The sequence below is a fragment of the Sorangium sp. So ce128 genome, assembly GCF_051525245.1.
GTDB lineage: Bacteria > Myxococcota_A > Polyangia > Polyangiales > Polyangiaceae > Sorangium > Sorangium cellulosum_B.
Window position 1 is genome coordinate 13,204,311 of record NZ_CP150313.1, and the last position, 57,671, is coordinate 13,261,981.

Consider the following 57,671-nt stretch of genomic DNA (forward strand, 5'->3'; position numbering starts at 1 on the left):
TCGTCGACGCCATCGACGTGTTCCAGACCAAGCTGACGAGCTTCGATGGCGTCCCGATCACGCTGCCGAACTCCAAGGTCCGGTCCGCCAAGATCCAGAACTTCACCCGGGCGCAGCGCCGGCGCATGGACCTCACGATCGGCGTCAGCGCCACCGCCGACATCGCTCACGCCATCGCCACGCTGCGGGACGTCCTCTCGAACGAGCCGCGCGTGCTGCCGGAGCCGGCGCCTTCGGTCGACGTTGTCGAGCTCGCGGACGAGAAGGTCAACCTGCTCGTCCGCGCCTGGACCCTCCCCGCCGACTTCTTCCCGGCGCGGCTCGAGCTCACGCGCCACTTCAAGGAGCGGCTCGACGCCGAGGGGATCGTCGTCCCGATTCCCCAGCGCGAGCTGCATATCCCCCTTCGCGAGCCGGAGCGGCGCTCCACCCCGTTCCTCTGAGGCGGCGCGCGCGTTCGAGAGGGCCCGGGAGCGACCCCGCCGCGCCGCCTCTCGCCCCTGCGCCAGGTCAGGGCGTGCCCATCAGGAGATAATACCAGGTGCCCACCTCGATGGCGTTCGGGTGCGTCCCGCTCACCCGGGTCAGCGTGCGCGTGAAGATCTTCTTGTTGAACGCAAGGCCGTTGCTCGGCGCCTGCGTATTCACGTACCAGGCGGCCGCCATCAGGGCCGATGTCTGGTTGTCCTTCTCGAACAGGACTCCCATCTTCACCTGGCTGTCGTCGGGGCTCGGCAACCGGTAAAGGTACCCGGTGCGGGTCCCCGGGACGGAGCGCGTCCCCTGCGTCCAGTCGCCCTGGGTCGGGTTCCGGGGGGCCGTGAACTGGTTGCTCGGGCTCACGACGTCCAGGAACGCGTCGAGCGCCGGCGCCGTGAAGCTCGGGATCACCTCGGACGTGAAGGTCAATGTGTTCGAGAAGGTGAGCGTGTTCGCCCACCGCCAGTACTCCGTCTGCGCCTGGAAGGTGAGCTGGCCATTGGAAACACCGTTGCTCCCGAGGGCCACGATCCGGACGAGATCCGCGGTCGAAAAGATCCTGAGCCTCACGTCCGGCGGGATCTGGTCGGCCACACCGGAGCCCGGTTTGGCCTTCGCCGGGCTGCGCGTCGAGATGGAAGCGCCGGCGGCGGGCGCACCGAACGTTGAGTCTGCATCGTTGCTCATGGTTGCGCTCTCTCCTGGGATGACGATCACGACAGCATCGATCGCAGCGCGCAGGCCCTGCCCAGCCCGCGCTCCGGCGGCGGCGCGGTCGCGCGTGTGTGTTCACGACGCGCGACCCGCGCGGCCTCACCCGGCGTCGACGAGAGGAAACCTGGATCCTCCCGGCCGCGGCGTCGATGACAGGCGGTCACGCGCGAGGGCCGGCGCGCTCCGTCCGCGGCCCGATGTTCAGTACCGGACCACCTCGACCGCCTCGGTGCCGAGCCGGATCTGCCGCGACGTCGTCCGGCGCTCGACGAGCGAGCCGGCGTCGAGCACGCCCGCGCGCGCGAGCTGCTGGCGGGCGCGGAAGACGTTGACGTTGAGGTGATGGAGGTCGAGCCGCAGCTTGCCGAGCAGGTCATCGACGTAGCGCCACCCGCGCTCGGCCGGGGGCAGCCCGGTCTCCCGGTCGCGCAGCCGGGAGCGCGCCAGCATGAGGAGCAGCTCGTGGTGGGCGCGCGCGGCGAGCTGGATGACCTTTTCCCCCTGCACCAGGGCGACGGCGATGTGCTCCTCGTCGTGGCTCACCTCGAAGCGCAGCACGGTGAGGCCGAGGAGCTTGGGGCTCGCCGCGCTCGACGCGGTCGTCGGCACGACGGCGTCGAGCGCCTGCGGCGGGACGCGCAGGACCCAGGCGCCGCCGGCCTCGATGCGCTCCTGATCCACGGCCGGGCGCGTGCTCCCGTCGATCTCGATCTGCCAGACGCCGTGCTGATCCTCGAAGAGCGTCACCCGGGGGTCGGCGGCGTCCGGCAGCGCGAGCAGGCCCTCCTCCGCCGGGCGCACCTCGCCGGTGAGCTCGGCCCGCGCGCTCGTGACGGGCGCGCCGGCCTCCTCCACGGTCCAGCGCTCGGCGTCGCCGCCGAACACGAGCTCCGTCCCCGCGTCGAGCGCGACCCGCTCGGCGGACGTGAGCCGCCGGCCGCTGACGTGCGTGCCGTTCGTGCTGCCGAGGTCGCGGATCCACCAGCGAGCCCCGTCCCAGAACAGGACGGCGTGCTCGCCGGAGGCGCAGCGGTCCCGGAGGCGCACGGCGCAGTCGCGCGCTCGGCCGACCCGCGCGCGCGCCGGGAGCGTCACGCGAACGCCGTGGGCTTCATGCTTCAAGACCGCCATGGATGCAGCGTAAGATGCTGCCGCCGACCACATCAACGGCGTCGAAGGCAAGGCCCCCATGAGCGATCCCGCGGCACTCCTCAGGAAGCTGGCGGGTGAGCTGCACCTGTCTCCCTCGGCATGCGCGGAGATCCAGCGGGCGCTCGCCGAGCACGCCGCGCGCAGCCTCACGGAAGAGCTGCCGGCGACCGTGGTCCGGGACGCGCCGGCGGCGCCGAGAGGCGCGCCGGGGCCCAGCGGGGAGGCGCCGGCGGCGGCCGGGGGCGCGCCCGGGCTGACCGGGGACGCATCGGCGGCGGCCGAGCGCCGCCCGAGCGCCGCGCCTCCGGCGGTCCACGCGCCGGTCGCGGCGTGGCCCTGGGACCGTTACGAGGATCTCGGGCTCATCGGCCGCGGGGGCATGGGCGAGGTGCGGCGCGTGCGCGATCGCGTGATGGGCCGCGTGCTCGCCATGAAGCTGCTGCGCATCGAGGGGCAAGACGACGCGGACGGCCGGGCGCGCTTCCTCGACGAGGCGCGCCTCACGGCGTGCCTTCAGCACCCAGGGATCGTCCCCGTCCACGACTGCGGGATGCTCCCGAACGGCCAGCTCTGGTTCACGATGAAGGAGGTCCGCGGCCGCACGTTGAGCGCGCTGATCCGCGCGCTCCACGCCTCGGGCGAGGCGGGCCCCTCGCCCGAGGCGCTGCGCCGCGTGCTCGACGTCTTCGTCCGCGTCTGCGAGGCCGTCGCGTACGCGCACGGCCAGGGCGTCCTCCACCGCGATCTCAAGCCGGACAACGTCATGATCGGCGAGTTCGGCGAGGTCCTCGTGATGGACTGGGGCATCGCCCGCGCGACCGCGCGCGGCGCGCTGGCGGACGCGCTCCCGGACAGCGGCCACCACACGCACGTGGGCCTGGTCCTGGGGACGCCGGTCTACATGCCCCCGGAGCAGGCGCGCGGCGAGGCCGAGCAGCTCGGGCCCCCCAGCGACGTGTACGCCCTCGGGGCCGTCCTGTACGAGCTCCTCTGCGGCGAGCCCCCGTTCCGGGGGACGGCGCTGGCCGTCCTGGCGCAGGTGGTCCAGCGGTCGCCCGAGCGGCTCGCCGTCCGGTGCCCTGACCAGATCCCTCGGGATCTCATCGCGATCTGCGAGCGGGCGATGGCGCGCGAGCCGCCTTCGCGTTACGCGAGCGCCGAGGTGCTCGCCGCGGAGATCCGCGGCTTCCTCGACGGCGCCCGCCGCCGCGAGCGGGCGCGCGCCCTGGTCGAGGAGTCGCGCGCGCTGGCGCCGCAGATCGAGGGCCTGCGCGCGCGCGCCCGGGCCCTCCGGGCCGAGGCGAAGGCGGTGCTCGGGCGCCTCGACTCGTTCGCGCCCGCCGCCGAGAAGGCGCAGGGGTGGGCGCTCGAGGACGAGGCGCGCGCGCTCGACCGCGCCGCCGCCCTGGACGAGGCGACCTGGCACCAGAAGCTCCGCGCCGCGCTCAACGAGGCCCCGGACTTCGACGAAGCGCACGCGGCGCTCGCCGACGCCCACCTGGCCGATCTGCGGGCCGCCGAGGAGGCCCGCGACGCCGAGGCCGCGGCGCGCGCCGAGGCGTTCCTCAGGGCGCACGCGCGCGAGCGGCACGCGGTCTTGCTCCGCGGCACCGGGGCCCTCTCGCTGCGGACCGACCCCGAGGGGGCGCAGGTCTGGCTGCTCCGCTATGTCGAGCAGGGGCGCCGGCTTCGCGCCGAGCCTCAGGGCCTCCTCGGTCACACGCCGCTCTGCGAGGTCCCGCTCGCGCGCGGCAGCTACCTGCTCTCGATCCGCGCGCCCGGGTACCGCGAGGCGTCGTACCCCGTGAAGATCGGCCGCGGCGAGCACTGGGACGGCGTGCGTCCGGGCGGCGCGGAGCCGTTCGTCGTGCCCCTCCTGCCCTCGGAGGCGCTCGGCGAAGAGGACGTCTACGTGCCGGCGGGCTTCTTCTCGGCCGGCGGAGACCCGCAGGCCGGCGACGGCTTGCCGGCGTGCCGGATCTGGGTCGACGGCTTCGTGGTGCGGCGGCACCCGGTGACGCAGGCCGAGTACCTCGCCTTCCTGAACGATCTGCTCGCGGGCGGGCGCGAGGCGGAGGCCGCGGCGGCGTGCCCGCGCGCGGCCCGCGCGATCGCCGGCAACGTGGACATCCCGCTGTTCGCGCGCGACGGGGACGGGCGCTTCGTGCTCGGCCCGCAGGCGCGCGCGGAGCAGGCGCGGCACCCGGTCGCCTCGGTGGACTGGCGCAGCGCCGTCGCCTACGCGTCCTGGCTGGAGGCGCGCACCGGCGCGCCGTGGCGCCTCGTCGGCGAGCTCGAGCGCGAGAAGGCCGCGCGCGGCGTCGACGGGCGCTTCTTCCCCTGGGGGGACGAGCCCGAGCCGACGTGGGCTTGCATGGTGGGCGGCCGCCCCGGCCCCGCGAGCCCGGCGCCGGTGGACGACCATCCGACGGACGAGGGCCCCCACGGCGCCCGGGGCCTCGCGGGCAACATCCGCGACTGGTGCGCCGAGCTGTGGATGCCCGACGGCCCCACGGTGGTCGACCGCATCGCGCGCCTCCAGCCAGCGGACGCGGCGGCTCCGGGGCTCCGCTCGATCCGCGGGGGCGCGTGGAGCTCCGGGCCCCCCGCGGTGTGCCGCGCGGCAGGTCGCTTCGCCGCGCGCCCGGAGGATCGCTTCAGCGCCGTGGGCTTCCGTCTCGCCCGGCCAGTCGTCGCTGGCGGGTAGCCGAGGGGGATGCGGTCGGACGCGGCGACCGGCCGTGTTTGGCTGCTGAGCCCGCATCGCAGCGCTGGCGCCGGGGAACGGCCTGGTAACAGACGGCGACAGACGGTGGATGTCGCGTTTGCACTCGAGCGCTAAGGTCGTGGGGACAGCCTGTGTCCACGAGGTCCATGCAGAACACGGATTCGCGTCAAGAAACGGCGGAGCTCTCCGAAGCGGCCTCGCCCGCGGCGGCAGAGCCCGCTGCGGCGCCCCTGCAGCGCGGCGAGGCGGGGGCTGCGCGGCTCGATCAGGAGCGCCTCGCGCTGCACGACTCCCCCGCGGACCGCGCGCTGGTCGACGCCTTCTTCCAGGCCACGACCGCGGGGCTGGCGGTGATCGACCGCGATCTCCGCGTGGTGCGGCTCAACCAGGCGCTGGCGGACATCAACGGGATCCCCCTCGAGGCGCACCTCGGCAGGACGATCCCCGAGCTGCTCCCGGAGATGAGCGACGTGATCGTCGCCAATCTCCGGCGCGTCCTTGAGACGGGCGAGGCGTTCACCGCCGAGGTGACGGGGACGACGCGGGCGTCGGAGCGACCGCGCTCCTGGCTGGTCAATTACGCTCCTGTACGGGCGAATGGCGGGCCCGTCATGGGTGTGGGGACGATCGTCCTCGACATCACCGAGCGCAAGCAGACGGAGGACAGGCTCCAGGAAGAAGGGGAGACGCTCGAGCTGCTCAATCGCGCCGGCAAGCAGCTCGCCGCCGAGCTGGATCTCGAGAAGCTCGTGCAGGCGGTGACCGACGCGGCCACCCGCCTGAGCGGCGCCCAGTTCGGCGCGTTCTTTTACAATGTCACGAACGCCGAGGGGAAGAGCTACATGCTCTACACCATCTCTGGCGTGCCGCGAGAGCACTTCTCCGGGTTCCCGATGCCGCGCAACACGGCCGTGTTCGCGCCGACCTTCAACGGAGAGGGCGTGGTGCGGCTCGACGATGTCACGAAGGACCCGCGCTACGGGAACAACGCCCCTTACCACGGGATGCCGAAGGGCCACTTGCCTGTCGTCAGCTACCTTGCCGTGCCGGTGGTCTCCCGTTCGGGGCATGTCATCGGCGGGCTGTTCTTCGGGCACTCCGAGCGGGGTGTCTTCACCGAGCGGGCGGAGAAGCTGGTGGTCGGCCTCGCGGCTCAGGCCGCCATCGCGATGGATAACGCGCACCTGTTCCGGAAGGCGCAGCAGCTCATCCAGGCGCTCGAGCGGAGCAACAACGAGCTCGACCGCTTCGCCTACGTGGCGAGCCACGACCTGAAGGCGCCGCTCCGCGCCATCGCGAACCTCTCGCAGTGGATCGAGGACGATCTCGTGGACAAGGCGACGCCGGAGACGCGCCAGTACATGGAGCTCCTCCGCTCGCGCGTGGTCCGGCTGGAGGCGCTCATCGACGGGATCCTGCGCTACTCGCGCGCTGGACGCCTCCGCGACAAGCCCGAGATCGTGGACGTCCAGAAGCTCCTCGAGGACGTCGTCGCCCTGCTCACCGTCCCTGCGGGCGCGTCGATCGAGGTCGCGACGGGCATGCCGACGCTCCTCGCCGAGCGGATCCCGCTGGAGCAGGTGTTCCTGAACCTGATCGGCAATGCGCTGAAGTATGCCGAACGCCCCGACGTGCGCGTCGATGTGCGGGGGCGGGCGCTGGGCGATCTCTGGGAGTTCTCGGTGAAGGACAACGGACCCGGGATCGACCCGCGATACCACGGGAAGGTATGGGAGATCTTCCAGACCCTGCACGCGCGCGACAACATCGAGGGGACGGGCATCGGGCTCGCGATCGTCCAGAAGATCGTGCTCAGCAAGGGGGGGCGTGTGTGGGTCGAGTCCGAGCAGGGCGCCGGCGCCACGTTCTTCTTCACCTGGCCTCGGATGGAGACGGACGGCGGGCTCGGCATGCGCTGAGGAGCGCCGGCTGTGGCGCGGCGCGCGCGGCGCGAGGCGAGCGTGGCAATCCGCCACGCTCCGCGCCGCCTGACGGAGCCGGAGCGTCGCGGCCGCTCGCCGCGGGGCGGTGGCGCGCGATCTGCTTTCTCGCTGTCGGGTGGGCATGGGCCCTTGCCCCATGCCGGGAGCGCGACGGTGAAACATCGATCCATGGCGGTCCTCCTGAACTGCTCCTCCCGGTCGAACCGCGCGGCGGCGCAGCGCGCGCGGCTCGGGGAGCTCCTGAAAGAGAGCGGCCTCACGGCGGAGGTGCTGTGCGCCGAGAAGGGGCAGCAGCTCGGGGAGCTCGCCCGCCGAGTGGCGCGGGGGCCTTGCGACCTCGTCGTGGCCGGCGGCGGCGACGGGACGGTGAACACCGTCGCTGCCGCGATCGCCGGCACGGACAAGACGATGGGTGTCCTTCCGCTCGGCACGGTGAACCATTTCGCCAAGCACCTCGGCGTTCCGCTCTCCCTCGAGGGCGCCGTGCGCACGCTCGTCGAGGGGCGGCGCGTCCGGGTCGATGTCGGCGAGGTCAACGGCCGGGTCTTCGTGAACAACTCGACGCTGGGCATCTACCCGGGCATCGTGCGCGCCCGCGAGGCGCTCCGGAAGCGGCGTGGGCTCAACAAGTGGATGGCCCTGGCGCTGTCGACCCTCTCCGGGATCCGGCGGCACGAGCGCGTCCGTCTCCGGCTCGTCCTGGATGGGCAGGAGGTCGAGCTGGAGACGCCGTTCGTGTTCGTCGCGAACAACGATTTCAAGCTTGGCGACGTGGACATCGGCCGCCAGCGCCCGCCGTGCTCGGGTGAGCTCGGTGTGTGCGTGGCGCACGCGGAGAGCCGCCTCTCCACGATCAAGCTCATCGCCAGCGCGGCCGTCGGGCGCATTCATCAATCGAACGATTTCAGTATCCTACGAACGACGGAGCTCCGGGTGGAGGCACCCCACCGCCGCCTCCATGTGGCCGCGGACGGCGAGGTCCTCAGGATGACGCCGCCGCTCTGCTATCGCGTGCGGCCTGCAGCGCTGCGCGTCATCGTGCCGCTGTCGTCCGAGCTCCGCGCGGGCTCGCGGCGGCAGGAGGACCCACCTCGCCCGGTCGCGGCGCTGGGGGGATGAGGCGCCGTGCGCACGCTCGTGCACCTGTCGGATCTGCACTTCGGCCGCGTCGACAAGGCCATCCTCCGCCCGCTGATCGACAGGATAGGGGGGCTCGAGCCGCACGTGGTCGTGATCTCCGGCGATCTGACCCAGCGGGCGCGCGACGCCGAGTTCGCCGAGGCGCGCGCCTTCCTCGACGCGCTGCCCTCGCCGCAGATCGTGGTGCCTGGCAACCACGATGTCCCGCTCTACAACCTGTTCGACCGGTTCTTCCGCCCGCTCGACAGGTACCGGAGCCACATCACGGACGACCTCTCGCCGTTCCACCTCGACGCGGAGATCGCCATCCTGGGCATCAACACCGCGCGCTCGCTGACCATCAAGGAGGGGCGCATCAACGCGCGGCAGGTCGAGGGGATCAAGGCGAGGATGTGCGAGCTCGGGCCCGAGATCACGAAGATCGTGGTCACGCACCACCCCTTCGATCTGCCGGAGAACTCGCCGCATGCGATCGTCGGGCGCGCGAGGCAGGCGATGGCGGCGCTCGCGGGCTGCGGCGTCGATGTCATCTTGTCGGGGCACCTGCACATGAGCCACACGGGGCACTCCGCGGAGCGCTTCGAGGTCGGCGGCCACTCCTCGCTGATCGTCCAGGCCGGGACCGCGACCTCCACGCGTGGCCGGGGCGAGCAGAACGCCTTCAATGTGATCCGCGTCGATGGGAAGAACATCCATATCGAGCGGTATTTCTGGCAGCCGGAAGGCGGCCTCTTCGGGGTCGCGAGCACCGAGCATTTCGAGGAGACGTCGCGCGGCTGGGTGCGGGCGGCGTAGGCAAAAGAGGGTCTTCTCCTTGCGCCTTTGCGACCTTGCGCCTTTGCGCGCGGCGGCCACGCCGCTCGCTTGAATCTCGCGCACTGCGCGCCGCGGTGGGCGTAGCATGGGGCCACGTTGGCCCCGCCCCGCACAAAGAGCTCGTCCCGTGAACGCTCTGGCGTGCCGCCCGTGGCGCTGCCGCGCCCAGGGAATGCCAGGATCGCGCTGATCGCCCTCGTCGTCGCGGGAGCCGTCGGCCTGACGTCCTGGTGGACCGCGCGGCTTGCGGGCGGCCCCGAGGGCTCGCCGCCGAGCCCGACCGCGCACAGCGGCGCCGTCGAACCCGGAGCGCGCCCTGGCGCGGCCGTCGAGGGCATCGCCGCGCGCTACCGCATCACGCCGGCGAGCCCTGCGTGGAAGAGGACTCACCTCGAGCGGGGGCCGTCCGCGCAGGACGGGAGCGTGGATATCGCGTTCCTTCACGAGCCTACGTCCGCCTCGCTCTCGGTGAAGGTGCTTCCCGCCGCCAACGAGGCGCTCACCGCGGATGACGTCGCGAACACCTTCGTGCAGAGGATGCGGGATGGGATGGCCGGTCTGGACGAGACCCGCCGCGAGCCGTTCCCTGGCCGCGCCGCGGGCGGGGTGGTCGTCCACGCGCGCGATCGGAAGGACGCGCGCCGCGTCGAGCTGATGACGGGCGTCTTCGTCCAGGACCAGATCGTCTATTACCTGGCCGGCATCGTCCCCGCGGAGGCGATGGCCAAGGTGCGCCCGGAGATCGAGGCCATGTTTCGCTCCTTCGAGCCGCCGCCGCCCGAGCCTCCCCAGCGCGCGCTCCCCGAGCGCCCCCTCGCGCTCCCGGCTCCGCCCCAGCCGCCCGCGCAGCGCGATGGCCACGATCTCCGCAAGATCGAGCCCGTGCGGCTCTTCATGGAAGCGCGGAGCGCTGCCGCGCACGGCGATTACCAGGCCGCGGCGCAGATCCAGCACTGGGCCGTGGCTGGCGGGGTGGACGGGAGATACGACCTGGCGTGTTATTACGCCCGCACCGGGCAGCTCGACGCCTCCTTCCACTGGCTGGAGCGCGCTGCGGTCGAGGAGGGCGTCGACCCGGACTGGGCAGCCCGGGACTCCGACCTGGAGGCGCTGCGCAGCGATGCGCGATGGGCGACGGTCCATCCCTACCTGGCGCGGGCCGGGCGCTACTGGGGGCAGTCCGGGATCAAGAAGACGCTCCTGGTGCTCCCGAAGGGTTATCGCACCGGCAAGCCGATCCCGGTCGTGATGGGCATGCACGGCCTGGGGTCGCAGCCGGAGGATTTCGTGGACGAGAGCGTCCAGCGCGCCGCCGACGCGCTCTCGGTCGCCTTCGTCTCGGTGAGCGGCACCCTGCCGCGCGGACCACGCAAGTTCGTATGGTCCGAGTCGCCCGCGCGCGACCGCGCGCGGCTCGACGAGGCGCTCGCCGAGGTGCGCGACCGGGTGACCGTTGCCCCCGGCCAGGTGATCCTGATCGGCTTCTCGCAGGGCGGCCAGATGGCCGCCGAGATAGCGGCCCGGGATCCGCGCCACTACGCCGGTGCCGTCGTCATGTCTCCCGGGTCCGTCACCGAGCTCTCGCTCGACGGCGTGCCGCGCTCGCCCGAACTCGCCCAGCGCCGCTGTGTCGTGGTGGTCGGCGCCGGCGAGTCGCCGGGCAACGTCCGGCTCGCCGAGCGCGACGCCACGCGGCTGCGCGCGCTCGGCGCCGAGGTCTTCCACAAGCCCTACGCGGAGCAGCAACAGCACTCCTTCTCGCCGGACTTTGACACCGCGCTCCCGATCTGGATTCGCTACATCCTCGGCACGGGCCCGAGGCCCCGGTAGCCCGCGACCCGCCAGGCGCGTCCCGCTCGTGGTCGCGCACGAGGACGACGCGCGCTGCGATCCGACAGGCACGTTATGCGTGGTACCGACTCAATCCGTGCGCTCGCGATGCGAAACGGGCGATCTCTGGAGAATGCGCGTCGTCTCGTTCTTCGCGAGATGGGTGGAAATGAGCTTTTCAAGCTGATCGGGACCGCCGTTTGGGCTGGGTGCGGGGTGCAGCGCGAGCGCGGGAGCGCTGCACGATCGATTGACAGCGCCTGGACCGCCAGCAAGATTCCTCTCGGACGGATGAACATCGGGAGCGGTCGAGAACGCGTGATGGCGTCGCGCGCGCCGGCCGAGCGTCTGGTGGTCTGGGGGAGGTCAAATCATGAGAACGCTCACGGTGGCCCGGCTGGTCATCTCCGCGCTCTTGCCGGCGGCCTGCGCGCAACCGACCGAGAACGGCTCGCGCGAGGAGAGCGGGGAGGAGCGGTCAGCGATCGTCGGCGCCGACGCCCGGGCGGACAACACGCACACGGCGGTGGTGTCCCTCGACGGAGGCTGCAGCGGCACCATCGTTCGCCGGAGCGCCGATGGCGACAAGGTCTACGTGCTCACCGCCGCGCACTGCTGCTTGCCGTCCCCTCCCAAGAAGGTTCTGGTCGGCCCCGACTTCTTGGAACCGTCGACGATTCTTGATGTCGATGTTGATTCGGCCAGGCTTCACCCATGTTACAACGTGTTCAACAACGACTATGATGTCTGTGTCGTGACTGCCAGAGGCGCGGGCGATCTCAATGTCACGCCGATCCCGGTTGTGTCGGCGCCGGACGATGTCACGGTCGGAAGCGCCGTGACCGTCGTGGGGTACGGCGGCACCCCGGCGCAGAACTCCATTCGCCGGAGGGTCGAAGCGCGCGTCAGCGAGGTCGAGCCGCTCACGATCGTGGTCGATCAAGCGAACGCACAAGGCGGCGTGTGCTACGGCGACAGCGGCGGTCCGGCGCTGATCCTGCAGAATGGCGTCGAGGTCGTCGCGGGCGTGAGCTCATTCGTCGCCAGATCCGATTTTTGCGACGCCTCGGGTGCGCTCGCGCGCGTGGCCTTTGCTGGCGTCCTCAACGAGTTCCTGGAGAAGGTGCTCGCTGGCGAGAAATCCACGCTCGAGAGCCGCCTGATCATGCGCGGCGGCGTTACCCCCGGCCAGGTCCGCGATACGTACATCGCGAGCGACCAGCCCGATCAGCGCTTCGGCGAGCGGGTCGATCTCCTCGTGGGCACGCCGCGTGGTACCGATGCGACTCGCCGCGCTCTGCTCCGCTTCGAGATCTCCTCGGTCTTTCCCCGGCGGGCGATGCTCCTCACGGCTCGCGTCGGGCTTCGGGTCGCGAGCACGAGCGGGCCGGGAGCGATCTCCGTGCACCGCGTGGTGAGGGACTGGGACGAGGGCGAGTCCTGGACTTCCTTCGCAAAGGGTGGGTTTGATCCCACCCCGATCGCGGTCACCGGCAACGCGAAGACCATTGTAAAGGATGGTAACGTCCTCTCGTTCGACGTGACTGGGCTCGTCCTGGATTGGCTTCGCGGCAAGACGGAGAATTACGGCATCCTGCTCCGCTCGGACGACCGCGAGCAGATCCAGCTCTTCGCCAGCGATCTCCCATCGGGTCGGAGACGGCCGTGGATGGACCTCTGCTACCTGCCTGAGCCGCCTTAACGCCGCGTCGTCCGCGCTCGTCCAAGGCCCCACCGCCCACGGCAGGCGCCCAGAGAGGGAGTTCTCCGCGCGGGGTGGGGGATGGGCCGATGTCTGACTGGTGGATCAGTCAAGTGAGCGGTAGGCGCCCGGAGAGGGAGTTCTCCGCGCGGGGTGGGGGATGGGCCGATGTCTGACTGGTGGATCAGTCAAGTGAGCGGTAGGCGCCCGGAGAGGGAGTTCTCCGCGCGGGGTGGGGGATGGGCCGATGTTTGAGCCTGAGCCATCTCTCCTCCGGCGAAGCCGGAGGAGAGATGGCTCAGGCGAGTTCGGCGGGGCCCCCACCCCGCGCGGAGAACTCCCTCTCCGGGCGCCGGGCGACCCGGCAAGACCTCACGCCCACCGGGACAACGCCCGCGTCACCGTAGCCGCCCGGATCCTGTCACCCCATCACGCCAGCCTTCCGAGCTCCCGGAACCGCCCGCGCAGGTCGTTGTAGAGCCCCCGGTACACCGCGTGGATCTCCCGGTACCGCGCCGAGCGCGCCGCGTCCGGCGTGACCCGGGACACGACATGGACGAACGCGTCCGCGGCCTCCTCGACCGACGAGAACAGCCCCGCGCCCGCCGCGCCGAGCAGCGCCGCGCCGTAGGCCGGGCCCTCGGTCGACGTCGTGATCGCCACCGGCGCCTCGAAGACATCGGCCATCAGCTGGCGCCAGAACGGGCTCCGCGCCCCGCCGCCGGTCAGGCGGATCTCGTCGATCGAGACCGCCGACGCGCCGTTCGTCTGGCCCACGCCGCGCATCAGATCCAGCGAGTCCGCGAGCCCGAACGTGATGCCCTCCAGCACCGCGCGCGAGAGATCGGCCTTCGTCGTGCGGGCGCTCAGCCCCACGAACGCGCCGCGCGCCGCCGCGTCGTTGTGCGGCGTGCGCTCGCCCATCAGGTACGGCAGGAAGACGACGCCGCCCGCGCCCGGGCGCGCCGTCGACGCCGTGTCCGAGATGATCTCGTACGGATCGACCTTGCGGAGCTCGGCCGCCATGCGCTCCCCGTCGCCGAGGACGTCGCGGTACCAGCGCAGCGCGCCGCCGGCGGCGAGCATCACCCCCATCAGGTAGAAGCGGCCCGGGACCGCGTGGCAGAAGCTGTGGAGCCGCATCTCGGGCTCCACGATCCACGAGTCGGTGTGCGCCAGGATCACGCCGCTCGTGCCGACCGACGCCATCGCCCGGCCGGGGCGCACGATGCCGAGCCCCACCGCGCCCGCCGCGTTGTCCGCGGCGCCCCGCACGACGGGGATGCCCGCCGGCAGCCCCGTCGCGGCCGCGACCTCGGCCGTCAGCTGGCCGAGCGGCGCGTTCGAGGGCGCCGACCGCGGGAACACCGCGCGCGGGACGCCGACCGCCGAGAGGAGCTCGGCGCTGAAGGAGCGATCCCCGGGCGAGAACGCCAGCGTGCCGCTCGCGTCGCTGTCGTCCGTCCCGAGCTCGCCCGTCAGCTTCAAGCCCACGAAATCCTTCGGCATGAGCACCGCGCGGACGCGGGCGAACGCCTCGGGCTCGTTCGCCCGCAGCCAGAGCAGCTTCGGCAGCGTGAACCCCTCGAGCGCGCGGTTGCCGACCAGGCGCGCGAGCCCCGCGTCGCCGACCTTCGGGTTCGCGCGGATGGCCTCACACTCGGCCGTGGTGCGCGTGTCGCACCACAGGATCGCAGGCCGGATGACCGCCTGCGCCTCGTCCAGCAAGACCGCCGAGTGCATCTGCCCCGTCAGCCCGATCGCACGCACGTCGTCGCGGCGCGGGCCGAGGGAGCGGGCGAGCTCGCCGAGGGCGCTCAGCGCCGCCGCGGCGAAGTCCTCGGGATCCTGCTCGGCCCACCCGGCGTGCGGCGTGGAGAGCGGGTATTCGCGGTGCGCCGACGCGACCGCCGCGCCGCGCTCCGTTTCGACTGCGATGGCCTTGAGGCCGCTGGTCCCGACGTCGATTCCGATCACGATGGCCATGGAAAGCGTCCTTTTTGCAGTTTCGTCTACTTCGGTGATCTTCGTAACGACTCTTAACTAATCGAGAAAATCGTAAGCTTTGTAAGCGCGAAGGCCGCGCGGCTAGAACACGACCTGGAGCTTCATGGGCGCGGTGCCCTTCTTCATCATCTCGAGGCCGCGCGGGAGCTCCTCGACCGGCATCGCCTCCGAGAGGAGCTTCCTCACGTCGATCGCGCCGCGCTCCATCAGCTTGAATGCCCGGTCGTACGTCCGCCTGATCGCGAAGCTGCCGATGATCTCGAGATCGCGCCGGTAGATCTCGAACGGCGAGATCTCGACCTTGTCCTGCGGTCCACACACGCCGAACACGAGGTACCGGCCGCCGTTCTTGACGTACTGGACCGAGTCGCCGAGCACCCGGGCGATGCCCGTCGCGTCGATCACGACGTCGAAGCCGTAGGGCGCGATCTTCTTGAGCTTCGCCTGGAGCGCGTTGTCGGCGAGCACCACCTCGGTGGCGCCGTGCTGGCGGGCGAGGTCGAGCTTCGACTCGACGACGTCGACCACGGTGACCGCGGCGGCGCCGTTCGCGAGGCTCGCCTGGAGGTGGAGCTGGCCGATCGGGCCGGCGCCGAGGACAAGGACCTCCGAGCCGATCTCGATGCGCGCGCGATCCTGCCCGAAGACGACGCACGCGAGCGGCTCGCAGAAGGCGGCCTCGCTGAACGAGACGCGCTCGAAGCGATAACAGTTCTTCGCGGGGACCCGGACGAGCTCGGCGAAGCCGCCGTCGCGCGTCACGCCCACCGCGTTCCACTTCAGGCAGTGGTTCTGCCGGTTGATCATGCAGAAGTGGCACTCTTCGCAGGTCACCGTCGGGTCGACCATCACCCGATCGCCGGGCCGGAGGCCCTCGACCTCGTCGCCCACCGCCGCCACCTCGCCGGCGAGCTCATGCCCGGGGATCAGCGGGAAGGTCGGGAAGAAATCGCCCTCCCAGATGTGCACGTCGGTCCCGCAGATGCCGCACGCCTTCGCGCGGACGAGGACGTCGCGCGGGCCGATCTGCGGCGGGGCGACGTCATGGCGAACGGCGATCTTCTTCACGGCTTCGAGCACGGCAGCCTTCATGCGAGACCCTCCTTGGGAAGGTCGCATAGGCGGGCCAGCGCCGCGCGTCGAGGGTCGAGGGCCGCCGGCCGCGCCCGCACCGCCTCGCGCAGCGCCGGGGACCGCCCAACGCGGCGTCGCACGACGTCGCGCAGGGCGGCCTGACGCGGGATGTCAGGACTTCGTGGCCGGCTTGGACGGGGAGATCGTGCGCCAGAGGAACGCGTAGACGTCCATCAGATCGCGCGGGGCGAGGCCGCGCTCGCGCAGGCGCCGCTCGAGCTCGCGCGCCAGCGATTGCATCCGGGCATACCCCTCGGCGCTCGGCGCGCGATCGTAGGCGAGATTGAAGCCGAGCACGGCGGCCTGCTTCTCGAAGAAGGAGGGCTTCACGAAGACGTGCTCGCCCGGGTAGATGAGCGCGCCGAGGATCGTGACGAGCGGCCACGTGACGACCTTGGCCGCGGCGAGCACGCCGGCCAGCCGGTCGAAGCGCGCGGCGTAGTCGCCCGCGCCATAGAGGAGATCCACGACCGCCTCGGCGTAGGCGCGGTGGTGCTCGGCCGGCATCTTGTTGAAGGGGATGAGATCGCCGAGGGGGTGCAGGAGGCCGGTCGCGGCCTTGTGGACCTTGGTGATCCGCTCCATGAAATCGTTCAGGTTGCCCGCCGCGAGCAGCGCCTCGAGCTCGCCCTTGGCGAGGAGCGCGCGCGCGGTCTCGATGGCACCTTGCTTGAAGGCCTTGCTCTTCTTCTTCGCCCCGCTCGCCGGGCCCTCGGCCCCCTCGCCCCCGGCGGCGCCTCGTTCCTCGGCGATGAACTGCGGACCCCCGAACCCACCCTCGAACTGCGATTCGAAGCTCGCGACCTGCTCGTCGAAGCTCGTGACCGGCGGCGCGACGACGCGGGCGCGCTGCTTCTTGGCGGCGGCCGACGGCCGGTCACGGAGACCGCGGATCCTGGCCTCGAGCGCGCTCGCCTCGTCGTCGCCGAGCTGCACCGGCTCGAGCTTCGACCAGAAAGCCTTGGCGATGGAGTGATTGAGGCCATCCTCGAAATCGTAGAAGCGCTTTTCGTCGCGCTCCTCGACGAGGTATCCGAGTCCCCATTGGGGACACCCCGGGTGCTTGACGATGATCGGGGCTGAGGGTTCCGTTGAACGAGAGGTCGCCATAGGCGGCGCAGCCTACTCGATCTTGGGACGACCGCACCCGCCCCGGAGCCCCTTCTGGACCCGTGTTCAGGTGCGCCGCGCCGGCCCATGCGGGCAGGCCGGCGCTTCGGGTCTCAGTTGACGTCGCGCGTCGCCGAGGCGAGCGCGAGCTGCTGGAGCGCGAGCGCCTCGGTCACGCGGCGCACCCGCGCGACGACGTCGAGGGTCTCCAGCACCGTCTGCCGCTCCCGCGCGTCGAGGATGAGGTGGTGGGCGCAGAGATCCGCGACGAGCGACGTGGCCGCGTCGCGCGGCAGCCGGAACTCGAAATTGCTGTCCCGATCCCGGACGAGCGCCGCGAACGAGGCCGCGGTGGAGATGAGCGCGGCGTGATCCTGGGCCGAGACCTCCCCGGGCTCGTCCTCGAGGACCGTCGCCGCGGCCGTGCGGTACGGCGGCACGAACGGGCACTCCGCCAGGCGGACCCGGGCGCGGCCCCGCAGCAGGATGTTGTAGCGGCCCCCGGGCAGCTCGGCGTGATCGATGATCTCGCCGGCGCCGGCCACCTGCGCGATGGCCGGGTGGCCGTGCGCGTCGATCGCGCGGGGGTCCGTGATGAGGACGACGGAGAGGATGCGGTGCGTCCCGAGGGCGTCGCGCACGAGCGCCCGGTAGCGCGGCTCGAAGATGTGGAGCGGCAGCAGGGCGCCGGGGAAGAGCACCGTCTGCGGCAGCGGGAACAGCGGCAGCTCGGGCAATGCCCCACTGAGGTCGCCCGGGCGCGGAGGCGTCGTATCCACGGGCCGCAGGGTAGCACGCGGGGGGTGGGGTGTGGCGGCGCCACGTACATGCACATCGGGCTCGGCGGTCCGCCGTCGCCGGCCCGCGTTCTGGCGCGCGTTCCGCGGAGGCGAGCGCGGCGCGCCGTCAGCCGAACATCTCGATGGCCGAGCCGGTGACGGCGTCGGGGGCGTCGAGCGCGGCGTACACGAGGAGCCGCGCCACCTCGTCGGCGCTCATCTGCGGGGGGAACCCGCTCCCGACGAGCATGTCGGTGTCGACCGAGCCGGGGAGCACGGCGATGGACTGGAGCCCTGTCCCGCGCAGCTCCTCGGCCAGGCTCTTCGAGAGGCCGATGAGGCCCCACTTGGACGCGGCGTACGAGGCGTTGCCGGGGCACGCGAGGGTCGAGGAGATGCTGCCGACGTGGACGAGGCGGCCGCGCCCCTGCTTCAGCATGGCCGGGAGGAACGCGCGCGAGATGAGGAAGGGGCCGCGGAGGTTGACCGCGATCACCTCGTCCCAGGCGGCGGGCGCGGTCTCGTGGACCTTCGCGCCGCGGCTCACGATGCCGGCGTTGTTCACGACGACGCGGGGCGCGCCGAGCCACGCCACCACCTCGGCGGAGGCGCGCGCCACCTGCTCCTCGGAGGCGACGTCGCAGGGGACCGGGAGCGCGGCGACGTCGAGGCGGCGGACCTCGTCGGTGACCTCGTCGAGGCGCGGGCTCGGCGGGCCGAGCAGCGCGATGGAGAGGCCGCGGCGCGCGAGCGCGAGCGCCGTCGCCCGGCCGATGCCGCGGCTCGGCCCGGTGACGACCGCGACGTCGGTCACGCCCTCCCCCCGGAGAGCGCGGCGAGGGCGAGATCGCGCTCGGGGCCTGGCTCGGCGAGCTCGCCGGCGACGGCGAGGGTCTCGATGAGGGCGCCCGCCTTGCGCTCGCCGCGGGCGATGAGGCACGTGTGCGTCAGCGTGAGCTTGCACAGCGCGCCGCGCGCGCCGAGCTCGCGGACCAGGAGCTCGACGAGCTGCCCGCCGATGCGCTCCTGCAGGGTCAGCCGCCGCGCGAGCGCGTCGAGGACGTGCGCGAGCGTGCCGATGCCGGCGACCCGCGCGCCCGGCAGGTAGACGATGGTGCCGGTGCCGTGCCCCGGCAGCAGGTGGTGCGGGCACATCGTGGTCACGGCGAGGTCGCGAGCGACGACGAGGCCGCGCTCGAAGGGGCCTGTCTCCATGGCGCCCTCGCGGAGCACCGCGGCCGCGTCGATGGCCTCGCCTTCGATGAGGTCGTCGGCCCACGCGTCGGCGACCCGCTCGCCCGTGCCCGCGAGGTCCCCCTCGACGTCGCGCCCGAGGGCGCGGAGGAACTCCTCGATCGCCCACGCCGCTCTCTTCCGATCGATCACCAGGGGCCTCGTCAGTTGAGCAGCTGCCGGCGCCTCTCGGCGGTGATCGGCTTGCGCCCGGCGTAGCCGGCCTCGAGCCCGTGGTAGTGCTCCACGGCCGGCTCGCCGTAGCGCCAGCAGAGCCAGACGAGGGCGCCGTCGAGGCGCCCGTAGAAGTCGCAGAGGCCGATCCGCTGGTCCTTCACGACGACCCCGAGCTCCTCGATCTCCTGCCACCCGGACTCGTACGCGGCGATCTTCTCCGAGAGCTCGCGCTCGCGGGCCCGCGCCTGCTCGCTGCCGTTGCGCGCCATCTCGATGAGCTGATCCGGCGTCGCGGCCGGGCTCTGCACGGCCTGCACGAGCTCCTGCCAGCAGCGCTCGACGTCGCTCGCCAGGGCGAGCTGCCGGCCGATCATCGACGAGAGCCGCGGGACGAGCGCGTTCGCTTCTTCGATCGTCCAGATGCGGGAAGTGCTCACGGGACCTCACCTGAAGGGCGGCGCGACGACCCGGTCATGCAGGGCCGGTAAGCGGAGGAGAGTGCGGTGTCAAGGGCTTCTACGGAAGGAGCCGCCGCGCCCGCCGCATGCAGCGCGCGCTCCGCATGCAGCGCGCGAGCAGCGCGCGCGGCGAGGGCGCGCTCGGTGGGGCGCGGGGTCTGCGTGCGGGCGTGCGGCCGGCGCCGGCGCGCCCTCGCGAACGACAGCCAGCGTGGCCGCGATCACCTGCGTCGCGCCCTTCCTCTCCACTCGGCAATGTGTTGCGCGCGGCGTTCTGCAAGCGATAAGCTCGCGCGGCGATCCTGTCGGATCGCGAGGCCGCCGCATGCGACTCCGGACGATGTCGGGCATCAAGCTGTCGAATTGGCTCCTTGGCGGCTGGAGCGGGCTCGTCCTCCTCTACCTGTATCTGCCGATCCTGCTCCTCATCGCCTACTCGTTCAACGACTCGCGGATGAGCGTGGTGTGGGAGGGGTTCACCTTCAAATGGTATCGGCAGCTCTTCGATGAGCTCGTCGCCCACCTGGGCGACGAGCGGCGGTCGCCGCTCATCGAGTCGCTGAGCAACAGCGTGATCATCGCCGCGATCACGACGGCGTTCTCGGTCGCCCTCGGCACGGCGGGCGCCTTCCTGCTCTACAGGTACAGGTTCCCCGCGCTCCGGTCGATCACGACGCTGATCTTCATTCCCATGATCATCCCGGAGATCATCATGGGGATCAGCCTGCTCATCTTCTTCAAGACGGTGGAGCTCGATCTCGGCTTCACGACGGTCATCATCTCGCACGTCACCTTCTGTTTCCCGTTCGTGCTGATCGCCGTCCAGGCGCGGCTCGCGGGGCTCGATCCGTCGCTCGAGGAGGCCGCCCTGGACCTCGGGGCGACGCCGCTCAAGGCGTTCTTCCTGATCATGGTGCCTTACCTTCTGCCCGCGATCATCTCCGGTGCGCTGATGTCGTTCACGCTGTCGATGGACGAGCTCATCGTCACCTACTTCACCCGTGGGCCCAAGTCCGAGACCTTGCCGATCAAGGTGTTCGGCATGGCGAAGGTCGGTCTGAACCCGATGCTGAACACGATCTCGACGGTGTTCATCGCAGCGACCGCGATGCTCGTCGTGATCGCCGAGTCGCTGAAGGGCACCGCGAGGCGGCTCCCCGACGAGGGCTGAAGGGGAGCGGCGCGCGGCGCGAACGCGGGGGCCTGCGCCGGCGCAGGCGAGACAAGGAAAAGGCCAATGAAACGCATCTCAGCGCTCTTGATACTGATGTTCGTCCCGCTCCTCTGCCTCCTCGGCTGCGGGAAGAAGGAGAGCCCGGCGCCGCAGCAGGCGGCCGCCGCGGGCAGCGCCCCGGCGCCCGAGCCGAAGCCCGGCGACGAGCTCAACCTCTTCGGGTGGTCCGAGTACGTCCCGCAGGAGGTCCTGGACGGCTTCACGAAGGAGACGGGGATCAAGGTCAACTACGAGACCTTCGCCTCGAACGAGGAGATGCTGTCGAAGCTCCTCGCGGGGAGCACCCGGTACGACCTCATCCAGCCGTCGGAGTACGCGGTCGAGGCGCTCATCCGGCAGAAGAAGCTGCAGCTGCTCGATCAGTCGCGCATCCCGAACCTGAAGAACATCGCGCCCGCGTTCAGGAACCAGCCGCACGACCCGGAGCTCAAGTACTCGGTCCCGTGGATGGGCACGGTCGTGGGCATCGTCGTCAACACCCAGAAGGTGAAGGAGCCCGTGAAGGGCTTCAAGGACGTGTTCCAGCCGAAGTACAAGGGGCGCATCGTGGCCCTGAACGACAACCGCGAGATGGTCTCCTGGGTCATGGTGACGATGGGGATGAACCCCAACGACGTCACGCCCGAGAGCCTCGCGAAGGTCAAGCCGACCCTGGCGGAGTGGATCAAGCTCGTGAAGGTGTTCGACTCCGACAGCCCGAAGACGGCGCTGCTCAACGGCGACGTCGACATCGGCGTCGTCTGGAGCGGGGAGGCGGCCCTGCTCTACCAGGAGGACAAGGACAAGTTCCAGTTCGTCCTGCCGCTGGAGGGGACACACAAGGCGATCGACAGCCTGGTGATCCCCGACAGCGCGCAGAACAAGATCGGCGCGGAGATGTTCATGAACTACATCCTCCGTCCGGAGGTCAGCAAGATCATCTCGGACAAGTTCCCTTACACGAACCCCAACGCGGAGGCGCGCAAGCTGCTCACGCCGGAGCAGCTCGCGAACCCGGCGAGCTATCCGCCGCTCGCGGGGATGGAGACGTTCCACGACATCGGCAAGGTGGCCGCGGACGTGGACAAGCTGGTGACCGACCTCAAGGCGTCGCAGTGAGCGGCGGGGCGTCATGAACACGGCCACCGGGCAGGTCGTCGAGCTCCAGGGCGCCCGGCGGAGGCCGGGCGTCCGCGGGTGGCTGCTGCTCGCCCCGCTCCTGCTCTGGCTCTTCGCCTTCGTCGTGGCGCCCACCGCGATCATGCTCGTCTACAGCTTCTGCGAGCGGGACGAGCTCGGGCAGGTGGTCTTCGAGCTCTCGCTGTCGAGCTACGCCCGGGTCTTCGACCCGACCTACCTCAAGATCCTGCTGAGCTCGATCAAGTACGCCGCCATCACCACGGCGATCTGCCTCGTCGCGGGCTATCCGGTGGCGTACTTCATCGGGCGGGCCAGGGAGGGCGTCCGGAACCGGCTGCTCATGCTGGTGATGGTGCCGTTCTGGACGAGCTTCCTCATCCGGACCTATGCGTGGATGTCGATCCTCAAGTCGGAGGGGCTCCTCAACGGGCTCCTCCTCTACCTGCGGATCATCTCGACCCCCCTCGACATCATGTACACGCCGACGGCGGTGGTCATCGGCCTCGTCTACTCGTATTTGCCGTTCATGATCCTGCCCATCTACGGGAGCGTCGAGAAGCTCGACAACGCCCTGATCGAGGCGGCGTTCGATCTCGGCGCGGGGCCCGTGTCCGCGTTCTCGCACGTCATCGTCCCGCTCACCCGGCCGGGCATCCTCGCGGGCGTCCTGCTCGTGTTCATCCCGGCGCTCGGGATGTTCGCGATCACGGATCTCATGGGGGGATCGCGCGTGCCGATGATCGGCAACGTCATCCAGAACCAGTTCGGTCAGGCGCGCGACTGGCCCTTCGGCGCCGCGCTCGGCATGGCGCTCCTGCTCCTGTTCTCGCTCTTCTTCCTGCTCGGCCTGCGCAAGGAGCAGGAGGCCTGATGCGGCGCCGTCGCGCGGGGTGGCGCAGCGCCGCTCGTCTCCGCCTCTTCCGCCTCTTCCGCCTCCCCCGCGCGCTTCGCCGGCCCTCCGAGGTGAATCGATGGATGTGATGGTCGAGCTCCGCGCGGTCACCAAGCGATTCGGCGCCTTCCACGCCGTGAGCGAGGTCGACCTCCAGATCAGGGCGGGCGAGTTCATCACCCTCCTCGGCCCCTCGGGGTGCGGCAAGACGACGCTGCTCCGGATGATCTCGGGCTTCGAGACGCCGTCGAGCGGCGCCGTCTTGCTGGAGGGCAAGGACGTCACCCACGAGCCGCCGTACCGCCGGGACGTGAACCAGGTGTTCCAGAGCTACGCGCTGTTCCCTCACATGACCGTGCAGGAGAACATCGGCTTCGGACTGCGGATGAAGAAGGTGCCCCGGGCGGAGATCGACGAGCGGGTCCGGGCCGCGGTCGCGATGGTGTCGCTCGGGGGCATGGAGCAGCGCAAGCCGTCGCAGCTGTCCGGCGGGCAGCGGCAGCGGGTCGCGCTCGCGCGGGCCATCGTGTGCCGCCCCAAGGTCCTGCTGCTCGACGAGCCCCTCTCGGCGCTGGACGCGAAGCTCCGGCACGCCATGCAGGTGGAGCTCAAGGAGCTGCAAAAGAAGCTGGGGATCACCTTCGTGTTCGTGACCCACGACCAGGAAGAGGCGCTCACCATGAGCGACCGCATCGCCGTGATCAACAAGGGCCGGATCGAGCAACTCGGCGACGCATCGCAGATCTACCACCGCCCCAAGACGACGTTCGTCGCGAGCTTCATCGGCCAGGCCAACATCCTCCGCGCGACCGTCCTCTCGCGGAGCGGCGAGCGGGCGCGGGTCCAGCTCGACGGGGGGCTCGAGCTCCTCGTCAACGCCGAGCACCTGGCGGGCGGGGCCGGGAGCACCCTTGTCTCCATCCGGCCGGAGAAGATCGCGCTCCGCAGGGAGCCGCAGGGCGCGCCGGAGAACCGCTTCGAGGCGCGCGTCGAGGACGAGCTGTTCAAGGGCGCCACCGACCAGCTGCGCCTCCGGACCGACGCCGGCCTCGTGCTCACGGCGGTGGTCGCCAACGAGAGCTCCGGCCAGGCGGCGCTGCACGTCGGAGACCGGGTGTTCTGCCACCTCCACCCCGACGACATCGTGATCGTCCACGAGGGGTGATCCTCGCCGGTCGGCCGTCGCGCCCGTGTGGCGCCGGGGCGTCGTGAACCGCCGTTCTCAGCCGGACGCGGCCGCGTCGAAGTTGGCCTCGAACAAGGCGTACTCTGCGGGGCATGCTGCTTGCCAATCGGCCTCGCATGCCCCGACGGTCGCTTGCGGTCGCTCTTTCTTCATCGGTCCTTCTCTCGCTCTCCGGCGACGCCCTCGCCGCGGGGGCGTGGCTGCCCGGCGCCGGACAGGCGTCGGTCGAGCAGCGCGTCGCCGTCGCGGCCGGGCCGGAGCGCACGACGCTCTGGACGAGCCTGCGGTTCCAGGGCGCGAGCGGGCCCGTGGCCCTCGTCGTTCCGGTGCCGCCGCTCGCCGCGCTCGACACGAGCTCGGACGCGTGGTTCGAGGCGCTCGAGGCGGCGACGGCGCCCCGGGTGCTCCCGCCCCAGGGCGTCGACCCGTACTGCCCGGGGGAGGCGGGCGCGCCGAACCCCTTCGAGACGGTCGGGCGGCTCGCCCACGAGGCCACGCTCGAGCCGGTCGAGGTGACGGTGCTCGAGGACGCCGACGCGGTCGCGCGCTGGGCGGCGTCGGCCGGGCTCGCGCTGTCCTCCGAGGCGGCCGCGCAGCTCGGGGGTCTGCAAGGGATGCGGTTCGCGGCGGCCCGCTTCGACGCTCCCGGTGGCGCGGCGGTCACGAGGACGCTGCGCATCGCCATGGGCGGCGGCGAGCCGATCCTGCCGCTGTCGCTGGCCGGGGCGGGCGCAGGCGACGTGCAGGTGACGGCGTGGCTGCTCGGCGACGGCCGGGGCGCGCTCTCGGGCGCGGCGCCGGTGACGCTCCCGCCGGCCTCGCTGCGCTGGGACGCGAGCGCGCAGCGCAGCGATTATGCGGAGCTCCGCGCCGGGGCCCTCGGCCAGGCGGGGCTCCACGGGGCGCTCGTCGAGGGCGCGGGCCACGAGGCGCTGAGCCGCCGCATCTCCCTGGGCAGCGACAGCGTGGACAGCGTGATCGAGGCCTATTTCGCGCGCGCGAGCGCGTACGGCGACATCGGCGATGCGCCGGGCACGTGCGCCGCGGTCGCCGCGGCCGCGCTGGAGTCGAGCCTCAAGGTCGCCGCGAGCTGCCCGCGCGCCGCGCACGGCGTTGTCGACGGCGCGCTGGACTGCGCGGAGTCGCCCCGGAGAGACGAGACCGATCCCGACCTCCTGCGTTGCGGTCCGGCCGCCGACGATCTCGCGGTGGGGCTCTCCGGGCTCGCGCCCTCGTCCGTGTGGCTGACCCGCCTCTCGCTCCGGCTCGCGGCCGGGCAGCCCGGCGCGGACTGGCCGCTGACCTTCGGGGAGGGCTCCGCGATCTCGCCCGTCCTGAGGGCCGGGCGCGTCCTCGTGGACGAGTGCTCCGGCGAGGCCGGCGCTGGCGGCGCGGGCGGCTCGTCGGGCGTGGGCGGGCCCGACGGCCTGGGCGGCGGGCCGGGCAGCGGCGGATCGAGCCCGACCAGCGGCTCGTCGGGCGCCGGGAACCCGCCGCCGGACGATGACTACGACGAGCCGGCCGCCGACGTGGGCTGCGGCTGCTCCGGCACCGCCGATACGGTGGTCGTGGACGACGTCGATCCGCAGGACGTCGAAGACGACGAGTACTACGCGGAGGACGACGGCTGCAGCGGCGATACGAGCGAGCCGGCGCCCGAGGACGAGTACTACGCGGAGGACGACGGCTGCAGCGGGGACACGAGCGAGTCCGAGGACGAGTACTACGCGGAGGACGACGGCTGCAGCGGCGATACGAGCGAGTCCGAGGACGAGTACTACGCGGAGGACGATGGCTGCAGCGGGGACACCGACGACTCTGCTGAGTCGGAGGACTGCTCGATCGCGGGCGAGCGGCAGTCGAGCGCCCGGAAGAAGCGGGGGCCGAAGCTGTCGGTGATGGCGCTCGGGATGTTTGCGCTGATCGCGCCCCTCCGCCGCGCGAGCCGGCCCCGGAGGAGCGGCGGGCGGTAGGCCGCGCGGCGGCGTTCCGGGAGGGGGGCGCACCGGCGGGGCGGTTCCCGTGGCATACTCCCTGGTGAGGTCATGACGTGAACGCGCCCGCCCGCCGGCTCTCCTTCACCTACGCCGAGTACCTCGAGCAGGAGCGGGCGAGCCCGACCAAACACGAGTTCCTCGGGGGCGTGATCTTCGACATGGCCGGCGGCACGCCGGAGCACGCGCGGCTCGCTGCGCGGGTGACCGTGGCGCTCGGCGCGCAGCTCGGCCGGGGCCCCTGCGAGGTGTTCTCGTCCGACCTCCGCGTGCGCGTGCTCGCGACGGGCCTCGCCACCTACCCCGACGTGAGCGTCGTCTGCGGCCAGATCGCGCGCGATCCCGAGGACAAGGACGCGGTGGTCAACCCGCTGGTGCTGGTCGAGGTGCTGTCGGACTCCTCGGAGGCCTACGATCGGGGAGAGAAATTCGCGCATTACCGCCGGATCCCCTCGCTGAGGGAGTACGTCCTGGTCTCCCAGGCGCACCGGAGGATCGAGGTCTTCCGGCGCAACGAGGACGGCACGTGGACGCTCTACGAGGCCGGGCCCGGCGAGCGCGCGCGGCTCGCGTCGATCGACGCCCTGCTCGATGTGGACGAGGTGTACCGGGGCGCGCTCGAGGCCTCCGCGGCGGTCTGAGCGGCCGTCGTTCCACGGAGAGCCGATGCGCGACGTCCGGATGCGGGGTTTTCGCGAGCACACGGCGGTCGAGCGCGCGCTCGAGGTCCTGGAGCGGCGGATCCAGCGGCTCGGTGACGAGCTGGTCCCGATCGGCGAGGCGGTCGGGCGGGTGGCGGCGGAGCCCGTGCGCGCGCGGATCAGCGTGCCCCACTTCGTCCGCGCGGCGATGGACGGTTATGCGCTGCTCGGCGAGGCGACCGCCGGCGCGGCTGCTCTCGCGCCGGTGGAGCTCTCGCTCGTGGGCGCGTCGTTCCCCGGGCGCCCGCACGCGGGCGCGATCCGCCGGGGCGAGGCGGTGCGGATCACGACCGGGGCGCCGGTGCCGGAGGGGGCGGACGCGGTGCTGGTGGCGGAGCGCGCGGAAGAGGGCGCGGGCCGCGGCGGGGCGGCGGTCGTGCGGGCGCGCGAGCCGGTGCCGTCCGGCAAGCACGTCGCGGCGATCGGCGAGGACGTGCTGGAGGGCGCGGAGGTCGTGCCGGCGGGGCGCCGGCTGCGCCCGCAGGACGTCGGCGTGCTCGCCTCGACCGGGGTCGCCGAGGTGCGCGTGGTGCGCAGGCCGTCGGTGCGGATCCTGATCACGGGCGACGAGCTCCTGCCGCCGGGGAGCACGCCGAGCGGGGCGTGCATCGTCGACACGAACAGCCTGGTGCTCTCGGCGCTCGCGCGCCGTGACGGCGCGGAGGACGTGGCCGTCGCGTACGTCCCCGACCGACGCGAGGCGGTGCGGGCTGCCCTCGAGGCAGCGGGCGGGGACGTGGTGCTGGTCTCCGGCGGGTCGTCGGTCGGCTCGGAGGACCATGCGCCGCTCGTGCTCGCGGAGCTGGGTGAGGTCGTGGTCCACGGCGTCGCGATGCGCCCCGCGAAGCCCGCCGGGTTCGGCTTCTTGCCCGGGGGGCGGGCGGTGTTCCTGCTGCCGGGCAACCCGGTGTCGTGCCTCTGCGCCTACGAGTTCTTCGCCGGCCCGTCGATCCGCGCCCTCGGCGGCTTGCCGCGCGCGTGGCCGCACCGGCGGCGGCGGTGCGTGGTGGCGAGCGAGATCGCCTCCGAGCCCGGGCGCGTCGATTACGTGAGGGTGCGTGTCGAGGGAGATCGGGTGTTTCCGATCGCGACGAGCGGCGCGTCCATCCTGTCGTCGACGACGCGCGCGGACGGCGTGGTCATCGTGCAGGCCGAGGAGGCGGTGATCGGCGAGGGCGCCGAGGTCGAGGTGCTGCTCTACGACGCGTGAGGCGGCGGGGTCTACCGCCGGGCGGAGCCGGGTACAAGTCGAGTTGGCGTGCTTCACCAAGATGCTGAGCGTGGTCCGAACGACATCGATGAGCGCTTGGCGGCCTTCCCCGCGAGCGCGGTGAAGCGCGGAGGCAACGCGGTTGCCTCGTGATGAGTCACCTGCGTTGCCAGCGCGGCGCGTCCGTTTCAAATTTCCGAGATCCGGGGCCATGAAACCGCTTCGTTTCGAGAGGGCCGGTCCGCGCTTGAGGGGCAGGGAGAACGAACGCCGCCGATGATGAAAGAATCCATCGACAGCGGTCTTCTCCGCGCGCCATCCTGGGCCGAATCCTGGATGCCGGGCACCCAAGATGCGATAGGTTAGGCCTCGGCGCTGAGCTCTTTGCGGGCGACGTTCGTCCTGTCGGCACCGCACGGCCGGCCCCCCAATTCCGCTCTTGTGTTCTGATCGCGACCGGGCGCGACGAGGTAATGACCATGACCCAGATGAACCGCACACTCCGAGGCACTGCCAGATTCCTACTCCTCCCCTTTCTCGCCATCATCGCCGCGTCGGGTTGTGGCGAGTCCTCTTCGCCTGGCGCGACCGGTGAGGTCGACAACACCGGAGGGGCCGGTCCGGGAACCGGAGGCGGCGCCGCAGGCAGCACGACCGCGGGGAGCGGAGGCGGCGCCACGGGCAGCACGACCGCGGGGACCGGGGGCGGCGCCACGGGCAGCACGACCGCGGGGACCGGAGGCGGCGCCACGGTAGGGACCGGATCGGATAGCAGCGGGGCAGGCACCGGCGGCGCGCCGAACTCACGTCCGACGTTCCACGTCTTCATGCTCATGGGTCAGTCGAACATGGCTGGCGTCGCGGACAAGCAGGCCAGTGACCAGAACTCTGACCAGCGGCTGAAGGTCCTCGGCGGATGCAACCAGCCGGCCGGACAGTGGAACGTGGCCAATCCGCCGCTCAGCGATTGCCCTGGTGAAAAGGGATGGAACCTGTCGACGGCGGTCGACCCAGGCATCTGGTTCGGCAAGACCCTTCTCGGAAAGCTGCCTGAGGGGGACACGATCGGGCTCGTCGGCACGGCCGAGAGCGGTGAATCGATCAACACGTTCATCTCTGGCGGCTCGCATCACCAGATGATCTTGAACAAGATCGCCAAGGCGAAGACGGCTGAGAACGCGCGCTTCGCGGGCATCATCTTCCACCAGGGTGAGTCCGACAGCGGCCAGAGCTCATGGCCCGGCAAGGTCGTTCAGCTCTATAACGAGGTGAAAGAAGCCTGGGGTGTCGACTACGACGTTCCCTTCATCCTTGGAGAGCTCCCCGCGGGCGGGTGCTGCAGCGGTCACAACAGCCTCGTGCACCAAGCGGCCGATATGTTGCCTGATGGATACTGGGTCTCTCAGGATGGGACCAAGGTCATGGATCAGTACCACTTCGATCATGCGTCCGTCGTTCTCATGGGCACGCGTTATGGTGAGAAGATGATCGAAGCCTTGAAGTGGTAACCTGAGGCATCCCCGCATTTTTACCTCGCCGAGGAGAACTGCGGTGACTGCGCCTGCCGTGGTCGGTCGACCCTGAAGCATCCTCTTCTCCCGCCGGAGCGGGCGCGGGCCGTCGCCAGCCTGGGGCGCCGCGCCTCCGGGGCGTCAGAACCCGCCCTCCAAGCCGAAGTTCGGGACGGTGACAGGCCCGAAGGTCGTCGGCTCGCACGACGAGAACGCATCGCACATCCCCGGCATGGTCTCCTTCGATAACGTGGTGTTGAGCACGTCGAGGACGACCGCCAGCCAGCCCGACTTCCCGAGCGACCAGCGCTTCTCCAGGCGGACATCGAGGCGGAAGAACGGCGGCAGCCGCTCCCACCGCGGCGCTCCGCCGGCGAGGGATCCGGAGCCCCCGGGGACTCCGCTGATCGGTGGGAGCGTCGCGCCGCCGATCCTCTGGGGGAGCCCGGAGTAGAACACGAAGCGCCCGCCAGCCCTGTACCCGCGACCGAGGTCGTAGGTCAGCGCGACGTTCGCCACGTGGGTCCGGTCGAACGAGCTCACTTGCCGGCTTCGGCCGATGCTCCGCGTGGAGCGCGACAGCGTGTACGACGCGAACCCGCCGACGCGCCGCGTGAGCCGCCGGTGGGCCGACAGCTCCACGCCGGTCGCGGCGCCGAGCGCGCGGAGCGTGAAGGCGTCCTCGACCGACTCGAGGCCCAGCGAGCCGAGCGCGTCGGTCATGTTGAAGAACGCGTTGTGGAACACCGAGACCGTGGCCGTCATGTCCGCCGGCAGCGCGAGCTCGACGCCGGCGCTCGACTGGAAGCTCCGCTGGAGGCCGTCCTCGAGGCGCGGGCGGAAGCCGGGGATCGGGACGACGAAGCTCGGCAGCTGGGAGGCGATGCCGTGCGCCTGCACGAACGTCACCCCGCGCCCGAGCGAGAGCCGAGCCGAGAGCCGCGGATCGACGGCGAGCGCGACCGTGCCGTCCGAGTGGTAGAGATCGAGCCGGAGCCCGGGGGTGATGCGCAGGCGCGGGGTGATCGCGATGTCCGACTCGATGTAGCCGCCCACCGTGAGGTCGACGCGGCTCAAGAGGAGATCGTCGACGGGGACGTCGTCGTCATCGTCCGGCGCGACGTCGCCCGGGTCGTCGGCGCCGGTCGCGAGATCGAGCTCGTTGTCGTCGACCACGGCGTCGATGCCGGCGCGGATCATCGTCTCGTCGCGCAGCCGGTGAGCGAGCGAGAGGCGCGCGCCGAGGCTCCGAGTCAGCGCTTTCTGGCCGTCCCCGATCCCCGTCTCGTCGTGGCCGAGCGTCAGCGCGCCGCGCAGCGCGCTGCCCTGGCCATAGGCCTGGTCGTACCGGAGATCGAGCCGGTGAAATGTCGTGTCGAAGAGGGTCGTCTCCTCGCCGTCTTCCTCGCTCCCGAGGAAGTCGTGGGCGCCGAACGCGAAGAGGCTCACCCGGCCTTCCGGGACGACCTCGTAGGACAGCCGGGCCTGGTAATCCCAGTAATCGAGCGCGACCTCGGGGGCGGCGAGCGAGAGGAGCAACGCCGTGTACGAGTAGCGGCCGCCCACGAGCGCGACCCCTCGGTTTCCGGCGAAGGGGCCCTCGACGAGCCCGCCCACGTCGACGAGCCGCAGCATGCCCTCACCGTGCCAGTACGGGAGCGGCGGCGTCGTCTCGCCCGCGACGATGCCGCCGGCGTACCGACCGTGACGCGCGGGGTAGCCGCCAGGGTAGAGGTCGACGCGATCGACGATGCCGGGATGGACCACGGAGGGCCCGAGCCCGAGGTGGTAGAGGTAGGGGACGCGGATGCCATCGAGGAAATAGCCGACGTTGCCCGGCGGTGAGCCGCGAACGTAGAAGAACGGCAGCCCCGAGACGATGGGGGTCACCCCGGGGAGCACCTCGAGGGCGCGGAAGGGGTCGCCGAACGCGCCAGGGACGATCCTGACCTCGCCGCGGCTCAAGCTGGAGACGCCGGGCGCCGGTTGCTCGCCGCGCACGGTGACCTCGATCGCGCGCGGCGCGCTCGGCGCCGGCCCGGCTGCCGTCGCCGGGCGCTCCGGCGCGGGCGCGGAGGCGCCGGGCGGCGCGGCTGCGGAGGCGCCGGGCGGCGCGGGCGACGCGGCTTCGGTGAAGCGGACCTCGACGCGGATCCTGGCGGCGACCGGCGCGCCGTTCCTGGTGGCCGGCGCAAAGCGGAACGACGTTGCGGCGGCCACGGCGGCCGATGCGAACGGCTCCACGCCATCCTCGGCGACCGCGGAGCGGACGGTGCCCTCCGCGTTGACCGTGAGGACGAGGTGGACCGTCGCGTCACCATGCGCCCCAGCAGGGTAGTCGGCGCCGAGCGGCGTGAGCGGCGATGGTGGTACGAGCGCTGCCGGCGGCGCATCGCCGGACGGCTTTGCCGGCGGCGCATCGCCGGACGGCTCCGCAGGCGGCTTTGCATGGGGCAGCGGCGTGTCGGGCGCGGCGGCGGCGAGGCACGGCGCGAGCGCGCTCGCGAGCAGCGCTGCGGCTGCCGTGGATCGCCGGAGAAAGCGCATCGCCGCGCCGCGGAGGGGCCGCTCAGCGAGGACCAGCGCGGGGCGATGCGCCGCAGAGCGTGGCTGCCAAGTAATCGAAATCATGCGAGTTTTTGTGTAAACGGCGCTCGCGCCGGCGTCTTGATGGGCTTCCCGGGGAACCGGTCGATCGGATCGCTCTCGTCGGATCGGGGTGTTCCGGAGGACGACCGCCAGCTTCTGCCATGATCTACGCCGAACGACCGCTCACTTTCCCCTCACCGGCTCGAACAGCACGTTGCGCTGCCAGGTCTTCCTGTGGAGCGTCCACTTCGGACCGCTCGGGTCGGTGGGCGATGACAGCGCAACGCGATTGCTGGAGCGCTGTTTGCCGCGAATCCTTGAGCGACCACCGCTTGCCTCGCTTGGTAGCGCCGCGGTACGGCAGTATCCTCGGGCAAACGCATGACCCTCCGACTTATCTTCTCCCTCCTGCCCGTCCTTGCGCCGGTCGTCTGGCTGACGAGCTGCAGCGACGGCGAGCGCCCCTCGACGCCCGAATCGTCGACGTCCTCAGGCTCAGGCGGCGCGAACCCGGGCGGCGGCGGCGCGGTGGCGACGACCTCCGAGGCCACCGGCGCGGGGGGCGGCACGACGACGACCAGCGGCGCGACGATCGGCAGCGCGACCGTCAGCAGCACGACGACCGGCGGCGGCGGGGCGGAGCCCGTCGCGCCGGGGATCGTCAAGCTCGGCGAGGGAAAGCTCGCGGAGTCGGGGCTCACCGTGGTGTCCTACGGCGGCTACCTGAACGGCGAGTCGTTCCAGCAGGACGCGATCGTGTCGTTCGGCGGCTTCCAGTACACCGCCTTCTGGAACACCAACCGCAACGTCGTCCTCGCGCGCCGCCGGCTGCCGGCGAGCCCCGGCGGAGCGGCAGGCGCCTGGGAGAAGTTCGACTTCAAGGAGTATCGGCTGAGCGCCGACGACGCCCACAACACGATCTCTCTCGGGATCGCGCCAGGCGACGGAACGCTGCACCTCGCGTTCGATCACCACGGCAGCAACCTGCACTACCGCCGCTCGGTCACGGGTCTCCTGACGGACCCGGAAGGCGCGGCCTGGGCCGCCTCGAGCTTCAGCGCCGTCTCGAGCGCGCTCGTCGGATCGACCCGCGTGTCCCTCGTGACGTACCCGCGGTTCGTCACCGAGCCCGGCGGGGACAGGATGCTCCTGAGCGCCCGGATCGGCGAGAGCGGCAGCGGCGACGAGCACCTGTGGGAGTACGACGCCACGACGCACGCCTGGACCGCGCTCGGCGAGTACATCGAGGGCACCGACGCCAGCATGAACGCCTACCTGCACGGCCTGTCGTACACGCGCGGCGGCTCGCGCCTGCACGCGGCGTGGTGCTGGCGGGACACGCCCGACGCGACGACCAACCACGATCTCCTGTACGTCTACAGCGACGATCACGGGCGCACATGGAAGAACAACGCGGGCGCCACGGTCGCGACGACCGGCGCCTCCTTCGTGACACGGAGCACGACGGGCCTCTCCGTGTGGCCCATCGGCCAGAACCGAGGGCTCATCAACCAGGAACACATGACGGTCGACGCGAGCGGCCGCGTCCATGTGCTGCTCTCGCACCTCCCCGACGCCGAGACCGACAATTCGAACTTCACCAGCGCCCGGACGCGCAGCGAGTTCTTCCATTATCTCCGCGACACCGACGGGACCTGGGCGCGCCACGGCATCGGCCTGAGGGTGGTCCAGAACTTCCGGGGCAAGCTCGCGATCTCCTCCACCGAGAACGTCTATGCGATCCTCCCCGATCTCCGCATCGCCGGCGCCTCCCCGAGCGACGGTTACGCGACCTGGACGCTCCTCGACGCCGCCGACTCGGGCCGGTTCTTCTCCGATCCTCTGATCGACGCCGCCCGACTCGAGACCTCGGACGAGCTCACCGTGTACTACCCAGCGCGGAGCTCCGTGGACATCTGGGGCCTGGAGTACACGCTCCGCTGAGCCGCGCGAAGGGCGCTCCTCAATCCCCGAGCGCGCCCTTCACGGCCCCGTTCCCCAGGGCGAGCGCGCGGGCTCGTTCGTGGCGCCGTCCCCGTTGCCCGCCAGCTCTCCCCTGATCGACGGATCTTCCGGTTGTTCCACCGGGCGACGCGCGTGATGCGCGCGGGGCGCGCTCCGCGTCCGTATCGGACGAGCCGCGACCGGCGCTGAGCGGTCCAGTCAGAGCGGCAGTCCCTGCTCCATGCGGACGCGCGTCGCGCTCGCTCTCGCGCAGGCACGCTCGGTGCTCGCCCTGAGGCGCGGTCTCGCCGGTGGCGAGGGCGTGCACTGCCGCGAACGCCGCGGCGGCAAGGGACACTCGCGCAGCGAGCCCCGGCGCGCTCCGGCCAGGAGGAGCGTTACTCATGAACCCGGACGCGTTCGTCAAGCGCCGATTCGCATTCATCCTGGGAGGAATGGTCGCGGTCTCCGCGTATTTTCAGGCCTCCGGGGTATCTCAGCTCATCGCTCACCAGATCACGCGGGACGGCGAGGCCTCCGCCCCCCTCGTCATGGATCCGGTCGACGTGCCGCCCTCCGACGATCCCCCGCCGAGCGCGGCGCCGATCCTGGAGCGCAATCCGTTCGACTCGACGACAGGGCCGCTCGTACCCCCGCCGAGCGCCGCGCCCGCCGGCCCGGCGGACCTCTCGCAGCTCGACCCCTACCTCGCTCCACCCTGCGATACGGGCCGCGTCGTGCTGATCGCGATGTCCGAGGACCCCGAATGGTCGTTCGCCGCCGTCGAGAGCGACGGCGGACACACGGCGCTCGGGCGGCGAGGCGGAGAGATCGCCGGTCGCAAGGTCGAGGACATCGCCTGGGATCGGGTGTGGATGACCTCGACCTCGGGGGGCGCGCGCTGCCAGATGCAGCTCGGCAAGAAGGGCGGAGAGGGCGGCAAGAAGGAGCCCGAGCCGCAGGCGGCAGCGCCGGCTCCGCCCCGCGCGACGTACCGCCCGAGCAGCAAGAGCGATGTCCCGCCCGAGATCGCCTCGCGGATGCAGCGGGTGAGCGACACGGAGATCGACATCGACCGCTCGGCGGCCGAGAAGATCTTCGCGCAGCCCGAGCTCGTGACGCAGACCTCGGCGGCGATACCGGAGATGCGGGACAACAAGGTGGTCGGGCTGAAGATGATGGTCAAGCCAGGCTCGGTGCTCGAGTCGTTCGGGGTGCAGAGCGGCGATATCGTGAAGTCGATCAACGGCATCGACCTGACGGACCCACAGAAGGCCATGCTGGCCTACTCGCGCATGCGCTCCGACAAGAGCCTTTCCGTCGTCGTCGAGCGCGACGGCCGCCCGACGAGGCTCAGGGTCAACATCCGCTGAGGCGAGGAGGCGGGCCCGGCCGGCAGCCGCGCTCCGCGCAGGACGCCGGGCGCCCCCGGCCTTGTCGCACCCGCGGGCGGCGGCGGCCGGGCGGCGGCCGACGCGGAGGCCTTCCGCCGGCGCACGGGCGACTCCTGCCGAACAATGCGCGATCGCCGCTGTCTCTCCGGCTGGAGCGCCCGGCGGCGGCCGGCGCCGTCGCTCCGGAGCGGAGCGACAGAACAGATGCGGCGCTCACCCGTCAGACCGAGCACCCGCTCTGTCCGCGGGAGGGGAAGACCATGAACGAACTCGGAATCGTGTGGGTGAAGCGAGCGCTCCTCGGCGGATCGCTCGCGCTGGGGCTCTCGGGGGCGGGGATCGCGTGCAGCACGAAGGAAGCCCCAGCGACGTCGGAGGCGTCCCCGGCGTCGATGCCGCTCGGGAACGCCGCCGAGGCGAAGCGCGAGGCCGTGGCGTCGGCCGCCGAACCCCTCCTGGTGGCGCGTGAGCCCGCCGCCCCCAGGCTCGACATGGCGGGTGGGAAGGGGCGCGCAGGCGCCGACGGTCTGGTGGTCCCCGCCCCGGCGGCCACCGCGGCGCCGGGCGAGGGCGCGGCCCGCGCCGCGGCGCCCGAGGCCGCGGGCCTCGACCCGAACGGCCGCTTCGCCACCACGTACCGCCCCGGCGGCGGCCACCTCGCCGCGTTCGAGTCCGCGGTCGCGCGCGGCATCGTCCCGCCCGACGGGCGCGAGCTCGTCAGCGACGTCGGCGCCCGCTACGCCCCGTCGATCGACGTCCCGAAGGGCTCGGCGCTCGCCCTGCGCACGGATATCGAGCGCACGCGGGTCCCGCCCGGCGGCGGCCCCGTGCACGTGCGCGTCGCGCTCCGCTCGACGGCGCAGGCGCCCGCGGCGCGGCCGCACCTGTCGGTGCACCTCGTGCTCGACGTGAGCGGATCCATGCAGGGCGAGCCCATGGCGCGGGCGCGCGACGCGGCGCGGGCGCTCGTCGACAAGCTCGACGCGAATGACGACTTCTCCCTCGTCACCTTCTCGAGCGGCGCCGACGTCAGGATCGACGATGGGCCCGTCGGGCCGCGGCGAGCGGCGATCAAGGCCACGATCGACGGCATCCGCGAGGGCGGCGGCACCAACATCGGCCAGGGCCTCGCGCTCGGCTACGCGCAGGCCGCGCGGCCGGGCATCCCGGAGGGCGCGGTGAAGGTCGTGCTGCTGCTCTCCGACGGGCGCGCGAACGCCGGGATCACGAGCTCGGAGCGGCTCTCGCGCCTCGCGCTCGACGCCTTCCAGGGCGGCGTCCAGACGAGCACGTTCGGGCTCGGCGCCGACTACGACGGCGCGCTGATGAGCGCCATCGCGAGCGACGGCGCGGGCGGGTACTACTACCTGCGCGATCCGGATCAGATCGCCCCGGCCCTCGCGACGGAGCTCGACAGGCGGCTCGATCCGGTCGCGACCGCGGTCGAGCTGCGGGTGCGGTTGAAGCCGGACGTGAAGCTGCTCCAGGTCTACGGGTCGCGCCGGCTGAACGACGTGGAGGCGGCGCGCGTGCGGACGATCGAGGCCGCGGCGGACGCGCAGTCCGCGCGGCGCGACGGCATCGAGCGGGACCGGCAGGACGACGCCGAGGGCGGGATGCGGTTCTTCATCCCGGCGTTCTCGCGCGACGACAGCCACGCGATGCTCTTCAAGCTGGGCCTCCCGGCGGGCGCGGACACGCGGGCGATCGCGGCGATCGAGCTCAAGTACAAGGACCGCGTCGCCAAGAAGAACGTCGTGGACGAGGCGCCGCTCCGGGTCGCGTACGCGACCGGCGACGCGGACAGCGCGGCGAGCGCCGACCCGTCGGTCGCCCGCACGATCCAGGGCTTCGCCGCCGGCGAGACGCTGGCCGAGGCCGCCCGCCAGATCGCGCTCGGCGATCGCGCCCGCGCCGCCGCGCTGCTCTCCGAGCGGGAGGGGATCCTGCATGCCGCGGCCGAGGCGCTCGGGGAGCCGCTCTTCCTGAAGGACGCGGCCCGCCTCGCGCGCCTCCGCGGCCACGCCGGGGCCGCGGGCGGCCTGGGGGATCCGCTCGTGCTGGCGATGCTGCTCGAGACGGCCTCGCGGACGCACCTTCACTGAGGGCGGGGCTCGGGGCACGATGGCGCAGGGGCGATGCACCGGCGGAGCCGAGGGGCGGACATGACCCAGACATTCACACTCCGGCGCGATGTGGCGGCGCAGCACGTCGATGTCGCGCCGGGCGGCGAGATCGTCCTCCGCGGCAAGCTGGTCTGCTCGACGGACGCCTCGGTCATCGACGCGGCGACGACGACCTGGCCCGCGGGCGCGCCGGGCGGCGCGTCGGTCGACAGCGGCGGGCTCGTCGACCTCGAGCAGGGCGGCTTTCACATGACGAGCCGCGACCCCGCGACCCACGAGGTCCACGCCATCGCGACAGGGGATCCGGCCCCCGCGTGCGCGCTCGCGGGCGTGGAAGCCCCGTGCCTCCCGCTCCGGCTCCTGCCGCTCGCGCGCTCGCGGCTCCAGACGGCGCAGGAGCTGGGCAGCTGCCTTCACGGGGGCATCACGGTCGAGGTGCCGGACGCCGTGCTCCCGCCCGTCGCGCCCGCGGCCGTTCCTTACGTGCAGGGCGCGGCCGTGCTGCTCGGCGCCTCCGTGCTCGCGTCGATCGGGTGGGTCGTGCAGCGCCGGCGCGCCCGATCGCCGCGCGGCCGCCTGCTCGATCTTGCGAAGCGCACCCGGGCCAAGCTGAGGGCCGCCGACCCCGTCGTGGCCGCGCCGCTCGTGCCGGCTGTGGAGGCCGCGCTGGGCGCGCTGAAGAGGCGGCGTGTGGACGCCGCCTCGACGGAGGGCAAGCGGGTCGCGGAGGTGCTGCGGCGGGTGGAGCTGCGCGTCGACGCGTCGGCCGTGGAGGCGCGCGCCGACAGGGAGCAGCAGGCGGCGGACGAGCTCGTCCGCGAGATCGAGAGCGCGCTCGAGGCGGTCGACGAGGTGGACGGCGCGCGGCGCGGGCGGGCCTGAGGTCGACCAGCCCCCGCCGGAGGTCTGCGCGACGCTGCTGTCGCGCGGCGTCCATCTCGCCTCCATCCGCGCGATGTACCGGCTGCTCGCGCCTCCGGCGAGCGCGGCGAGCGGCGCGCCCAGCGTGCGCTGATGAAGCACGCCAAGCCGACGCTCACCGCCACGGCCCCAACCCGATCTGGACGTGGGACATCACCGAGCTGCGCGGGCCGCTGCCTGGGGTCTTCTACTGCCTGTACGTCGTCCTCGACCTGCTCAGTCGCATGACCGTTGGCTGGAGCCGGAACGCGCCTCTCTGCGCGATCCACTCATAGGATTCTCGTCCGGCCTGTCTCAATCCTGTTGGCATTTTCCGCCCCCTCTGTGCCAACGTTAGGTGAGAAACACGAGCAATGAAACCGCGCAAAATGGCGTTGTGTCGCGGTCGCTCCATGGCGTATAAATCCAGTCGAAGGACCACATGATCTTCCAGAGAGAGCATGGGTGTCCGGACAAGGTTTCGGACTCTGTGAATGGCACTACATGATCCTGTGTGATCATATGCGAATGTCGTTGTCTCCCCTGGTCTCAATGCGCGACAGAGAGTCCCTGACAGGCGAGTCGCTACGTGTGCATCTTCGGGAAACATTGGAAACATCTATGAAAAATTTAAAGCAGAATCAGTTCTCTCGTTGGTTCATACTGGCGTTCGCGTCAGTCGCGCTAGCTGGCTGCGGCGATGATACCAATCCCACAGGGCCCTCGAGCAGCTCATCGTCTTCTAGCAGCTCTTCCTCCTCCAGCTCCAGCTCCAGCTCCAGCTCATCTTCGAGCAGCTCCAGCTCGTCTTCGAGCAACTCCAGCTCATCTTCGAGCAGCGCCAGCTCGTCTTCGAGCAGCTCCAGCTCGTCTGGTGGCGATCTCGCATTGGTGGTCGCCATCAACTCCGGTGGTACTTCGAGCGCAATGGTCGACGGCGTGGAGTACCAGGCGGACAAATACGCTAGCGGTGGTACGCCCAACAGCACGCAAGACGCTGTCGTCGGTGGGCAGCTTTACCAAACAGAGCGGTATGGCTCATTCAGTTATGAAATTCCGGTCACCGCCAACGGCAAATACACCGTGAAGTTGCATTTTGCGGAAATCGATAAGACCAGCGCTGGCTCGCGCAGTTTTGGCGTTGCGATCGAAGGTAACATCGTTATCAGTGATCTGGATATCTATACCGAAGTTGGTCATGGCGTGGGCCACACGGAGACCTTCGCGGATATTGCGGTGAATGACGGCAGCGTCACCATTGAGCTGATCAAGGGTGTAGATAACCCCACCATCGCAGGATTTGCTATTTTCTCCAACGATGGAGAGCTGGATACAACGGTCACGCCCCTCCCCGATTTCTCCAAGTACTCAGCCTACACTCAGAGATACACTGAGAAGACTGTGATCAATTCGAATCACGCGACGGGTCACGTCGGTGATTTCTTCTTCACTCACTGGAAAGATGGTGGTTCGACATCTTTGACTGTGGACCCGAATGGTGAGTTCAGCGTGACCTGGCAGGGCGGTGGCTATAACTATGTCGGTGGTCCCGGATGGCATTACGGAGATGAGAAGAGGGTGATCGGCTACCGCCTCAATAACGACAGCGGCGCGAGCTACATCGCTCTGTACGGCTGGGGGTACGACAAGAGTATGCCCACTTCAAACGCGGCACACCTGGTGGAGTATTACATCCTGCAGCGATGGAGCTATGATCCCAGTCAGGGTGCTACCGCTGGCAAGACCTTCACGAGCGATGGGGTCGAATATTCCACTTACCGCTCGACGCGGCAGCAGCAGCCCTCTATCAATGGTCGCTCCACTTTCTACCAATACTGGAGCAAGCCTGCTCGGGCGCAGGCCCTCGGACAGGACCACAAGATCATATTCGCCGATCACCTGAAAGCATGGGCCGACACCGGCTGGATTGTCCCGAACATGAACAACCTGGATGCGAGCGACGATCCCACCTATCAGGTCCTGGCCGTCGAGGTGTTCAACCCCGGTAGCAATGGAACTGCAGCTGGTCGCGTCTGGAACGCGACGCCCTGATCCAAAGAAAATGTGGCGCTCCTGAGCGCTTCGTGGGTGTACGGCGCGAACGCCCGTCGAATGCCTCGATGGCGCCGTGCTCGACGCCATCGAGGCTCACCGCTTCGCTCCGATCCGCTTCGCGGGCGCCCTTTCGGGCGGCCTCCGCCCAACAGCCGGCGCCGATCGATGGTGCCGAGCGATTCGCGCGCGTGCCCGCCGCGAGGCCGCGAAGCGTCGCTCAGCGGATCGGGCCGGCGACCCTCGGCGGCGAGGCGGGGGCCGCCTCCGCGGCGGGATCGAGCGGCGCGCAGCCGTCGGCGGCGAAGGGGCCGATCGCCGGCTCGCCCTTGACGAACGCCGAGACGCGGCGCATCCGCTCGGCGAACGCCGCCTCGGTCTCGGCCCGCCGCGGGTCGGCCGCGAGCGGGACGGTCCCGAGGCCCTCGCTGCGCACCGGGCAGATCTCGGCGAGGGGCGGCGCGCCCCGCCGCAGGCGCAGGCGCGCGAGCATCGCGAGCTCGGCCGCGGGGCCGGTCCTCTTCACCTTCATGATGAAGTTGCCGAGGCTGTAGAAGATGGGCCGGCCGCGGCGGAGCTCGATGCCCTGGAGCACGTGCGGGTGGTGGCCGAGGAAGGCGTCGGCGCCCGCGTCGATGGCGGCGCCGGCGAGCGCGCGCGCCTGGGGCAGCGGGGTGTCCAGGTACTCGGTGCCGCCGTGGTAGCTCACGACGACCGCATCCACGCCGGGCCGCTTGCGCGCGGCGCGCACCGCGGCGGCGAGCCCGTCCCGCTCCGCGCCCGCGACGAACTCCCGCGCCGGGTGCTGCCAGAGCGAGCCCTGGTTCCAGATGCCGGTCACGGCCAGCACCGCCACGCGGAAGCCGCGGTGCTCGATGACGGCCGGCGCGTACGCCTCGAGCCGCGTCCGGCCGGCGCCCACGTAGGCGACGCCCGCGCGCTCCAGGTGGCCGAGCGTCTCGAGGAACGCGCCCTTGCCGTAGTCCCACATGTGGTTGTTCGCGAGCGACACCACGCCGATACCGGCGCGCGCGAGCGCGTCCGCGCCGGCCGGGGGGCCCGTGAACACGAGCGGCTGGCGCGCGTGCTGGGTCTCTCCGCCCTGGTCGCTGAGCTGGTTCTCGAGGTTGACGAAGCGCACGTCGGCGGACGCGAACAGCGCCGCGACGGAGGCGAACGGATCGTACGCCGGATCGCGGAGCAGCTCCTGGCCGAGCGCCTTGCCGAGGCAGACGTCGCCGCCGGCGAGGAGCGTGATCGCGTCGGCCGGCGCGGCGGTGGCGTCTGCCGGCGCGGCGGTGGCGGCCGGCGCGGCGGTGGCGGCAGCTGGCGCGGCGCGGGCTTTCCGGGTCGCTTCCGCGACGTCGCGGGGCGCGGCCGGCGCGACGGCGGGCGGAGGCGCGAGCCCGGCGCCCACGTTGGCGGGCCGCTCGCAGCCGATCTGCGCGGCCGCTGCGCACATCGCGAGGAAGAAAGGGGCAGGGCGCATCGCGAGCGGCGTCTCGGCGCGCATTATCCACGGGCCCGCGGCCGCGCCCAAGTATCCGATGGTACGCCCGCCGACGTTCGTGCCACCATCGCCGCGCGTTGAGCAGGCCCAGAAGAGCCGCGGCGTCGATCGGCGGCCGCGCGCTCTCGATGGACGTCCGGCCCGCTCCAGCGCGACCTACTCGGGATTGGACGCGCGCTCGTGCGCGGGTTGCTTGGAAGGCCTTATCTCCATGGTGAATCGAAGACGTGAGACTCCCTCGGGCTCGACGCTGCTCTCTTCGCGCGGCGCGACGCCGTCGAGCACGCGCATCGTGCCGGGCCCCGCGGCGCGCGACGAGGCGCGCGACGAGGAGCGCAAGGACGGCTGGGGCTTTGCCGACACCCGGTTCGTCGTCAAGCCGAGCGGCAGCGTCGTGCTGACCGGCACGCGGTACAGCATCAGCAACGTCGAGCTGCCGTCGCTGCTCCCGTGGATGTCGGCCACGCTCGCCGCGCCGCTCTCCTACGAGAACCGCAACGAGCCGCACTACCCGCCCCGGATCCCCGACGCCAAGGTCGCGAGCGAGCTGCTCGCCGCGCTCCGCGGCTTCCTGGCGGACGATCAGATCTCGCAGGACCCGCTCGTGCGCCTCCGGCGCGGCCACGGCCACACCGGCGCCGAGATCTGGGCGATCCGCTACGAGCGCCTCGAGCGCGTCCCGGATCTCGTCGTGTTCCCCGCGTCGCACGACGAGGTCGTGCGCCTCACCGAGGTCGCCAAGCAACACGGCGCGTGCCTCGTCCCGTTCGGCGGCGGCACCAACGTCACGGACGCCCTGCGCCTGTCGATCCACGAGGAGCGGACGGTGATCGCGGTCGACATGCGGCGCATGAACAGGATCCTCTGGCTCGATCCCGTGAACCGCATGGCCTGCATCGAGGCGGGCGCGACAGGGCGGCACATCGTCGCGGAGCTCGAGAAGCACGGGCTCACCATGGGGCACGAGCCCGACAGCCTCGAGTTCTCGACGCTCGGGGGGTGGATCGCGACGAACGCGAGCGGGATGAAGAAGAACCGTTATGGCAACATCGAGGATCTCGTCCTCGACATGCAGGTCGTGACCGCGCGCGGCGTGGTCGAGCGGCCGCACGTGGCCCCGCGCGAGAGCGTCGGCGCCAACCCGAAGAACTGCATGTTCGGCAGCGAGGGCAACTATGGAATCGTCACCAGCGCTGTCGTCAAGCTGTTCCCCCTGCCCGAGGTCCAGCGCTACGGCAGCGTCATCTTCCCCGACCTCGCGCGCGGGCTCGCGTTCCTCTACGACTTGCAGGGAGCCGGCGCGCTGCCCGCGAGCGTGCGCGTCATGGACAACACGCAGTTCCATTTCGGTCAGGCGCTCAAGCCGAAGAAGTCCGGGCTGCTCGCCCGGGTGAAGAGCCAGGCGGAGAAGCTCGTGGTGACCCGGATCAAGGGCTTCGATCCGCACCAGCTCGCCGTCGCCACCCTCGTGTTCGAGGGGACGAAGGAGGAGGTCGACTTCCAGGAGAAGACGCTCTACCGCATCGCGGCGCAGCACGGCGGGATGAAGGCGGGCGCGGCGAACGGCGAGCGCGGCTATCAGCTCACCTTCGGCATCGCGTACATCCGCGATCTCACGTTCGAGCACTGGGCGATCGCGGAGAGCTTCGAGACGAGCGTCCCGTGGAGCCGGGCGCTCGAGCTCTACGACCGGGTGCGCCAGCGCATCCTGCGCGAGCACGAGCAGCGGCGCCTGCCTGGCAAGCCGTTCTTCACCGGCCGCATCACCCAGGTCTACCCCACGGGCGTCTGCATCTATTTCTATCTCGGCTTCTACGCGAAGGGCGTCGACGATCCCGTGCGCCATTACGCCGAGATGGAGCACGCCGCGCGAGAGGAGATCCTCGCCGCCGGAGGGTCGCTGTCCCACCATCATGGAATCGGCAAGATCCGGCAGGACTTCGTGAAGGACATCTACTCGGACGGCGCGCGCGCCTTCATGCAGCAGGTGAAGCAGGCCGTCGATCCGGACAACCTGTTCGGCGCGGCGAACCACGGCGTGCTCGGCGAGGTCGCGCTCTCGAGCGCGGAGGAGCAGGGGCGAGCGCCCTCGCCTTGACCCTGGGCGGCGCGGCCGCCGGCGGGGCGCGACGCTGGAAGCGCCGCGCCAGCGGCTAGCTCCGCCTCGTCGAGGTAGCCAATGCCGATCGGATCGCCGCCGCGCCTGGGCTGCCGTAGAGCGTCCCGATCACGCCGTCGTGGGTGCTGACCTCCCATACCGGCTCAATCCATTAAAGATCGAGCTGTACCAGGCTCAGCCGAACTCCGCGATTACGGTCGTCGAGGCGCTGCGCACGCCGCCCGAGCCGAGCGCTCTCCCACCCGGCTCGCTCTCTCCTCGCCGCGACTTCATCATGGACGGCCGATCGCGCCTGGACGAGGCATCCGTGGCGCCCGCCATGCGCACACCGAACCGGGACGGGTGCAGTCACGAATGCCTCGACCTCGGCATGGAGGGCGCGGTTCGGCAGGAGCGCAGCGCTTGACGCGCGCTGCAGCGCCGTGGCACTGCTGTTCGCCGGGGAGGGTGCGATGTCGCCAGTTCCGCGTTGGTTGCTCCGGGCGTTGATCCCGCTCTGGATGTTTCTCACTTGCGTGCTCGCGTCGGGCGGGTGCCAGTGCAGCTTCGGCGAGCCGATTCCGGAGCCGCCTGGCCTCGTCGCCTGCCGGACGCAGCGCGCCCATGGCCCTGCCACGTCCCGTCCCGCGCCGGAGGTCGAGACCGCCGCCGCCGGCACCGTCCCCGGGGCGTTTTCCATCACGAGCACCGGCGAGGCCGTGTACACCATGGACCTGGCCTCCCCGCCCTCGCGCGCGGGCATGGGTCCTGGGCTCCAGCTCGTCTACCGCAGCGACGGCGGCGACGGCGTGCTCGGCAACGGCTTCTCCATCACCGGGCTGTCCGCGATCACGCAATGTCCGAAGAGCCTCGCGCAAGACGGGGAGATCCGCGGCGTGCGGTACGACGGCGACGACGCACTCTGCCTCGACGGCCAGCGCCTCGTCCCCGTGGGAGAGGGGCCGGGAACCATCGAGTACCGGACATTCCCGGATACCTTCGTCAAGGTGGTCGGTCACTACCCTCCGGAACGCGGCGCGCCCGCCGAGGCGCTCTTCTTCGAGGCGAATCTGCCCTCCGGCCGCGTCGTGGAGTACGGGCGCGCCGACGGCAGCAAGCCGCTCGCGCGAGGCGGCGTCCCGCGCGCGTGGCTCGCGAACGAGGCCCGTGACGGCCGCGGCAACGCCATGACGTACGCATATTGCCTCGCCGAGGCCGAGGACGGCCATACCGCCGAATATGCGGTGGACGAGATCCGCTACACGAGCTTCGAGGGCACGCCGTCGCTCGAGCCTTCCCGGGCGGTGCGCTTCGTGTACGGGACCAAGGACTCGGCCGCGGTTCGCATGGGCTACTCGGGCGGCATGGCGCTCCAGCGCTCGCTTCGCCTGGAGGAGATCCAGATGCTCGGTCCGGGCGACGCGCTGGTCCGGAGCTATGGTTTCCGCTACGAGCTGAGCCCGACGACGAGCCGGACGCTCCTCACCCAGGTCGAGGAGTGCGCGAGCGACGGGGTCTGCAAGCCGCCCACACGGTTTCAGTACAGCCGCGGAAAGCCCGGATTCGAGCGGCTCACGACGGACATCGACAAGCCGGTCTCCGAGAAGGCGAGCCCGATGGTGTTCGACATCGACGCCGACGGCCTCGACGATCTCGTGATTCCGGACATCGTCGCGGGGTCCAGCACGCCGTCGCATCCGATCACCGCGTGGGGGGTGGCGCGCAACCTCGGGCCCCGCGCCACACCGTCCTTCCTCGCGGCGCCGGAGCTCGCCTTCCTCCAGGATTGGCTGTTCGTCGCCGATCCGGATGGACCGTCCGACCCGGCCCTTCTTCAGCCCGAGCTCGGGACGGTGCTCGATTACAACGACGATGGGCAGATGGACGTCTTTCTCCACGACGTCTTCGACACCAAGACCACATGGCACGTGCTCCTGTCCCAGCCGGACCGGACCTTCGCACTTCACGACACGGGGATCCGCCGGCCGTTCCCGCTCGGGGTCACGCCTGCGCCGCCGAGCCTGAGACGACCCGGCGCCTCGGTGCACCTCGCCGATCTCGACGGCGACTCGGTGCCGGATCTGATCCAGTGCCAGGACCACGCCGAGGAGCTGGTACCGGACCCGCTCTCCGCCGTGTGGACCGTCCACCTCTGGAGGCCCGCGCGCGGCGCGACGTCCGCGGGATTCGACCCTACGGGCGAATCGATCGAGCTGCTCACCGGCTATCCATGCGCAATGGAGCTCCACACGCTCGACATCGACGCTGACAGCAAGATCGATCTCATCGTGCCCTCCGTGAGGTTGTTTGGTGACGGGACGGCCCTCATTGGAGATAGTTACGAGGCGATCATGCGCCGGGGCGAGGGACGCTGGGGGGTCATCGACACCAAGCTCCCTGTCGTGTGGCCCGGGGGCCGCGTCGTCTTTCTCGACGTCAACGGCGACGGCCTGCCCGATGCCGTCGAATCGGATGTCCATAGCCACCAGCTCTACACCTACCTCAACACGGGGCCGACGTTCGTGATGTCGCCGTTCCGGACCGTCGACGCGTTCAGCTTCGGCGATCTGCTGGGGGCCCCGGATCAGGACGCCCTTTTCCGCCTCGCGGTGCCGCTCGACTTCAACGGCGATGGACGGCAGGATCTCCTCATGCCCGTCCCACCAGGCATGCTGCTGAGTGGCTCCAATGTCCTCCCCTCCTGGGCCGTCCTGCAAGCGACGGGCGACCTGGCAGGGCCGCCGTTCAAGCTCGTCGACGCAGGGGTTCCTTTCGAGGCCAAGCTCGGTGACGCGATCACGCTCGCCGATCCGCACGGGCCGCGCACCGGCGATCTCAACGGTGACGGGGCCCAGGACGTGATCCTGCCGCTCGGCGGTGTGTTCAACGTCTTCCAGAACCTCTCGGCCGACCAGGATCTCCTGGTCGCAGTCTCTGACGGGATGAACGCGCACGAGCCGACCGAGCCGGGCTTCGTGCCCAACGTGAGCATCTCGTACGGCCACCTGACCGATGCGCCGGTCACGAGCGGAGGCGCGGAGGAGGATCCGGACCGGAGGAGCGCGCTCTACGTCGCGCGTTCCGGCGCGGCGGACGACTGCGGCTATCCGCGGCGCTGCGTCGTGGGCCCTCGCCGGGTGGTCAGCGCGTACGCGCTCAACAACGGCGCGGATCGAGCGAGGCGCTTCGAGGTCGGCTATCGCGACGGACGCTACCACCGGCTGGGCCGCGGATTTCTCGGGTTCGGCGAGCGGATCGTCACCGACCTAGATACGGGTGCCGTGACGATCGACGTCTACGACCACGTCACCTTCGACGACGAGCTGCAGATCTTTCCCTTCGCGGGGAGCGTCCAGCGGACGCTGCGCGGGGCTCCGGGGCTCGCGAGCCAGCCCAGGCCGGAGCAGATCGAGCTCTCGTTCAGCGACGTGACGCGGACGCTCGTGCCGACCAACGACGGCGCCACGTACTTCACGCTGCCCACCGAGCGCCGGGTGAGGCGAGCGCAAGGGGTCTATCCGCCCCCGAGCGGTGACGCGACCTCGATCGAGGCGTACGTGCGGGAAATCGAGCGCGGCGGCGACGGCGCGACGCTGCTGCGGGACTCGGTCTCGAAGGTGACGGACTTCGACACGTTCGGCAACGTGCGCGCCGAGGAGGTCTCGACGGAAGGCGTCGACCTGACGATCGAGGTCACGCGGACGTTCAAGAACGACACAGGGCGCTGGGTCCTCGGCCAGCTTGAAACGCAGAAGGAGTGCAGCGCGGCGGCGGGGATGTCGCAGTGCCGGACCCTCACGCGAACGACAACGATCTACGGGGAGGTCGAGACCGAGTCCACCGAGAGCGACGACGGCCTGCCGGACACGAAGCTGAAGCTCACCTATGCGCGCGACGATTTCGGGAACATCACCGGCGTCACGGCGGAGGACGCCTTCGGGCACAAGCGCACATCCAGCACGGACTTCGACGAGGAGGGCATGTTCCCCGAGAAGTACGTGAACGCGGCCGGGCACGCTACGCTCGTGGAGTTCGACGACGCGATCGGCGTGCTCCTCAAGCGGGTCGATCCGAATCAGCTCGTGACGACGTGGGCGCACGACGGCTTCGGGCGGCTCGGCATCGAGAGGCGCCCGGACGGCACAACGACGACCGTCACCCTCGCTCGCAGCAAGGATGGTGGCCCGGACCAGGATGCGTGGCGGGTGAGGCAGCAGAGCATCACGACCGGCGGTGCCGACGATACGGTGGAGTTCGACAGCCTCGGCCGCCCGATCCGGTGGCTGGGATACGGGCCCGAACCGGAGCCGTCGGAGGGCTCGGGCGATGCGAAGCGCATCATGCAGGAGATCGGGTACGACGCGCTGGGCGAGCACATCGCGCGGCGCTCGGTGCCGGTCAGGGAGGACACGCCCGAGAGCGCGATCCTGTACGATCGCTACGAGTACGATGCGGCGGGCCGCGAGGTGCGCCATACGACGCCGTGGAACGCGGTCACGACGACGGCGTACGATGGCCTGCAGGTGCGCGTCACCGACCCGCTCGATCATGTGACGGTGACCGAGCAGGATCCGCTGGGGCGCATCAAGACCATCACCGACGCGGCCGACGGGATCACCCGTTACGCGTACGGCCCCTTTGGACTGCTGCACACGGTCACCGATCCGGGCGAGGCGGTGACGCGCACGACGCGCGACGCGTTCGGCCGTGTCCGGCAGCTCGACGACCCCGATCGGGGCACGACGGTCTCGATCCATGACGGCTTCGGCGAGCAGATCTCGTCGACCGATGCGCTCGAGCGAAAGGTCACGTGGACCTACGACGCGCTCGGTCGACCCCGCTCGCGCGTGGACCAGGACGGCGCGGAGAGCCTGACGACCACGTGGACATGGGACACCGCGTCGCACGGCGTCGGCAGGCTCCACACGCTCGCGAGCCCGGACGGGGACAAGACGTACGGGTACACGGGCCTTGGCCAGCTCGACACGATCGCGCTCCGCATCGACGGCGAGCGCTCTCCCCTGGAGGCCAGGCTGGGCTACGACGAGCTCGGCCGCGTCGAGACGGTCACGTACCCGGCGCCGGCCGGCGCGGCGCCGTTCGTCGTGGCCCACGACCGCGACGCGCACGGCCATGTGCTCGCCGTGCGCGACATCGGAACGAACCTCGCCTACTGGCGCTTGGCGGACGTGGACGACGCGGGGCGCTTCCGGGAGGAGGTGTTCGGCAACGGCGCCGTCACGGAGCGGAGCTACTTCGCGGACAAGCAGCGCCTGAGGCACTTGACGACGCAGAGCGGCGCGGGTGAGGTGCAAAACCTGGACTATGGGTTCGACGATCTCCTGAATCTCACGCGCCGCACCGACGCGCTCCAGCCCGAGAACACGACGGAGCGCTTCCGGTATGATCCGATCCATCGGCTGACCTGCGCGTACTTCGGCGATCTCGAGAGCGCGACGGCACCCTGCGCGCTCCGCTACGACTACCACCCGAACGGCAATCTCACCTTCAAGTCGGACGTTGGTGACCTCTCGTATGACGACCCGCTGCACCCGCATGCGAGCACCGGCGCGGGTACGGACAGTTACGCGCATGACGCTGTCGGTAATCAGACGGCGCGGCCCGGCGGCACGACGGTGCGCTATACGCCGTTCGACCTGCCGGAGCAGATGACGCAGGGCGCGAGCACCATCACGTTCGGCTACGACGGCGACCAGCAGCGGATCCGCAAGACCACGCCGGAAAAGGAGACGCTCTACTTCGGCGATCTGTACGAGCGGGTCACCGAGGCGGCGTCGGGCACCGTGGAGCACCGGTACCACGTCCACTCGCCGGAGCGCGTCGTGGCGATCGTGACCCGGGGAGGCTCGGACGACGGCACGCGCTACGTGCATGTCGATCACCTCGGCTCGCTCGATGCGCTCACCGACGAGGACGGCGACGTGATCGAGCGGCGGAGCTACGACCCGTTCGGGCAGCGCAGGAACCCGGTGTGGGGGGAGCGCCCGCCTGCGTCGTTCCCGAGCGAGACGACGCTGGGGTTCACCGGGCACGAGAGCGACGACGAGCTCGGGCTCGTGAACATGAAGGGCAGGATTTACGATCCCAGGATCGGGCGGTTCTTGACGACCGACCCGATCGTTTCGATTCCGTCCTTCGGGCAGAGCTGGAATCCATACAGCTACGTGCGCAACAGCCCGCTCAATCACGTGGATCCGAGCGGGTTCCAGGAAGAGCCGGTGGAGGCGCCGATCCTGCCGGTCTACTCGGTGGTGCGCCCGGAACAATACGCCGTGGAGATCTTCTACTCGCCGCCGAAAACAAACCAGCCTGAAGAAGGACCGCGCGAGGCCGCGGAGGTCGGCGCCACGACGGCGCCCATCGACGTGGGCACGACCGGAAGCTCATCCGGGTACGTGCCGCAGCCAGTGACCGTCTCGCCGGAGCACTCGGGCGTCGGCGGCCCAGCTACCGTTGTCGGCCAGACCTTGCTGGGCGCCGCGGAGGGGACGCGCGACTTCGGAGCAGGGATCGGGCGGATGCTCGTGCTGAATGCGCTGACGCTGGGGATGTACAGCGGCTACGAGTTCGCCAGCGCGATGTGGGAGGGCTACGACGAAGACGGCGTTGTCGGTGCGCTCAACGCCGTCAACCCGCTCTACGAGATCGGGCGCAACGGCGCCGACACGGCCCTTGCTATCGACCGGAGCGACTATCGGGCGGCGGGCGCGGCGGGGGTGAAGACGATTCTCCTCGGCGCGGCGACGGTGTTCGGTGCGGGCAGAGGGCTGGGGGCGCTCGCGGAGGAGGCGGGGGCCGCAAGGGGGGAGTGCCAATCGTCCGAGTGCCGAGCGCTCGATATCCGGAGACAGCCGGACACATACGTGATGCGCAGGCGCTTGGTCATCCGTCAACTTTGACGATCGATCGTCCTGGGATAGGCGCACGACGAGCCGAGGCACTCAGTAGCTACGCGAAAGTTCCGGGAAAACAGCTCGACGAGTACCCACCAGCCATGTTCAGGGAAGGTGGATCGGGGGCGAGTGTTCGCCCTGTGTCGCCCGCAGACAACATGGGCGCAGGGGCCTGCATTGGGAACCAGTGCCGAGGGATGCCCGACGGTACACGTATCAGGATCATCGTGGAGTAGAACATGGCCCCGTTCAGTTTAGAAGTAACGTATTCGCAGATCTCCGTTTTTCAGTCGCATCTGAAAGATCCATTCAACGACTGGACCGATGCGCATGTTTCACAGGGGTTCTCATGGAGGCCGGGCAGCGTGTCTTTTCGTACTCTCGATGTAGATGGGCCGGCCTCGGTCGTTGTGGAAAAGGGACCGACACTTGATGTTTCGCCCTCAGCAATCAGAGTAATCCAGGTTCCATTTCACGTTCCGGCCGGCGTTGATGTCGAGATAGGCACCCTTGCCGGAACGGTCGTGGTGGAACTGGAGCCGGGCGATTATACGGTTCTCTTCGAGCACGGCCGATGCCATGATTCGCGAATGTGGTGCAAGTTCCGTTTCGTGCCGGGAACCACCGCACCCCGGGTTGTTCGTAGGGATGAAGAGCTTTCTCCAGGGCAGGACCTTCTGATGGATGCGCAACCAGCGGCGCCGTAGGACGCGATCCACTCAGGGGGATACCGACGGCGTGGTCCATGCAGGTGGTGAACAGCGCGAAGGACAATGGGCTTCATTCCTGCGACTCGGGGAATCGAAGCGTCTCGACCTGGATGCCGTCCTCCCCGGTGATCTCCTCGCCAGACCAATCCCAGCTCGTGCCGCCTGGGCCCGGCAGCCCCAGCTCGAAGGTGACCGCCTCCAGCGTGAGCTGGTCCTCGTCAAGGTAGGCGACGCCGATCGAGTCGCCGCCGCGCCCAGGGCCGCCGCGGCCGCCAGGGCCTCCGTCGCCGCCATCGGCACCGCCGCAGGACCACGTGCCGTCCCCCACGGCGCCGCCTGGCAGGCCCCTGCCGCCCTTGCCGCCATCCTCCGGCCCCCCGCCGTCGCCGCCGGGGCCACCGTCGCGCGCGGTGATGGTGTTGTCGCGCACCGTCACCTTGGCGTGGAGCGCCAGGATACCGATGCTCGGCTGGCCGTTCTCGCCCCCTCGGCCGCCTCGACCGCCGCAGCCGCCGGCACCTCCGGAGCCGCCGCCGGCGCCTCCCTTGGAGGCCACGCCGCACACTGCGAGCCCGCCCCGGCGGCCCCCGCCGCCGCCTTGCCCGGGCGTCCCCCGGGTGCCGTCGCGGGCCCTGTCAGGGTGCCATCCGGTCTCATCGATCCGACCGCGGCCCTTTCCCGGTTCACCGGGGATGCCTGGATCGCCGTGGAGCGCCACCTGACCTGGTTGGCAAGGGACGCCTGGCGCGTCCCCGTCGCCCCCCCCGTCCGGCCGTCGGGTCTGACGCCACGCGCGGCTGCCCGTCCTCGCCGTCGCCCGCCCCGTCGGGAAGCCCGTCCCCGCCTGCGCCGCCGATGCTCGGGATTCCTCCTTCGCACGGGTTCACCGCGCGAGCCCCTCCCGGGACCGTGGCGGCGGAGCACGCGTCTTCCCCGTACTGCCCATCCGGTCCCGTCGCTGCCTGGTACGGCCAGGGCCATTCCTCCCCATGGTCGCCCCTCAATCCCGCCGTGACTTTGATCCAGCTTCCGATGATCTCCACCGCGGTGCCCGACCGAACGAACATCCCGACATGCGTTGTGCTGAGAACGGCCACGTGGTCGATGATCGAGACCCCATCCGCAGCCCCGGTATCGCCGGCGCGCGCCGGCTGGACGGTCAGCGCGATGAGCCTGGGATCGCCGACAGTGAGCTTGGTCATCATGTGCACCGGGTTTTCCAGGCCTCTGCGGCGTTCCCATCTGTTGACGCTCCCGTTAGATGATGGGTGGGGGCCGCTTTTCGCTCACGCAGGATGATGGCTCGCTCACGCGCACGATGGCCATCGCCCCCATCCGGTGCCCGGAGCCCCCGCCGGAGGCTCCGTCCGCCCATCGCCCGCGCGACGTGGCCGCCGGGGCGCGCAGGGCGCGTCAAGGGCGGCGCAGCCGCCGAGCCCTGCGAGGGAACCCTTGACGCGTCCGAGCACCCCGGCACGCTCAGGACGCGATGGGCCGACCATCACGCCCGTGACCGGGGCCCGCTCACCGTCGCGATGGTCATCAGTCAGCCCGAACGAGAAAGCATCAACCAGTTTGATTCTCAACACCATCCGATGGCGGTTTCGAAGCCTCCATAGATATCCACGCCGGAGGGGAGCATGACGGTCTCCTCAAACCCGTCGTCGGTAAGAAACACGCGACCGCGCCCGGTGCGCGCAAGCTCGATCGCGCGCCGGATGGAACGAACCGGCCTGTCCTTCGTGCCGGGATTCGCGTCGTCACCGCCGAAAAACGGATTGATGACGAACACGCCGCAGCCGTCCATCGCCCGACCCGCCGCCAGATGCTCCAGGCAGACCGACTCGGGGACGGGATCGCTTGCACACGTCGATGGACCGTCACACGGCGGCGCGCCGCCAGGGCCCTCCACCCCCGGCGCGGTCCCGCAACCGGCCGCGGCGAGCGGAAGAACGAAGAACAGGAGGATCGCGGAATTCAGGTTCATGGGTATCCTTCGATGGCGGTGTCTCGCAAGGCACGAGTCAATGGGGCGGCTCGTTCCCCACGCTGAACGCATGGATTTCACCCGTGGGGCCTTGCCGCCCTTCGCCCACCTCGTCACTGGCACCGGCGTTCCCCGCATCGCCGCCATGACCGGGGTCTCCGACCTGAATGTAGGTCCCGGGTCGAATGGCGAAGTTGGGCGCCACGTAGGCGATGCCGATGGTTGCGCCTCCGAGCCCGCCGCCGGCATCGCCTCCGCGACCGCCGTTGCCTCCCCCGCCACCCGGGCACGCATCCGGCATGTCGAGCGAATATCCCTTTCCGCCGTTGCCGCCATGTCGCCCGATGCCCCCCCTCTTGGCCCCGACCGCCCACCCCGTCGATGGCTCCCACCGGCGCTTTTCCGTGTTCCGAGGCGGCGGGCGATGTAGCCGCATCACGCGCGTCTCGCGCGTCGCGCCAGCTGAGGTCGCTGTGTCCTCGTAGCTAGTCGACAGTGACGAATTGCTGTACTCTCGAAGAATGAGCACCCCGGTCACACTGCCAGACGATTCCGCCATAATAGACCATATCACAATCTGCGCCGACAGGGTATTTAAGTACCAGAGAGGCAGAGGAGCTAACACTGCACCCCCACCGACGCGCCGTCAGGTACATCAACTTCTCATACTTGCGTTCGCGGCAAGCATCGAGCACGAGGAAGGAAGAAAAGTTGCCTTTACACTCTTTTTCGATCACGATTCCAGTTTGGTTGACTATGAATTCGAGCAACCGCTGGCGCTCACCCCTGCTGCGCTTGCTCGACTTTCTGTGGCGCTGGACCCATCGCGCACCTACATCTGTGCAACCAGCGGACCATCAGGCCTTGAGATCGTAGGGCTCTACCACTTTGGCGACCACCACTCATTTCGCGCGCCAAGAAGCGCTCCAAGTCATTTCTCTGTTCGTGTGGTCAGCCCAGGTGTCCTCGTAATTTACTATGATGCCAGGTTAATTCTGACTTATAGACGGGGCGAAGTGGTTTGCTACCCGGGGGACTTCGAGTGGACGCTAGACGCAGAGCGCGCTCTGTCCCCACCTATAGCCGCCGAGGTTGACGAAGGTCGAAAAATTCAGCTTCAGCAGTGCTTTGTGCACATTGCCGAGTCCATGGTGCGCATGCGCCACGGTGGAGCTCTCCTTGTTCTGCCCAACGGATTGCATTGGCAAGAACGCGCAACAAGCTGTCGCTTTGCCCCCAGGAGACCGGCGTCGCGCGCGTGCGATGCAGAGGCTTCCAGCGTTGAGCATGAGAAACGCAGACAGGATGCCATGGCGAGATTGCTTAACGAGAGCCCATGCGACTATATCGATCGAAATGCCGGTGCAGCCATAATCTCGGCACTTTGCTACTCAAGCACGTCTCATCTGGGGGTGGAACTAGAGTGGGTTGCTCATTTTACTGGCACTGACGGGATGACCGTCGTTAGGCCAGATCTGACGTTGCTTTGCTTTGGGGCCTTCTTCCGAACGGAGGCGCCTCCTGGTGGGCTCAGGGTCCGAATTGTCGATCCCTATCAAGGTGCCCCCAATGAAGTCAGGGAAGGTGAACTCGCAGCCGTCGGGGGGGCTCGGCATCAATCGGCCGCCGTGACCTGTCACGGATTTCCTGGGTCAAAGGTTATCGTTGCGTCCCAGGACGGTGCTCTCTCGACAATGCAATGGAACGAGGAATCCCAGGCTGTTCTTGTTCACCGGCATCTGGAGTTGATGTTGAATTTGTGAAGAGGGTTCGACCTGGGGTGTTGCCGAGCGGCCTGTTTGATGGTCGGAAGATCCGGCTCTGTGATGCCCATTATCGACCTGGATGTCCGCGCGCCGCGATTGCAGCGCGGTGAGGCGCCGTGTCACCTCGTCAGCCGCAGGGTGCCGGCGCTCTCAGTCGATGTGGATGGAGAGGCGGTCATCGCCGTCGAGGACGGCGCGGTGGCGAGCGAGGGCGGTGCTCAGCCCGTCGATGTGGTGGAGCACGACGTCGATGCGAGGGCAAAACGGATCGGGGTCGTCCGAGTAGTGCGCCGTGGGCGCGTCGCGTCTCCGATCCTCGCTCCTTCGCCTTCTCTCCCGTTCCGGCCTGCTCCAGGGCCGGCGTCTTCGGGGCGCCTCGGGACGCAACCATCGCGCGAGGGCGTTCTCAGCAGAGCCTGCGGGTGCTGGCGAGCGGCAAGCCTCCGGCAGCGAGTCCGCGCGCGCGGCGGGCTCGACGTTCGGCCCAAGCTTGCTCACCCTTCTGGTGCCACTGGCAATCCGAGCAGCCGACCGATCGCCTCGTGAACGACCCGGGCCCCCACCTCATCCCCGAGGGCGACGGCGCGGCTCAGGGTGCTGGCAAACGAGGCGACCACCGCAGCCCGACGCGACAGCTCGGTCACGGCGAGCTCCCCAGGCCCAGGGCTTGACAGTTGGGCCCGGGCTGGGGCTATGCATTCCGAGGGGGGCGATCCGTCATCACGCTCTCCCCAAATCCCGGAGGATCCGACGGATCGCAACGGTTCGCCCCCGCGGAATTGTCCTGCCAGGGATCTGTCTCCCGAGCGAAGAGAGGCTTTAACGCAAATGCGCCAAGAGCGCGAAGGCGCGAAAATGCATGAATCTTTTTTGCGACCTTGCGACTTTGCGACTTTGCGTTGAAATCTCTCTCCGGATCCCTGCTCGGAGCTGGGCCGGGCGGCGCGCGAGGACCTCGGGTTTCAGTCGCCGTTCATGCGGAAGCATGGGGACTTCGCGCATGGCTGATACCGATGGGCGAGCGGCCTGAGATAGCTCACCCACGCCCCGGAGGGGGCGCCTCCACTCCACCGCCTGCGGAGACGAGCACGCTGTCGAGCCGCGTGCGCCCGAAGATGCCGCCCGCGCGCACCTCGACGACCGCGAACGCGCGCGCTTCGTCCACGGGGACGACGTCGATCACCGGGCCTCTGGGGACCGGCACGAAGCGCATTCCCTCGATCGGAATGCTCGCGTCCCACGCAATCCGATGAGGCGGCTCCGTGGGGCTCCGGGGCGCGAGATCGCGCGGGCGAGGCGGGACGGGGAGGATGCCGATGCCGTCTTCGCCCGCGGCGACGAAGAGGAGATCGCCGTGCAGCGCGACGGCATGAAAGCCGTACGAACGCTCGGCCGAACGCTGACTGCCCTCCAGGCGCCTCACGTGGAGCACCGCCCATTGCTGGAGCGTCGGGAGATCGATGAACGCGACGTGCGTCCACGGACCGACGCGGGAGGGCGAATGGGAGAGCAAGACGACGGTGTCGCTAGTCGAGGCGACGGACACGACCCGCTCGAAGGAGCCATGGTCCACCAGGGTCAGACTCTCGACGAGCCGCGGCTCGCGCGGGCTCGTCACGTCGACGAGCAGCATGAAGCGAGGGAGTACCCTGTCGTCGATGGCGACGAGGCGCGAGCCGTGTACGGCGAACCCGTCGATTCCCTTGCCAGCCGCGCACGCCTCGCGCGGCACCGCGATGGGACACCATCTCTGGGGCGCGCGGAGGTCCACCCAGCCGAGCATCCCTTTGCCCGCGTCGCCGCCCGTGAAGGCGGCGTCGTCGATGACGAAGATCGCGTGAATGTCGGGATGGCCCTCGATGTCGACGACGCTGGCCGCGCGCTCGCCCGAGAGCCCGCGGATCACCGTGAGCGCGCCTTGGTGCGCATACACCAGCCTGTCGGCCTCGATGTCGAGCCGGTGCACGGCGCGCACGGGCATGGGGACGGGACCGACCTCGACGAGGGCCGCGGCGCCCTCACGGTAGCTCGGCGCTGCGGTGCGCCGAAAAAGGATGCTTTGCTCGCCTCGCGGCAGGATCCAGGCCTCGCTCATGGTCGATGTGGCTCCTCGTCGATGCGCCGCGGCCGAGGTCGACCAGGGCTGAAGCGCGCAGCGTCGCGATGTCCGTCTCGCCCCGCGTGATTCCGCCGCGCCTGGCGTCGTAGGTGCACCAGGCGAGCGATCGACCGGGTGGCCGCGAGGGGTACGACGGCGCACTCCCGGTGTCCACTCGACGCCGGCGGACTGTCGGCGGGCTGTCTCCGGAGAGCGTCGCCTGCCTCTCGTCGGTGGCACGAGACACCCGGAAGTCGAGCGAGGCCGTGTGCTCACCGAGCGGCACGACCGGGAACGGTCCGATTCGCTTGATTTCTGAGCTGATTCTCTGGA

At 70.3% G+C, this 57,671-nt stretch carries 41 protein-coding genes (1 of these 41 only partly in view); 26 read left to right on the forward strand and 15 right to left on the reverse strand.

Features of this window, described 5'->3' with window-relative positions:
- Nucleotides 1-443, forward strand: the 3' portion of a protein-coding gene (locus WME82_RS50085; protein ID WP_437858223.1) for a mechanosensitive ion channel family protein. 406 nt of this gene lie to the left of the window's left edge; the window shows 443 of its 849 coding nt (coding positions 407-849); the start codon falls outside the window, past its left edge; it ends in the stop codon at nt 441-443.
- A gap of 67 nt (nt 444-510) precedes the next feature.
- Here the strand turns inward: WME82_RS50085 and WME82_RS50090 are convergent, their stop codons facing one another.
- On the reverse strand, nt 511-1,167 hold the full coding sequence (locus WME82_RS50090; protein ID WP_438041100.1) for a hypothetical protein: 657 nt from the start codon (nt 1,165-1,167) through the stop codon (nt 511-513).
- Nucleotides 1,168-1,395: 228 nt separating this feature from the next.
- Nucleotides 1,396-2,325 (reverse strand): FHA domain-containing protein, encoded by a 930-nt coding sequence (locus tag WME82_RS50095; RefSeq protein ID WP_438041101.1) that lies wholly within the window; start codon nt 2,323-2,325, stop codon nt 1,396-1,398.
- Between the two features lie 58 nt (nt 2,326-2,383).
- On the opposite strand from WME82_RS50095, the gene WME82_RS50100 reads away from it, so the two are divergent.
- From WME82_RS50100 to WME82_RS50125, 6 genes are all read left to right on the forward strand, one after another.
- Nucleotides 2,384-5,053: a protein kinase domain-containing protein gene (locus WME82_RS50100; RefSeq protein WP_438041102.1), complete on the forward strand. Its 2,670-nt coding sequence runs from the start codon at nt 2,384-2,386 to the stop codon at nt 5,051-5,053.
- Nucleotides 5,054-5,220: 167 nt separating this feature from the next.
- Nucleotides 5,221-6,993, forward strand: a complete 1,773-nt coding sequence (locus WME82_RS50105) for a sensor histidine kinase (protein ID WP_438041103.1) — start codon at nt 5,221-5,223, stop codon at nt 6,991-6,993.
- A gap of 192 nt (nt 6,994-7,185) precedes the next feature.
- Nucleotides 7,186-8,136 (forward strand): diacylglycerol/lipid kinase family protein, encoded by a 951-nt coding sequence (locus WME82_RS50110; protein WP_438041104.1) that lies wholly within the window; start codon nt 7,186-7,188, stop codon nt 8,134-8,136.
- A gap of 6 nt (nt 8,137-8,142) precedes the next feature.
- A complete protein-coding gene (locus tag WME82_RS50115; RefSeq protein ID WP_438041105.1) occupies nt 8,143-8,952 on the forward strand; it encodes a metallophosphoesterase family protein in 810 nt (269 codons plus the stop codon).
- Nucleotides 8,953-9,114: 162 nt separating this feature from the next.
- Complete coding sequence (locus tag WME82_RS50120) at nt 9,115-10,803, forward strand: alpha/beta hydrolase (protein WP_438041106.1); 1,689 nt, start codon at nt 9,115-9,117, stop codon at nt 10,801-10,803.
- 373 nt (nt 10,804-11,176) lie between these two features.
- Complete coding sequence (locus WME82_RS50125) at nt 11,177-12,505, forward strand: DNRLRE domain-containing protein (protein WP_438041107.1); 1,329 nt, start codon at nt 11,177-11,179, stop codon at nt 12,503-12,505.
- 429 nt (nt 12,506-12,934) lie between these two features.
- On the opposite strand, the gene xylB is transcribed toward WME82_RS50125, so the two are convergent.
- The 7 genes from xylB to WME82_RS50160 all read right to left on the reverse strand — a co-directional run bounded on the left by xylB (nt 12,935) and on the right by WME82_RS50160 (nt 19,382).
- The gene (gene xylB / locus WME82_RS50130; protein ID WP_437743468.1) at nt 12,935-14,491 is read right to left on the reverse strand and encodes a xylulokinase; all 1,557 of its coding nucleotides are present in this window, start codon (nt 14,489-14,491) and stop codon (nt 12,935-12,937) included.
- A 102-nt stretch (nt 14,492-14,593) separates the two neighbouring features.
- Nucleotides 14,594-15,604, reverse strand: a complete 1,011-nt coding sequence (locus WME82_RS50135) for a zinc-dependent alcohol dehydrogenase family protein (RefSeq protein ID WP_437743469.1) — start codon at nt 15,602-15,604, stop codon at nt 14,594-14,596.
- Nucleotides 15,605-15,757: 153 nt separating this feature from the next.
- The gene (locus WME82_RS50140) at nt 15,758-16,756 is read right to left on the reverse strand and encodes a hypothetical protein (protein ID WP_438041108.1); all 999 of its coding nucleotides are present in this window, start codon (nt 16,754-16,756) and stop codon (nt 15,758-15,760) included.
- Between the two features lie 113 nt (nt 16,757-16,869).
- Nucleotides 16,870-17,535, reverse strand: a complete 666-nt coding sequence (locus tag WME82_RS50145) for an LON peptidase substrate-binding domain-containing protein (RefSeq protein ID WP_438041109.1) — start codon at nt 17,533-17,535, stop codon at nt 16,870-16,872.
- Between the two features lie 127 nt (nt 17,536-17,662).
- Nucleotides 17,663-18,349, reverse strand: coding sequence for an SDR family NAD(P)-dependent oxidoreductase (locus tag WME82_RS50150; protein WP_437548318.1), 687 nt, complete (start codon nt 18,347-18,349; stop codon nt 17,663-17,665).
- On the reverse strand, nt 18,346-18,921 hold the full coding sequence (folE, locus tag WME82_RS50155) for a GTP cyclohydrolase I (RefSeq protein ID WP_437743471.1): 576 nt from the start codon (nt 18,919-18,921) through the stop codon (nt 18,346-18,348). Before folE ends, WME82_RS50150 begins: the two co-directional genes overlap by 4 nt.
- A gap of 11 nt (nt 18,922-18,932) precedes the next feature.
- Nucleotides 18,933-19,382, reverse strand: coding sequence for a DUF2203 domain-containing protein (locus tag WME82_RS50160; RefSeq protein WP_437858385.1), 450 nt, complete (start codon nt 19,380-19,382; stop codon nt 18,933-18,935).
- Between the two features lie 346 nt (nt 19,383-19,728).
- On the opposite strand from WME82_RS50160, the gene WME82_RS50165 reads away from it, so the two are divergent.
- The 8 genes from WME82_RS50165 (at nt 19,729) to WME82_RS50200 (ending at nt 29,247) form a co-directional block, all read left to right on the forward strand.
- Nucleotides 19,729-20,574: an ABC transporter permease gene (locus WME82_RS50165; protein WP_438041110.1), complete on the forward strand. Its 846-nt coding sequence runs from the start codon at nt 19,729-19,731 to the stop codon at nt 20,572-20,574.
- Nucleotides 20,575-20,640: 66 nt separating this feature from the next.
- A complete protein-coding gene (locus tag WME82_RS50170) occupies nt 20,641-21,735 on the forward strand; it encodes a polyamine ABC transporter substrate-binding protein (RefSeq protein ID WP_438041111.1) in 1,095 nt (364 codons plus the stop codon).
- Nucleotides 21,736-21,748: 13 nt separating this feature from the next.
- Complete coding sequence (locus WME82_RS50175; RefSeq protein WP_438041112.1) at nt 21,749-22,627, forward strand: ABC transporter permease; 879 nt, start codon at nt 21,749-21,751, stop codon at nt 22,625-22,627.
- A gap of 100 nt (nt 22,628-22,727) precedes the next feature.
- Nucleotides 22,728-23,813: an ABC transporter ATP-binding protein gene (locus WME82_RS50180; RefSeq protein ID WP_437743476.1), complete on the forward strand. Its 1,086-nt coding sequence runs from the start codon at nt 22,728-22,730 to the stop codon at nt 23,811-23,813.
- Nucleotides 23,814-23,950: 137 nt separating this feature from the next.
- Nucleotides 23,951-25,807, forward strand: coding sequence for a DUF2330 domain-containing protein (locus tag WME82_RS50185; RefSeq protein ID WP_438041113.1), 1,857 nt, complete (start codon nt 23,951-23,953; stop codon nt 25,805-25,807).
- Between the two features lie 77 nt (nt 25,808-25,884).
- Nucleotides 25,885-26,469, forward strand: a complete 585-nt coding sequence (locus WME82_RS50190) for a Uma2 family endonuclease (protein WP_438041114.1) — start codon at nt 25,885-25,887, stop codon at nt 26,467-26,469.
- Between the two features lie 25 nt (nt 26,470-26,494).
- Nucleotides 26,495-27,739, forward strand: coding sequence for a molybdopterin molybdotransferase MoeA (locus tag WME82_RS50195; protein ID WP_438041115.1), 1,245 nt, complete (start codon nt 26,495-26,497; stop codon nt 27,737-27,739).
- A 479-nt stretch (nt 27,740-28,218) separates the two neighbouring features.
- Nucleotides 28,219-29,247, forward strand: a complete 1,029-nt coding sequence (locus tag WME82_RS50200; RefSeq protein ID WP_438041116.1) for a sialate O-acetylesterase — start codon at nt 28,219-28,221, stop codon at nt 29,245-29,247.
- Nucleotides 29,248-29,391: 144 nt separating this feature from the next.
- Here WME82_RS50200 and WME82_RS50205 read toward each other — a convergent pair whose 3' ends face one another.
- Complete coding sequence (locus WME82_RS50205; RefSeq protein ID WP_438041117.1) at nt 29,392-31,797, reverse strand: TonB-dependent receptor domain-containing protein; 2,406 nt, start codon at nt 31,795-31,797, stop codon at nt 29,392-29,394.
- A 423-nt stretch (nt 31,798-32,220) separates the two neighbouring features.
- On the opposite strand from WME82_RS50205, the gene WME82_RS50210 reads away from it, so the two are divergent.
- From WME82_RS50210 to WME82_RS50225, 4 genes are all read left to right on the forward strand, one after another.
- Complete coding sequence (locus tag WME82_RS50210) at nt 32,221-33,783, forward strand: BNR repeat-containing protein (protein ID WP_438041118.1); 1,563 nt, start codon at nt 32,221-32,223, stop codon at nt 33,781-33,783.
- Between the two features lie 404 nt (nt 33,784-34,187).
- Nucleotides 34,188-35,156 (forward strand): type II secretion system protein GspC, encoded by a 969-nt coding sequence (gene gspC / locus WME82_RS50215; protein ID WP_438041119.1) that lies wholly within the window; start codon nt 34,188-34,190, stop codon nt 35,154-35,156.
- A 281-nt stretch (nt 35,157-35,437) separates the two neighbouring features.
- Nucleotides 35,438-37,282, forward strand: coding sequence for a vWA domain-containing protein (locus tag WME82_RS50220; RefSeq protein WP_438041120.1), 1,845 nt, complete (start codon nt 35,438-35,440; stop codon nt 37,280-37,282).
- A 60-nt stretch (nt 37,283-37,342) separates the two neighbouring features.
- Nucleotides 37,343-38,185: a hypothetical protein gene (locus WME82_RS50225; protein ID WP_438041121.1), complete on the forward strand. Its 843-nt coding sequence runs from the start codon at nt 37,343-37,345 to the stop codon at nt 38,183-38,185.
- A 659-nt stretch (nt 38,186-38,844) separates the two neighbouring features.
- On the opposite strand, the gene WME82_RS50230 is transcribed toward WME82_RS50225, so the two are convergent.
- A complete protein-coding gene (locus tag WME82_RS50230) occupies nt 38,845-39,105 on the reverse strand; it encodes a hypothetical protein (protein ID WP_438041122.1) in 261 nt (86 codons plus the stop codon).
- Here WME82_RS50230 and WME82_RS50235 point away from each other — a divergent pair.
- On the forward strand, nt 39,095-40,255 hold the full coding sequence (locus tag WME82_RS50235) for a glycoside hydrolase family 11 protein (RefSeq protein WP_438041123.1): 1,161 nt from the start codon (nt 39,095-39,097) through the stop codon (nt 40,253-40,255). The two genes, WME82_RS50230 and WME82_RS50235, sit on opposite strands and share 11 nt — an antisense overlap.
- Before the next feature lie 220 nt (nt 40,256-40,475).
- On the opposite strand, the gene WME82_RS50240 is transcribed toward WME82_RS50235, so the two are convergent.
- The gene (locus WME82_RS50240; RefSeq protein WP_438041124.1) at nt 40,476-41,744 is read right to left on the reverse strand and encodes a CapA family protein; all 1,269 of its coding nucleotides are present in this window, start codon (nt 41,742-41,744) and stop codon (nt 40,476-40,478) included.
- Between the two features lie 232 nt (nt 41,745-41,976).
- Between WME82_RS50240 and WME82_RS50245 the strand changes: the two genes are divergently transcribed.
- From WME82_RS50245 to comJ, 5 genes are all read left to right on the forward strand, one after another.
- Entirely contained in the window at nt 41,977-43,863 is a 1,887-nt protein-coding gene (locus WME82_RS50245; protein ID WP_438041125.1) for an FAD-binding oxidoreductase, read from the forward strand.
- A 139-nt stretch (nt 43,864-44,002) separates the two neighbouring features.
- Nucleotides 44,003-44,290, forward strand: coding sequence for a hypothetical protein (locus tag WME82_RS50250; protein WP_438041126.1), 288 nt, complete (start codon nt 44,003-44,005; stop codon nt 44,288-44,290).
- Nucleotides 44,291-44,336: 46 nt separating this feature from the next.
- Nucleotides 44,337-50,783: an RHS repeat-associated core domain-containing protein gene (locus WME82_RS50255; protein ID WP_438041127.1), complete on the forward strand. Its 6,447-nt coding sequence runs from the start codon at nt 44,337-44,339 to the stop codon at nt 50,781-50,783.
- Nucleotides 50,708-51,013, forward strand: a complete 306-nt coding sequence (locus WME82_RS50260; RefSeq protein ID WP_438041128.1) for a NucA/NucB deoxyribonuclease domain-containing protein — start codon at nt 50,708-50,710, stop codon at nt 51,011-51,013. The genes WME82_RS50255 and WME82_RS50260 overlap by 76 nt, the downstream gene beginning before the upstream one ends.
- 3 nt (nt 51,014-51,016) lie before the next feature.
- Complete coding sequence (gene comJ, locus WME82_RS50265; RefSeq protein WP_438041129.1) at nt 51,017-51,484, forward strand: competence protein ComJ; 468 nt, start codon at nt 51,017-51,019, stop codon at nt 51,482-51,484.
- Between the two features lie 73 nt (nt 51,485-51,557).
- Here comJ and WME82_RS50270 read toward each other — a convergent pair whose 3' ends face one another.
- Both WME82_RS50270 and WME82_RS50275 read right to left on the reverse strand, forming a co-directional pair.
- The gene (locus WME82_RS50270; protein ID WP_438041130.1) at nt 51,558-52,043 is read right to left on the reverse strand and encodes a hypothetical protein; all 486 of its coding nucleotides are present in this window, start codon (nt 52,041-52,043) and stop codon (nt 51,558-51,560) included.
- A 1,026-nt stretch (nt 52,044-53,069) separates the two neighbouring features.
- On the reverse strand, nt 53,070-53,474 hold the full coding sequence (locus tag WME82_RS50275; protein ID WP_438041131.1) for a DUF1565 domain-containing protein: 405 nt from the start codon (nt 53,472-53,474) through the stop codon (nt 53,070-53,072).
- A gap of 521 nt (nt 53,475-53,995) precedes the next feature.
- Here WME82_RS50275 and WME82_RS50280 point away from each other — a divergent pair.
- A complete protein-coding gene (locus WME82_RS50280) occupies nt 53,996-55,237 on the forward strand; it encodes a putative sensor domain DACNV-containing protein (protein WP_438041132.1) in 1,242 nt (413 codons plus the stop codon).
- Nucleotides 55,238-56,276: 1,039 nt separating this feature from the next.
- Here WME82_RS50280 and WME82_RS50285 read toward each other — a convergent pair.
- Complete coding sequence (locus WME82_RS50285; protein WP_438041133.1) at nt 56,277-57,335, reverse strand: hypothetical protein; 1,059 nt, start codon at nt 57,333-57,335, stop codon at nt 56,277-56,279.
- Nucleotides 57,336-57,671 lie beyond the last annotated feature (336 nt).

What these genes read in the sequence shown, in the direction of transcription:
- WME82_RS50090 (WP_438041100.1), bottom strand. Translation starts at nt 1,167, where the DNA reads ATGAGCAACGATGCAGACTCAACGTTCGGTGCGCCCGCCGCCGGCGCT.
- WME82_RS50095 (WP_438041101.1), bottom strand. Translation starts at nt 2,325, where the DNA reads ATGGCGGTCTTGAAGCATGAAGCCCACGGCGTTCGCGTGACGCTCCCG.
- WME82_RS50100 (WP_438041102.1), top strand. Translation starts at nt 2,384, where the DNA reads ATGAGCGATCCCGCGGCACTCCTCAGGAAGCTGGCGGGTGAGCTGCAC.
- WME82_RS50105 (WP_438041103.1), top strand. Translation starts at nt 5,221, where the DNA reads ATGCAGAACACGGATTCGCGTCAAGAAACGGCGGAGCTCTCCGAAGCG.
- WME82_RS50110 (WP_438041104.1), top strand. Translation starts at nt 7,186, where the DNA reads ATGGCGGTCCTCCTGAACTGCTCCTCCCGGTCGAACCGCGCGGCGGCG.
- WME82_RS50125 (WP_438041107.1), top strand. Translation starts at nt 11,177, where the DNA reads ATGAGAACGCTCACGGTGGCCCGGCTGGTCATCTCCGCGCTCTTGCCG.
- xylB (WP_437743468.1), bottom strand. Translation starts at nt 14,491, where the DNA reads ATGGCCATCGTGATCGGAATCGACGTCGGGACCAGCGGCCTCAAGGCC.
- WME82_RS50135 (WP_437743469.1), bottom strand. Translation starts at nt 15,604, where the DNA reads ATGAAGGCTGCCGTGCTCGAAGCCGTGAAGAAGATCGCCGTTCGCCAT.
- WME82_RS50140 (WP_438041108.1), bottom strand. Translation starts at nt 16,756, where the DNA reads ATGGCGACCTCTCGTTCAACGGAACCCTCAGCCCCGATCATCGTCAAG.
- WME82_RS50165 (WP_438041110.1), top strand. Translation starts at nt 19,729, where the DNA reads ATGCGACTCCGGACGATGTCGGGCATCAAGCTGTCGAATTGGCTCCTT.
- WME82_RS50170 (WP_438041111.1), top strand. Translation starts at nt 20,641, where the DNA reads ATGAAACGCATCTCAGCGCTCTTGATACTGATGTTCGTCCCGCTCCTC.
- WME82_RS50175 (WP_438041112.1), top strand. Translation starts at nt 21,749, where the DNA reads ATGAACACGGCCACCGGGCAGGTCGTCGAGCTCCAGGGCGCCCGGCGG.
- WME82_RS50180 (WP_437743476.1), top strand. Translation starts at nt 22,728, where the DNA reads ATGGATGTGATGGTCGAGCTCCGCGCGGTCACCAAGCGATTCGGCGCC.
- WME82_RS50185 (WP_438041113.1), top strand. Translation starts at nt 23,951, where the DNA reads ATGCCCCGACGGTCGCTTGCGGTCGCTCTTTCTTCATCGGTCCTTCTC.
- WME82_RS50195 (WP_438041115.1), top strand. Translation starts at nt 26,495, where the DNA reads ATGCGCGACGTCCGGATGCGGGGTTTTCGCGAGCACACGGCGGTCGAG.
- WME82_RS50200 (WP_438041116.1), top strand. Translation starts at nt 28,219, where the DNA reads ATGACCCAGATGAACCGCACACTCCGAGGCACTGCCAGATTCCTACTC.
- WME82_RS50205 (WP_438041117.1), bottom strand. Translation starts at nt 31,797, where the DNA reads ATGCGCTTTCTCCGGCGATCCACGGCAGCCGCAGCGCTGCTCGCGAGC.
- WME82_RS50210 (WP_438041118.1), top strand. Translation starts at nt 32,221, where the DNA reads ATGACCCTCCGACTTATCTTCTCCCTCCTGCCCGTCCTTGCGCCGGTC.
- gspC (WP_438041119.1), top strand. Translation starts at nt 34,188, where the DNA reads ATGAACCCGGACGCGTTCGTCAAGCGCCGATTCGCATTCATCCTGGGA.
- WME82_RS50220 (WP_438041120.1), top strand. Translation starts at nt 35,438, where the DNA reads ATGAACGAACTCGGAATCGTGTGGGTGAAGCGAGCGCTCCTCGGCGGA.
- WME82_RS50225 (WP_438041121.1), top strand. Translation starts at nt 37,343, where the DNA reads ATGACCCAGACATTCACACTCCGGCGCGATGTGGCGGCGCAGCACGTC.
- WME82_RS50230 (WP_438041122.1), bottom strand. Translation starts at nt 39,105, where the DNA reads ATGGCGACCACCAATGCGAGATCGCCACCAGACGAGCTGGAGCTGCTC.
- WME82_RS50240 (WP_438041124.1), bottom strand. Translation starts at nt 41,744, where the DNA reads ATGCGCCCTGCCCCTTTCTTCCTCGCGATGTGCGCAGCGGCCGCGCAG.
- WME82_RS50245 (WP_438041125.1), top strand. Translation starts at nt 41,977, where the DNA reads ATGGTGAATCGAAGACGTGAGACTCCCTCGGGCTCGACGCTGCTCTCT.
- WME82_RS50255 (WP_438041127.1), top strand. Translation starts at nt 44,337, where the DNA reads ATGTCGCCAGTTCCGCGTTGGTTGCTCCGGGCGTTGATCCCGCTCTGG.
- comJ (WP_438041129.1), top strand. Translation starts at nt 51,017, where the DNA reads ATGGCCCCGTTCAGTTTAGAAGTAACGTATTCGCAGATCTCCGTTTTT.
- WME82_RS50275 (WP_438041131.1), bottom strand. Translation starts at nt 53,474, where the DNA reads ATGAACCTGAATTCCGCGATCCTCCTGTTCTTCGTTCTTCCGCTCGCC.
- WME82_RS50280 (WP_438041132.1), top strand. Translation starts at nt 53,996, where the DNA reads ATGAGCACCCCGGTCACACTGCCAGACGATTCCGCCATAATAGACCAT.
- WME82_RS50285 (WP_438041133.1), bottom strand. Translation starts at nt 57,335, where the DNA reads ATGAGCGAGGCCTGGATCCTGCCGCGAGGCGAGCAAAGCATCCTTTTT.